General features: G+C 41.1%; 23 protein-coding genes and 1 pseudogene (1 of these 24 running past the window's edge). 9 read left to right on the forward strand and 15 right to left on the reverse strand.

Annotated features, from left to right (window positions below):
- Positions 1-414, forward strand: the 3' portion of a protein-coding gene (gene pyrH / locus DXB58_RS07725) for a UMP kinase (protein ID WP_004306551.1). Its footprint begins 297 nt before the window's first position; only the last 414 of its 711 coding nucleotides appear in the window; its start codon lies off the left edge, out of view; it ends in the stop codon at positions 412-414.
- 105 nt (positions 415-519) lie between these two features.
- On the opposite strand, the gene DXB58_RS07730 is transcribed toward pyrH, so the two are convergent.
- The 7 genes and pseudogenes from DXB58_RS07730 to DXB58_RS07760 all read right to left on the reverse strand — a co-directional run bounded on the left by DXB58_RS07730 (position 520) and on the right by DXB58_RS07760 (position 17,164).
- Positions 520-2,073 (reverse strand): hypothetical protein, encoded by a 1,554-nt coding sequence (locus DXB58_RS07730; RefSeq protein ID WP_122136441.1) that lies wholly within the window; start codon positions 2,071-2,073, stop codon positions 520-522.
- 10 nt (positions 2,074-2,083) lie between these two features.
- Positions 2,084-3,495, reverse strand: a pseudogene (locus DXB58_RS07735) (agarase).
- Between the two features lie 3 nt (positions 3,496-3,498).
- Entirely contained in the window at positions 3,499-6,162 is a 2,664-nt protein-coding gene (locus DXB58_RS07740; protein ID WP_122136465.1) for a glycoside hydrolase family 2 TIM barrel-domain containing protein, read from the reverse strand.
- Between the two features lie 11 nt (positions 6,163-6,173).
- Positions 6,174-8,288 carry a BACON domain-containing protein gene (locus DXB58_RS07745; protein WP_122136442.1) on the reverse strand — a complete coding sequence of 705 codons (2,115 nt, stop codon included), beginning with the start codon at positions 8,286-8,288 and terminating at the stop codon, positions 6,174-6,176.
- A gap of 25 nt (positions 8,289-8,313) precedes the next feature.
- Positions 8,314-9,927 (reverse strand): RagB/SusD family nutrient uptake outer membrane protein, encoded by a 1,614-nt coding sequence (locus DXB58_RS07750; RefSeq protein ID WP_122136443.1) that lies wholly within the window; start codon positions 9,925-9,927, stop codon positions 8,314-8,316.
- 14 nt (positions 9,928-9,941) lie between these two features.
- Positions 9,942-13,001, reverse strand: a complete 3,060-nt coding sequence (locus DXB58_RS07755) for a TonB-dependent receptor (protein ID WP_122136444.1) — start codon at positions 12,999-13,001, stop codon at positions 9,942-9,944.
- 131 nt (positions 13,002-13,132) lie between these two features.
- Positions 13,133-17,164, reverse strand: coding sequence for a response regulator (locus tag DXB58_RS07760; protein WP_122136445.1), 4,032 nt, complete (start codon positions 17,162-17,164; stop codon positions 13,133-13,135).
- Positions 17,165-17,541: 377 nt separating this feature from the next.
- Here DXB58_RS07760 and DXB58_RS07765 point away from each other — a divergent pair, with 377 nt between their 5' ends.
- From DXB58_RS07765 to pelA, 7 genes are all read left to right on the forward strand, one after another.
- The gene (locus DXB58_RS07765; RefSeq protein WP_122136446.1) at positions 17,542-18,453 is read left to right on the forward strand and encodes a DMT family transporter; all 912 of its coding nucleotides are present in this window, start codon (positions 17,542-17,544) and stop codon (positions 18,451-18,453) included.
- A gap of 51 nt (positions 18,454-18,504) precedes the next feature.
- Positions 18,505-19,065, forward strand: coding sequence for a ribosome recycling factor (gene frr / locus DXB58_RS07770; protein ID WP_117934378.1), 561 nt, complete (start codon positions 18,505-18,507; stop codon positions 19,063-19,065).
- A 98-nt stretch (positions 19,066-19,163) separates the two neighbouring features.
- Positions 19,164-20,096 (forward strand): ribosome small subunit-dependent GTPase A, encoded by a 933-nt coding sequence (gene rsgA, locus DXB58_RS07775; RefSeq protein WP_004306535.1) that lies wholly within the window; start codon positions 19,164-19,166, stop codon positions 20,094-20,096.
- A 99-nt stretch (positions 20,097-20,195) separates the two neighbouring features.
- Positions 20,196-21,281, forward strand: coding sequence for an efflux RND transporter periplasmic adaptor subunit (locus tag DXB58_RS07780; protein ID WP_122136447.1), 1,086 nt, complete (start codon positions 20,196-20,198; stop codon positions 21,279-21,281).
- A 15-nt stretch (positions 21,282-21,296) separates the two neighbouring features.
- Positions 21,297-24,329 (forward strand): efflux RND transporter permease subunit, encoded by a 3,033-nt coding sequence (locus DXB58_RS07785; protein ID WP_122136448.1) that lies wholly within the window; start codon positions 21,297-21,299, stop codon positions 24,327-24,329.
- Positions 24,326-25,666 (forward strand): TolC family protein, encoded by a 1,341-nt coding sequence (locus DXB58_RS07790; RefSeq protein WP_122136449.1) that lies wholly within the window; start codon positions 24,326-24,328, stop codon positions 25,664-25,666. Before DXB58_RS07785 ends, DXB58_RS07790 begins: the two co-directional genes overlap by 4 nt.
- A gap of 149 nt (positions 25,667-25,815) precedes the next feature.
- A complete protein-coding gene (pelA, locus tag DXB58_RS07795; RefSeq protein ID WP_122136450.1) occupies positions 25,816-26,910 on the forward strand; it encodes a pectate lyase in 1,095 nt (364 codons plus the stop codon).
- 158 nt (positions 26,911-27,068) lie between these two features.
- Here pelA and DXB58_RS07800 read toward each other — a convergent pair whose 3' ends face one another.
- The 8 genes from DXB58_RS07800 to DXB58_RS07835 all read right to left on the reverse strand — a co-directional run bounded on the left by DXB58_RS07800 (position 27,069) and on the right by DXB58_RS07835 (position 42,758).
- Positions 27,069-28,706: a fumarate hydratase gene (locus DXB58_RS07800; protein ID WP_004299191.1), complete on the reverse strand. Its 1,638-nt coding sequence runs from the start codon at positions 28,704-28,706 to the stop codon at positions 27,069-27,071.
- Positions 28,707-28,838: 132 nt separating this feature from the next.
- Positions 28,839-30,830, reverse strand: coding sequence for a DUF4954 family protein (locus DXB58_RS07805; protein WP_122136451.1), 1,992 nt, complete (start codon positions 30,828-30,830; stop codon positions 28,839-28,841).
- 95 nt (positions 30,831-30,925) lie between these two features.
- Entirely contained in the window at positions 30,926-32,185 is a 1,260-nt protein-coding gene (gene hflX / locus DXB58_RS07810) for a GTPase HflX (RefSeq protein WP_122136452.1), read from the reverse strand.
- Positions 32,186-32,295: 110 nt separating this feature from the next.
- Positions 32,296-33,186, reverse strand: a complete 891-nt coding sequence (locus tag DXB58_RS07815) for a hypothetical protein (RefSeq protein WP_122136453.1) — start codon at positions 33,184-33,186, stop codon at positions 32,296-32,298.
- A 25-nt stretch (positions 33,187-33,211) separates the two neighbouring features.
- A complete protein-coding gene (locus tag DXB58_RS07820; RefSeq protein ID WP_117934395.1) occupies positions 33,212-34,816 on the reverse strand; it encodes a RagB/SusD family nutrient uptake outer membrane protein in 1,605 nt (534 codons plus the stop codon).
- 25 nt (positions 34,817-34,841) lie between these two features.
- Positions 34,842-37,799 carry a SusC/RagA family TonB-linked outer membrane protein gene (locus DXB58_RS07825; protein WP_117971427.1) on the reverse strand — a complete coding sequence of 986 codons (2,958 nt, stop codon included), beginning with the start codon at positions 37,797-37,799 and terminating at the stop codon, positions 34,842-34,844.
- A gap of 491 nt (positions 37,800-38,290) precedes the next feature.
- Positions 38,291-39,703, reverse strand: coding sequence for a RagB/SusD family nutrient uptake outer membrane protein (locus tag DXB58_RS07830; protein WP_122136454.1), 1,413 nt, complete (start codon positions 39,701-39,703; stop codon positions 38,291-38,293).
- A 19-nt stretch (positions 39,704-39,722) separates the two neighbouring features.
- A complete protein-coding gene (locus tag DXB58_RS07835; RefSeq protein ID WP_122136455.1) occupies positions 39,723-42,758 on the reverse strand; it encodes a TonB-dependent receptor in 3,036 nt (1,011 codons plus the stop codon).
- 449 nt (positions 42,759-43,207) lie between these two features.
- On the opposite strand from DXB58_RS07835, the gene DXB58_RS07840 reads away from it, so the two are divergent.
- Positions 43,208-44,398, forward strand: coding sequence for a site-specific integrase (locus DXB58_RS07840; protein ID WP_122136456.1), 1,191 nt, complete (start codon positions 43,208-43,210; stop codon positions 44,396-44,398).
- Positions 44,399-45,277: the final 879 nt, after the last annotated feature.

A 45,277-nucleotide genomic window follows, 5' to 3' on the forward strand; every position in this document is an offset into this window, starting at 1 on the left:
TTGACAGCAGTACGGATGGAACCTATCGGTGAATTCTACAGTAAATGGAAGGCCATCGAATGTATGGAAAACGGTGAAGTGGTTATCATGTCTGCAGGAACGGGAAATCCTTTCTTTACTACAGATACCGGTTCTTCACTAAGAGGAATAGAAATCGAAGCAGACGTTATGCTGAAAGGTACTCGCGTAGATGGCATTTACACAGCTGATCCTGAAAAAGATCCTACCGCAACCAAATTCGATGACATTACGTATGATGAAGTATTGAAACGTGGTCTGAAAGTTATGGATTTAACTGCGACCTGTATGTGCAAAGAAAATAATCTGCCTATCGTCGTATTTGATATGGACACAGTAGGTAACTTAAAGAAAGTAATCAGCGGAGAAGAGATAGGTACGTTAGTACACAATTAATCAGAAAATAAAAAGTGCGAATTTTGCTGTATAGCTTTGATAAAAACTACTATTGCAAAATTCGCACTTTGTCTTTCTTTTCAAATACTATATCAAAACGAATACCTATTTATCAAAATATTGAATCAAATCATACGCATTAAAATTCAATTCGCGGGCAAAGAAAGATAAATAAGGAAACAACTGATAAGAATTATCATAAAGACCCTTATTGGCAGGTTTCGACGAATTATCCGTACCATCATCATCCTGATATTTAAACCAATGCCATCCGATACAATTCTTAGCTTCAAGCAATCCTAATGTAAAATGCTGATAAGCATAAGCCCTCTCATTTTGTGTAGGAACAGAATATCCGGCTCCCGACTGGTTATTCAGATCGGAATCCTCCACCCCTTTCGTATAAAACTCACTTACAAGAAACGGCTTATCCGCCCAACTTGCCCAGTCTGCAATCGCTGTTGTCAGTTCAGGATTCCAACGACTATAATAGTTGATAGAAATGACATCACAATATTTTCCGGCAGCTCTCATCACTCCCTCCATATATTTAGGAGTTCCATGCAATCGAGTCCCCAGATAAAGCAGCTTATCATCTACTTTCATCACTGCCTCTTTCACTGCTTTATAATATTTCTCTGCTACGATACCTGCAAACTCGTTATTCAAGGCATCCGTCACACTTTGCACCCCCTTGGAATCCATAAAGGCTTTTGCCGCAACATAAGCCGGATCATTCGAACTGTTGATAGCCAGGAAACGATCCAAAATCCGGGAACTGTTTGAAGAGAAGTTTATCTCATTATCCGAGAAGAAACCCAACACATTTGGATCGCGCAGATAATCTGCGAAAGCACTACCTGCCAAATATGATTCACACCATTCAGCCCATCCATTATAAAACACAAGGCCTGCAGCATTATCATCACTTCCTCCGGGATAATTATAAGATTTCGCACTCTTGAACTGGCTTAGAAAAGCAAAGGAAGGTGCCAAAGTCAACGGACTGCTTGGATTGGAAGCATTATGAGTCTGAATCAACGAGTACGCTCCCGTACAGAATGCACCTGTACCATGAAAACCGATCTCACTCAATTCACGTTGAGTAGTGGACAGCCATTTCTCATCAGTTCCAAACCTATTATTCCAAGCTGTTTTATTACGACTGGAAGTTCCTTTGCGCAAAGAAGTTGCACTACGTTCAAGATGCAGGCAGCCCTCCGGATCAACCAACCACCAACGCCCGTCTATCTTCTTCGTATAAAACCTGCCTGTAGCTGCTTGCTTCGGAAGCGTTGTCGAACTTCCATACTTATTCACCGACTCCTGATATGCTTTCAATGTCTTAATAGCCGGTTTATATCCATCCATATAAGCAATAATACGTGTATTCCCCGTTGTCCAACTGGATATGGGAGGATAAGCACTGGAATACTTGACACTGATAGGGCGATACATATTGGCATTTAATGACGGAGCATATATCACAGAAGCTCCGGGAACAGGTAAATCTTCCGGGTATTCCGACTCCACATCTCCCCCACCCATCACTATATCAGGAGGCATAAAATTAGGGTCCTTATCATCATCATCCGTACAAGAAACCATAGGAATAGAACTTATAAACAGTAAAGCTCCCAGTATAAATATTTTTTTCATGGTATGTATTTTATTGATTGTTATTTGATTGTTGATCGAACCAGTCGGCCAAACGATAGGCATTGATATTCAATTCTTTCATAGCATCGGCCAACGGTTTATAAAGATTGTATTCATTATCTATCAGTCCCTTGTTAGAGTCCAGATTCGAAGGATCTGCCCCTTTTGCCGTCGGATCATTATCCTGATAACGGAACCAGTGCCATCCGACACAATTTCCACTTTCCAATAATCCTAAAACAAAATGCTGATAGGCATATCCACGTTCCTGTTGAGTTTGAACGGTAAAACCTGCTCCCGTCGTATTCGCCAGTCCGGAATCCATTCCTTTCGTATAAAATTCCGTGATGATGAAAGGTTTTTGAGCCCATTCTCCCCAATGTTTCATGGTCTTCTCACTCGGCGTCCACGCTCCATAGTAGTTAATTGCAACGACATCACAATACCTGCCTGCCGCTTCCACAATCTGGCGGATAAACTTCGGTTTTCCATGTAAACGACTACCTAGATAGAGATGATTGGGATCATACTTCCGAATCGCTTCCGATACTACTTTATAATATCGTTCAGCTACCACCCCTGCAAACTCCTCCCGGTGCTCATCGGTTATTTGCTGCGAAGTAATTCCCTGCTTTTTCAACCAGGATTCCGCATACACTCTTCCCGGATCATCAGGGTTCTGTAAAGTCAGATAACCTTCCAGATTCTTGGGTCCGAACGGAAGTTCATTATCCGAAAAATAACCAATGATGTTTTTATCCATTTTATTCGCAACCAGTTTTTGTGCCATCTCATCGCAATAAGTTTCGAATTCCGGGTCAAAAACGAAAATACACTGATTAGGATATCCCGTGTTACCAGGCAACTGATAAGTTCCTCCCCGTTTCTTACCATATCCGCTCATCAAGTTGAGAATGATTGAGCGGGTCAAGACCTCCTTGTGGGATGCATTGTAAGAAGCTATCGCCTCTTCGTTACTCCAAGAGCCCGCACCGGAAAAGCCCAGTGAATGAATCATCTGTGCGGTCCCTTCGATCCATCTTTCTTCCGTGCCGAATTTATCCAGCATGGCTTGCTTATTGCGTTCAGAGGTACCCAAACGTACTCCAACCACCACTTTCTGTAAATGCCGATATCCGTCGGGATCAATCATCCACCAACGATTTCCAATACGTTCTACTCTAAAAAATCCAGTAGCCCGGTGTTTCGGAGCATCCAAATCACTCCATACTCATTTATATGCACTTTATCAGTAGCTTTAAAACCATCCAATTGAGCAATAGTACGGGTATCATACTCCTTCCATGGAAGATCTTTCTGTCCTTTCGCCCACGGACGGGCAGTGACCTTGAATGCACGCCCCTGCCCATAACCCAATTGGGATAACAGCAGTAAAAACAATATAACTATACTATTTTTCATCTTCTAATATTCTTTTACGATTCGTATTGCATTTAAAATAGGCACAGACTCCACCGCTCCAAAACGAACGACAAGCCCTTTTCCCTGTGAAACCGGAACAATATACTTTTTAATGACCGCACGTTCGGAACCGTATTCTTCTGCAATATTCATTTGCCCGGCAACAGATACCCCATTTATATCCACAGAAAATACCCGGTTTGCATACTTCTCTTTCACCACATCATTACCTAAATTATACACCAAAGCCTCTCTTTTATTTTCGGAAGTAAGTTCCGTCCAATACAAATATACAGCATAGACACCATCCGGCACATCCGCTTTAAAGGCCTCAAGACCTACCCGTTGCGTCTGAAAGATAGGATCCTGATCCGTTCCCAGTATATCAGTGTCGCTGGCAGGCAAAGAACCGTAACGAGTCTTGTTCGGAGCCACTTCTCCGCCCATATATCCCCATGAGCCTTTTTCATAAGCCTGTTCGGGTATCCAGCACAGTTCTGCTGTCCGGTCCTCGAAATAACGTTGAGCACCCAGTAATACATTGACTTCCGTAAAGCCGTTCTTCACATTGACACATTGGAAGTTGCAGACATACTGGTCACGATATTCGCGTCCCTCTTTTTCAATTACAGCATCTACCACATTCTCTCCGTTAACAAAAGGAATATCCACAGAAACAACCTTATCCGATACCGGATATACTCCCAAACTCTTTCCATTTAAAAAGACTTCCACCTTATCTGCATTGGTATACACCTTCAAAGGTTGCGTACAACTCTTTCCATCCCGACTGGCTCCTGCCCTGTTCTTCCACGATTTAGAAGCAATGTGCAGGACAGGTGTCTCTTTCAGATAAGCCTGATAAAGATAATATCCATCTTTACGTTCTCTATCCGTACTTACCAACCCTTTATTGTTCACATGAGGCATGGCGTTTCTTCTGGCTTCGGAATAAAAATCATTCAAGTTCCAAACTATAGCTCCCACGATATAATCCCTCTTTAGAATTTCAGGCAAGTAATGTTCGTGGTAGATGGAACCAAATTCACAACTAAAGTCAAACCGCATCGGCGAAAAAGAGTGAATACGAGTATCCACATCCGCCCCATATTCGGTAATGAGCAACGGTTTGTGAGGAAACTCCCTGTGAAGTTCTTCCAGTTTCTCTTCAAATCCACTCAAGCTACCACCATACCATCCATTATAAAGATTAAAACCCAATAGCATCGGTAATTCTGTAATTCCCGCTTCCTGATAGATTTGGGAAGCAGAATGACAAGGCAACATGGTATAGCGTTCCGAATCCAGACTCCTGATTTGCGCCTCAACCGCCGAAGCTATTTGATGAAGGAATGTCATGTAGTCCGCCCGCTCCTTCTTATTTTCCGGATTAAAAGGAGGACGCAAAAGCACTTCATTCATATAAGCCCAAATGATAACAGATGGATAATTATAGTTCTGACAAACCATTTCTGTCACCTGTTCCACGCAATTATCCATAAATGCCTTGCTTTGAGTGATGGCATTCACTACCGGAATTTCAACCGAAGTCAATAGTCCCAACTTATCACACATTTGCATCACAACCGGATCTTGCGGATAATGAGCCACTCGCAGGAAATTACTTCCCATATCCTTACTCAACTGTACATCCCGGATATGCATTTCATCCCGCAAAGCATTTCCCATTCCCTTGTAATCCTGATGCCGACTGGTACCAATCAATTTCCGATATTTCCCATTCAAGAAAAAACCTTTCTCCGCATCAAAACGATATTCACGAATTCCCAGCGGATTGACAACACAATCGATCACCTCCTCTTTTTTATTCTTCAGACGGCTATACACCTTATATATATAAGGAGAGTCTACATCCCAACGTTTAGGCTGCGTAATAGTCATGAGCGATTCAAAAGCTACATTCTTTTCTTCTGCCTTCACATTTACTTTCTTTTGTGAAAGCGCTACTCTGTTACCATCTGCATCCAAAATCTCCGTTTCAAGAATCAATGATTGATTACTCTTCAAAGCATTGGACAAGAATGTCTTTACTGAAATATCTGCTTGTAAATCCGTAATCTTCGATGCTTTGAGATACACCCCACTAGAAGCGTAATGAGTAGTAGACAGTTGCACAGGAGAAGTATACACCAGATAAACATCCCGATAGATTCCCCCGAAGAAAGTAAAGTCCGCCGAAAGAGGAGCAATATCCGGATTATGCGAGTTGTCAACACTCACAGCTATCAGATTGCGTCCGGCATGGACATAATCAGTCACGTCAAACGTAAAAGCGGAATAACCGCCTTTATGATTTCCTACAAACGTTCCATTCACAAACACATTCGTTTCCTGATTGGCTCCCTCAAAACTAAGATAGACTCTTTGTTCAGGGATCAGTTCCTCCACTGTCACCAGCTTCCTGTACCAGCCTTTTCCCCGGAAATAACCGGGAATTTCATCATCTGCATCTTTTGCATTCCACGTATGAGGAATGGAAACGTCAGTCCAACCGGAAATATCAAAGTCAGCAGTGGACGCGTCTCCCTCAAAGAGGGAGAACTTCCAACCGTCATTAATCGTTTGCGTCACACGCTGACTATAAACCGTGCCGGTCATAACCAGTAACAAACAGGCTAAAATTATTTTTTGATATACCTTATACATACCTAATACCATTATTTCGAGATTGAACGGACTGCACGAATATATCTGGAACTTGTCTTGTTCTCATTCGCTTTATCCCAGGCAAGTGGTTTTCCAAAACGTACATAAAATGCCTTTGTACCACTTGACGTTTCACGACTAGTCCAATAGGAATCTCCATTAGCAGATGCCGCTGCCGTATTCATAGCAGTTCCTCCTGCATTAGTAATCACCAGATCCCATGCTTCACGATTTGCTTTTTCAAAGTCAGTAATCTTATCCGGAGTATTCTCCGTTGCATCTGCCACTGCAGTCCCATTATAAGTTTCAAACATCTGTTCCAAATCCGTTCTCGTAGGCCAATACCATCCGGAACCTTTATCCATACAATATTTAAGAGCGGGCATTTCTGCTGCATTCGGCAATGCTGCCAATGCAGTAGTATTTGCCAAGCCATTGTCATTGGATAAAGTTAAACCGGTAGAAGCCGGAGAGCTTGCCGTAGACCATGCCAGATTCTCTCTGTCCAACGACATAATCTTAGCCTTACCGCGATTAGTGCCATCTACCCAGAACACAATGCCTCCTTTTAACGAACCATTATCCGCAATCACCTGTCCCACCGCAAACTCGGAACTTAAAAGCCCTCTTTGTGTAATAGTAACTTCTTGCTTAGGTGCATTCGCTCCGCTTCCGGCTATTACCGTAGCAGTCGTTACCCGGTTAGAACTATTCAAATTAGGAGATAATGTCCAGAAATAAAGAGTTTTACTTGTTATATCAACATACGCTTTCACCCAAGACTCATCAGTTACATTTACTGTAAATTCTGTTTCATCAGAAATCATCGTTATTCCTTCTGATTTCATCACAGCATCAGGAGTAATAGTCACGGCATTTGTGCTTAATTCGAGAGAAGCGCCTCCTTCAGCCGCAACATTCTGATTCACCGTTACCTCCACCGACTTAGCGGCTGTGCCAGTACCGGCTGTAACCGTAGCAACAGTCGTACGAACATCGCCAGTGGTATTTTTAGATTTTGCCTTAAACGTAACTGTTGTGCCCGAAATAATATACGAAAGCCAGGAATCATTTGCCAAAGCCACACTAAATACCGTTTTATTGGATGTCAATGTCACATTTGCTTCCGCTTCATTAGCTCCTTCCAATGTCACAGGATTCGGATTAACCGTCAATGTTGCCGGTTCTTCAGGATAAGTATAATCACCGATTGTACGCATACATCTTACAAAACGGTTGGTAGCTGTTTTATTTCCTGCATCAGCTCCCGATTTACCGAAACGTACCCAATAAGCCTGATTACCTGCTGCGTTTTCCGTACTCGACCAATAGCTTTCGCCATTGCCCGAACCGGCAGCCTCGTTCATCACATCACCTTGTAAATCAGTCAACATCTTATCAAATGCAGCACGTGCCGCCTTCTCTACTTCCGTCAGTTTATCAGGTACGGCTGAAACAAAATCCGGATCAGTATGTCCAACACCATTATAGGCGTCAAACAATTCCCATAATTCATCTCGGGCAGGCAAATACCATCCGTCACCCAACGACTGGCAATATGCTACCGCATCATTTGTCGACGGAGAAGTGAACAAGGCAGAATTAGCATATCCGTTGACGGTGGAAAGTGCACTATGAGGCATCACAGAAGCCTCAAAAGGATTCCCTCCCTGACGTTTCACTGAAACCGCTTTTCCTACCATATTATCCGAAGGATCCACCCAGAAAATCATACCGATCCCCTCATCCACACTTTGTCCTATCTTCAAAGAAAGATCCGGTTCTTTAGAATCTTGGGTAACCGTCACCTCCACTGTATATGAGCCGCAAGTCAGTTTCACGACAGTCGTTCTTGCATCTTCACCATCATTTTGTGTCAAGGCCGTGTAGACAACACTTTTTGAACTTACATCTACAGAAAGCCATTCTGCTTCGTACTGTGCAACAACCTGACCGACATTGGTATATAACAGCGACGTAACAGAAGAACCCGCCGCTTTCGCCAAATTTACTTTTGTATCTTTACAATTAAATTCAGGCATCACGCGTACCGATGCATCATCGACACAGGAAAGTAACCCCAGATTTAAAATCAATAAGAAGTATATTATTTTTTTCATATTCATTCATGTTTTACAGATAATCAATCGCTTAATACCAGTTCTCATTCTGTGGGAAATTCTCTTTCCCCATCAAGTCAATCTGTTCCTGTGGAATAGGCCAACATTCGTGCTTTCCAACCACAAAACTGGTACGGCATTCCGCATAATCTTTATCCAGATAAGGGTTTTCAGCCTTCGTCTCGCCATAATGCGCTTTCACTCTTTCACCCAAGAGTCCCAAACGTTTCAACAAAGGCCAGCGAACGCCTTCAAAATTCAACTCACGGGCATATTCATCCAAAAGTATATCCTGCGTCAGAGGACCTGCAAATTTATCATTTCCCGCACGTTCCCATGTTTTATTGTAACAGCGCAAAGCATCCATACTCATACCTCCGTCACGACGCATATATGCCTCTGCCGCCATTAAGTAAGTTTCTGCCAGTCGATAGACAATCAGATCCTTGAAACCTGTTGTCCGGTCCGGATTATCAGCCATCGTCCATTGGTCAAAGTATTTTTTCGACATAAAATGCAGTGTTTCACAATAGCTGGAACTCTGTGTAAGAGGAATCAATTCTCCATATTTAGGAGAAGTAGGGTCATTGTATTTGAAACGGTGAACAAACAACTCATTATATCGCGTATCTTTTGCCTGATCGTACAGACTCAACAGATAGGTATTCGGATAAATACGTCCCCAACCATATCCACCCTGATCGGCCGTATTGATACAACCTGAAATTTTATTGATTCGAGTAGTGGTTTGAATAGAGACACGATGTCCGGCAACCGGAGTTCCGGAACCACCTCCACCCAAGTTTTGTGAATATTGGAAACTCCATAACACTTCCGGAGATTTCAAATCTGCCCCATTAAATACATTCTCGGCTTTCTTTTCCATCGAGTAGATGCCTTCCTGCTTAAAGATATCCTCACATTCCTCAATGGCTGTATCCCAATCTGACTCCCACATGGCAACCTGTGCACGAACATGTTTGGCAGTAGCTTTTGTTACCCGTCCATACAATACATTTCCATTATTTTGAGGAAGCGACCAGTCCAGCCCTTTCATGGCATCGTCCAAGTCTGTTGTAATCAGCGTAATCAGTTCTTCATGAGAAGCAGGTTTGTATTCCCGTTTCAGATTGTCGACGGTGGTCGGGGTGATATTCAGATAAAGACGGCCAAAGCGTTTCCAGAGTTCAAAATAACTCCGTCCTCTGAAGAATTTCGCTTCACTCCATGCATGGAGCACATCGCTGTCATCCAGCCCCAGGGCTTCTGCGGCTACAATAATTTCATTTGCCTTTCCAATAATACCATAGTGATGTTTCCAGAACTTATTGACATCCCCAGTACTTGGAGTAAAGCTCGTATTCAAACGTCCGATTGAAGTAGAAACGCCTGCTCTAAGTATCGCAATATCCGTATTAAAGTCACACATAGTAACGATGTACAGATTGGATTCATTATTATCCGCTCCACCCGGCAATTCACGAGCCAGGGAGTACAGACCTGTAACAGCTGTATTCAACCCTTCGGGAGTAGTGAACAGATAATTGTTCGTCACATCTGTCTTTGATTCCAGATTTAATAAATCCGAGCAGGAAGCGGTCAACATTCCGCAGATGACAAAGGCTGTATATATTAACTTTTTCATAAGGATTCTTTATTTTAGAATGAAACATTGACACCAAATACATATTGTCTGGACTCCGGATAAGACCCGGGAGTCAGTTCGGGACTATAAGACTTAAATTCCGTAAATGTCAGCAAGTTAGTAGCAGTTGCATACAGACGCAATTTATGAATCGGAGTATTCTTCAATAGTCTGGCCGGGAAAGTATATCCCAACTGTAAGGTGCGTAAGCGGATATAAGATGCATCCTGAATAGCGATGGCACCCAAATAAGCAGGGTCTGCGCTATAAGAAGGACGCGGGAATTCGTTCGACGGATTGAACGGAGTCCAATAATCCACCTTCACTCCATTCAGTTTTCCACGCAAAGAACCTCCGGAATTATAGTCATACAAATAACTATTCTTTATCTTTCTGCCGGAAACTCCATACCAATCCATGAACAAGTCAAATCCTTTCCAGTTCCATGTGGAAGAAAGAGAAACGGTAAACTTCGGATCTTTCCGGATAGGTACTCTGTCATCTGCCGTGATCTTTCCATCTCCATTGTTATCACGTACCTTAACCATACCCGGTTCAATAGCGCCGCCGTAATCAATCGGGCTGTCGGCTATACCGTCATTGTTACTGTCATAGGTGTTTTTCAGCGTATATACCAGATTACCCGTACCATCACGAGTAATATCAAAATCATCATACTGAAAAATTCCGTCTACCAGATAATCATAATATACATTGATCGGTTCTCCGATAATCCATCCCTGTGCTACCTGACTGGCGGGTTTACCATTTTCATCGAGCGTATCGTCAATACGGACAATTTCATTCTTATACATACTGAAATTAGTTCCAAGTGACCAGGTAAACTCTTTCGTACGTATCACATCACCATTTAAAGAAAGATCGATACCACTGGATTTTGTCTTTCCCAGATTATCCAGCATAGTGGTATATCCAAGCGATGCATTCAGAGAACGTTTCACCAATAAATCTTTCGTATGCGTATTGTAATATTCCACCGTACCATTCAGACGACCATTGAAGAAACTAAAATCAACCCCTAAATTAGCCGTTGCAGACTGTTCCCATTTCAAATTCGGGTTAGAAAGCTCCTTACCCGGCAAATATCCCATCTGGAAAGTATCTCCAAACTCATATCCTTTATTATCTGCCAGCCCCAAAGTAGTGTAATTGCCGATACCGTTCTGATTACCAACAATACCATAACTGACACGTAGTTTCAGGTTATCAATCCACGACACATCTTTCAGGAAATTCTCCTGATTGACACGCCAGGCAAAAGCAGCTGACGGGAATGTACCCCATTTATTTTCTTTTCCGAAACGGCTGGAACCGTCGCGACGAACAGCCACATTCAACAGATAACGGTCTAAAAGCGAATACTGTGCACGAGCCATGAACGACACCAGATTATTTTCATTAAACTGACGACGGGGCTTGCCTGTAAACTCACCTTGAGAAATGAAATTCCAGTCTTTATCTACCGGAAGATTCTCTACTGAATAGCCGATAGACTTCGAGCCATTATGGTCGACAGACTGCACACCGGTCAACGTCAACTGATGTTTCTTATTGCGGATAGGCACTTTATAAGTCACAATATTCTCAACCAGCCAGTTCTGCGTGCGTGATTCGTCGAGCACAGCTGTTCCTCCTCCTCCCGGATATTGGGAATCTTTATAGGAACCGTCTTCAGATGTCTGATTATAAACGGAAGTATTCAGACGATAATTGAATCCCTTGAAAGGCTTCACATCCATAAAAAAGTTCAGGCGGTAATTATCACGAGAAACTTCACGTCCGTAATGTTGAGCACGGTACAAAGGATTATAATTTCCTTCCGAGTTGATATACTTTGTATATTTACCATCCGCATCATATATTTCCGCCAATGGGGAACTGGTAATAAAATCATTAAAGTTACCATCCTCACGATCTTGTTTAGTCATCGCATAAGAAGAATTGATGCCAAAACTAATCCACTTTGATATTTCAAAGTCCAGATTCAACCTTAAAGAAAACTTCTGGTATCCCGATCCGGTAACCACCATTCCCTGTTGGTCAAAATAGTTGGCACCTGCCGATACTTTAATTTTCTCTGTTCCTCCACGTACACTGACATCATGATTATGGTAAATTGCATTTCTGAACATTTCTTTTTCCCAGTCGATAAACTTTCCGCTGGCCCATACCCGCTGCATAACCTCGTCTTCCAATGCCTCGGCTATCGAAATCTCACGTGCATCAACAATTCCCTTATCATGTGCCTTCGCTTCACGGCGAAGCTGCATATATTCTTCGGGAGAATAGAAATCAAAATTCCTCCAGAGAGACTGGACACCCAGATAACCATTATAACTGACTTCCACCTTTCCGGCTTTACCACGCTTGGTAGTTACCAATACCACACCGTCACTGGCACGTGCCCCATAAATAGCCTGCGACGCAGCATCCTTCAGAATTTCAACCGACTCAATATCGTCCGCACTCAACGTGCTAAACTCCGTTGCACTGGAAGGAGAACCATCTATGATATATAAAGGAGCATTGTCCGCACTGATAGAACGGGAACCGCGAATAGTGATCGAAGGAGTCGATCCCGGACGTCCGGAACTGCTCGTTACATTCACACCTGCGGCACGTCCACGCAGCATATCAGCCACATTGCCGGCAGGAAAGGTTTTCATTTCATCCGCTTTGACCGAGGCTACCGAAGTTGCCACGTCACTTTTACGCTGAACGCCATAACCAACAACGACTAATTCATCGAGCATTTTCGACTCTTCTACCATATCCACATTCAGTACCGTTTTCGTACCGACACGTATCTTCTGTTCCTTATATCCTATACAAGAGAAAACAAGGGTAGATTTTGCAGATACACTGATTGAATATTTTCCATTTACATCCGTCACTGTACCGTTAGTAGTCCCCTCCTCCATAATATTAGCTCCGGGGATTGGTCCAAGTGCGTCTGTCACAACTCCAGAAACTCTGACGTTTTGAGCACTAACCTCTAAAGAGATAAGAAAGGCTGTCAGGAACACAGCCCATTTAATTACGATGTTTTTCATACTATGTAATAATTTGAATGATTACAGTGCAAAAATCCAAATAATTAGTGATTTCGAATAATAGAATCGTCCGTATAAAAGTTCAAATAGTACAATTCTCACCAGGAGACAAACACATAAAATACTATATATTAAGGATTTGCATGTTTTCTCCGGTAAGCAGCCGGAGTAATATCATAAGCATTCTTAAAACATCGGATAAAATAACTTGGATTAGAAAAGCCGTAATCAAATGCTATATCAGCAATCAGGGCATTGGGATCATTGATTAATTTTTCTGTTGCCTTTTTCAGTCTCAAAGATAAAATAAAGTCATTCGGGGTCTGTCCGGTCAATGCTTTCAGTTTAGTGAAAAGCAACGTTCTGCTCATGCACATCTCACGTGCAAAAGTGGCTACGTCAAAGTCTGCGTTATCAATATAAGACTCCACAATCGCCGTAGCATCCATCAGCATCTTTTTATCGATCGGATTAAATGGAAGGTCTTCCACTTTAGGTTCATCGTTCCGGGCAAACCGCTGCTGGAGCAGTTTACGAGTCTGGATGATATTGTTGCAACGGGCCACCAATATCTTGATATTGAAAGGTTTGGAGATATAATCATCCGCTCCCGTCTGCAAGCCCTCTAAGGTATGCTCTTCCCGGTTGCGGGCAGTCAGCAATACCACAGGAATATGACTGGTCTGCAAATTGCTTTTCAGCTTCTCGCACATCTCCAGGCCGGACATGACGGGCATCATAATATCACTCACAATCATCTGTGGTTGTAGTGAAGAAGCCTGCTCCAATCCTTCCTGTCCGTCGGCAGCCGTATATACATCATATATCTGTTCAAAAATCTGTGCCAACACCTTACGCATCTCCGGGTTATCCTCCACAATCAGCATTTTCACCGTTTTATCCGGCTTCACCATTTCCGAGATTTCTTGAGGCTCTATTACATAATGTTCGGCAACGCGTTCATCTGCAGAGGAAGATGCTTCCACATTCACATTTGCATCCCGGTGAAGAGTAACAGTAAAAGACGTTATTCCATTCGGCTCACTTTCCACTCCGATAGTTCCCTGATGCAATTCCACAATACCTTTCGCCATTGCCAACCCAATACCCGATCCTTTGACAGTCCGTGTAGTTGTTGCCGAATCATCCTGCCAAAACCGTTCAAATACATGTTTGATCTTGGACTTTTCGATACCGACACCCAAATTGTTGACTGAAATCATAATGTCATTCTCTCCTTCCGCTGACAATTCTACAGAAATCCAGTCACCGGGCTTCGTATATTTAAAAGCGTTGGACAATAGATTATAGAATACTTTCTCTATCTGCGTCTTGTCAATATACAAATCCGCTTCTTTCAAAGTGGAAGAAAAGCGGAGATCGATCTTATTCAGCTGCGCATAGCTATAGAAAGAACAACAAATCTCCTCTATCACCGCAACAATATTCTCTTTGGAAATTTTCAATTTCAGATACCCCTGATCCTGCTTACGGATATCAATCACCTCATCCACCAGATTATTCATCCGGCGGGAGTTCTTATAAATCTCCAAAATTTTATTATACACCTCGGGGATCATGTCTTTATGCATCAGGAGCATCTCAAGCTGACTGGATATAAGCGTTAACGGAGTACGGAACTCATGCGATACATTGGTAAAGAAACGTAGTTTGGACTGATTCACATTTTCGATATACTCTTTTTCCCGTTTCTCGGCCAATAGAGAATGTTGCAAGGTTTTCCGTATCCAGAACATACGGATAATATAGCCTGCAATAAGGATACCTGCCAATATCATCAGCAAAATAAACCATGCCCGTTGATAAACGGGAGCCTCCACTATCAACTCAAAACTGGCAGAAGGTGCTTCCTGATCGTGAATGCGCAACTGGTCGCCACGAACATGAAAAGTATAACGCCCCGGATGAAGATTGGTATAAGTAACCATCGTATTATCTCCCGCCTTCATATATTCGTTATCAAATCCTTCAAGTTTATATTCCAGACCGATATTGGAAATATTATTCAGGGTATTACTTGCTATCTCAAAAGTGACGGAAGAATACCTGGGCGGCAATACCAATTGATGTTCATACAATACTGTTTCCTTGATAAGTCCCAACGAATCAAGCGGTTGTATTTCCGTATTATCCACAAGCACGCGTTTTACGAACACATTATAATCCACAGACTGCTTGTTCAGTTTCTCCTGGGCTATGGAAACGATGCCTGCCAGTCCACAGACATAAATATCGTGGTCGGACGCAATGTACAGCCCTCCGTCATTCACGTTATTCAAGGGAAAATCACTCTGCCTGTTATAGTTCTCGAATGTGGTAGTGGCTAGATTGAATTTAGAGAAACCGCCATTCGTTGCCACATAAATGGAACCGTCCAGCGGACTCTCTACCAATCCGGTGATAAATCCATTCTCCAGTCCCTGCTTCGCTCCGTATCCTGCAAAGGTATCTTTCTTCTTATCGAATAGATAAATTCCCGATCCCGTCGATCCTAACCATATACGTCCTTTTCTATCACATAAAATATGATTAATGTGGTGCTGTGCCGTGCTCTGCGCTATTTGGGAGAAAGGATAACTATGGGAAGTGCCCGCTTTCAAATTGACCCGTATCAGATCAAAAGAAGTGGTCAGCCATAAATCCCCTTCTTTATCAAACGTCATGTCCCAAACCTGCGACAAATGTCTGGAAGCTAAAGAAGGATGTTCGAAATGATGCAACCGGAGATGTTTTTTATCTAATACAAGCAGCCCACCCTTGGCGGCTATCAATAAGGAATCATGACCGGCAAACTCTATCATTTTTACCAGATTATAGGCCCTGTCGACTGTTTTTCCTTCCGGAGTATCGATATTTTCCGTAATAGATTCTATATGTCCGGTCGACAGGTTAATCCGATTGATGCCCTGATAAAGCGAAGCTACCCAAAGATAATCCGGTTCTTTCTCATAATACAGAGACTTCACAATCTTAAAAGACAGCTCTTGAGCATATAAATGTTTAAGCGGAAAGAAGCGTTTGGTATATTTATCATAGTAGTTCAATCCGCTTCCTTCACTTGCAAACCAGATCCGCCCGGAACGGTCTTCGGCAATGGAACTGATGATATAGGAATTCAAATGCCCGCCAACAGCCGTAGACGAACGGTAAAAGTGATAAGCATCATTCGCTACATTATAATATTGTATTCCCTGATAGAAAGTGCCCAGCCATAAAGTTCCCGAAGTGTCGTAATGCATCGAAATGATGGAACGTATATCGGCTGCCTCCACATTCAAGTCATATTCATAATCCGTAAACTCTCCAGTAGAGAGATTTAAAGTCTGCAAACCGGCGTAAGTTCCGATATACAGAAGACTGTCATTGGCTTGTGTCACATGACGCACATTATCATGGTTGATTGTATTATCAGCCACCTTATTATATCTGTAATGAGTAAGCTCCCCATTTGCCTCCAACCGGGTAAGTCCCCGATTTCTGGTAGCTATCCAGATGCTCCCGTTTCTGTCTTCCGTAATCGAATTAACAGCCCCCACATCAATATGACGGGTGATATGAGCAGCCTGATCGATACAGTAAATACCCCTGGAAGAAGTACCCACCACCACGGTTTGATTCTGACGAACCATCAGACTGTTCATCAATACATCTTCTCCGTCCGAAGGGAATGAAAAGAATAACTCGGGCGCTTGGTCGAGATCACGATAACGGTAGATTTCTTTTCCGGTAGCTATCCACAATGCGTCGTGCGCATAGCAGATTCCTGCAACTTCTCCTTCACGCAGCACTTTAAAGCGATTCAAACGCATGTCATAAAGAGTCACACTCTGCAAACTACGGATAAAAAGCAATCCTTTCTTATTTCCGCAAACCTGCCGGATATTATTTATATTGATTGAATAGGGATTGGCGTTATCCGGTTTGAAGACTTCAAATTTACGACCGTCAAAGCGATTCAGTCCGTCTTGAGTACCAATCCATAAAAATCCGAATTCATCCTGATAGAAACAATTGACCGTTTGATGCGAAAGTCCTTGCCTTACGTCTTTAAAGTGCATATTGATATCCTTCGTCACATTTGCCATGCAACAAAGTCCCGATATAAACAGGCAATAAATAACAAGAAAGTTAGCTTTGGTCATCTGTGTTTTTCGATAATTCGGATACAATATTCGGGAAAATTCAAGATATATGCAAGTGTTTATGCAAAAACCTGATTGACTATTGCCCGTTAATTATCCCTCGGACTGCGTATAACTAATCTCCCGATCGAATAAAATTAATCGTCTGACTATAGATTCTTTTTCGTCTGACTATAGTCAGACGAAAGTTCAACAGTAGTCAGACGCAAGTTTAACTATAGTCAGACGATTAATTTTATGCATAAACAAGATTAGTTTCCTCTTTACTAAGAAATAGTTTTTAGCATACGAAAGATTAAATTATACTATCAACCGCCTAAACGCTTGTTTATCATTGGTGAACTGCGTACTTTTGCACGCCAATAAAAAATAGAACAATGACCAACAAAACCAAAGGTTTTATCTATGGGGCGATTGCCGCTGCCAGCTACGGTATGAATCCTCTTTTTGCACTTCCGCTCTATGCAGCCGGAATGAGTGTCGATACCGTTTTATTCTACCGTTATTTCTTTGCCGCAATCGTGCTGGGTATTCTGATGAAAATGCAGCATCAATCCTTTGCGCTTCACAAGGCAGACGTCTTGCCCTTAGTCATTATGGGATTACTATTCTCTTTTTCATCACTACTTTTGTTTATGAGCTATAATTACATGGATGCCGGAATTGCTTCTACCATTCTCTTTGTCTATCCGGTGATGGTTGCTGTCATTATGGGGATATTCTTCAAAGAAAAGATTTCCGCAATTACCGTCTTTTCCATCCTGCTGGCACTTTCTGGTATCGCCTTGCTCTATCAGGGAGACGGAAACAAACCGCTGTCGACTTTGGGAATTATCTTTGTTCTGCTGTCCTCACTCTCTTATGCTATATATATAGTAGGTGTGAACCGTTCGACACTGAAAAACCTGCCGACCACCAAACTTACATTCTACGCCATTTTGTTCGGACTATCGGTTTATATCGTCCGTTTAAATTTTTGTACGGAACTGCAAATAATACCGTCAGTCTGGCTCTGGGCCGACGCGTTGACGCTGGCCATTCTGCCAACTGCCGTATCACTGATCTGCACCGCACTCGCCATCCATTATATAGGCTCTACCTCAACAGCCATATTGGGTGCTCTGGAACCGGTGACAGCTCTATTTTTCGGCGTTCTCCTGTTTCACGAAAAACTGACTCCCCGCTTAATGGTAGGTATTTTAATGATTATCACCGCTGTTACCTTGATTATCATCGGTAAGTCACTCATAAAAAAGATGGGAATGCTGTTGCAGATGAACAAAAAATAATATACTTTTGCTACTTAATCAATCAAAATGCAATTTTAAATCTCAAAAAATATGGTAGACGTAAAGACTTGCCTTGACAATGCACAAGAAAAAATGGATATGGCCATCATGTATCTGGAAGAAGCACTGGCACATATCCGCGCTGGAAAAGCGAGTGCCCGCTTATTAGATGGTATCCGCGTAGATTCTTACGGAAGTATGGTGCCTATCAGCAATGTAGCAGCAATTACTACTCCGGACGCCCGCAGTATCGTAATCAAGCCGTGGGATAAAAGCATGTTCCGTGTCATCGAAAAAGCAATCATCGACTCTGACCTCGGTATCATGCCCGAAAACAATGGTGAAATGATCCGTATCGGTATTCCTCCTTTGACGGAAGAACGTCGTAAACAACTGGCAAAACAGTGTAAAGGAGAAGGTGAAACAGCTAAAGTGAGTGTACGTAACGCTCGTCGTGACGGTATCGACGCACTGAAGAAAGCTGTAAAAGACGGATTGGCAGAAGACGAACAGAAGAATGCGGAAGCCAAACTGCAAAAAATCCATGATAAGTATATCAAGCAAATCGATGATATGCTGACTGAAAAGGATAAAGAAATTATGACTGTTTAAATTGAAAATTGAGAATTAAAAATTGAGAAATAAAGTGCAGCATACTACATGTCCCTGTTCATTCTCATTTTTTAATTCTCAATTCTCAACCTCAATTTATGAAGGGATTAGTAATCAAAAACACGGGTAGTTGGTATCAGGTGAAAACCGATGACGGACAATCTATCGAATGTAAAATCAAAGGTAATTTCCGACTGAAAGGGATTCGCAGCACTAATCCTGTAGCAGTAGGCGATCGTGTTCAGATTATACTTAATCAGGAAGGCACTGCTTTTATCAGCGAAATAGAAGATAGAAAGAACTACATCGTTCGCCGTTCTTCCAATCTTTCCAAACAATCCCACATCCTTGCCGCCAATCTCGATCAGTGTATGCTGGTGGTAACGATCAATTATCCCGAAACTTCTACTATTTTCATTGATCGATTCCTCGCATCTGCAGAGGCCTATCGCGTTCCTGTCAAACTGGTATTTAATAAGGTAGATGCTTACGACGAGGACGAACTCCGCTATCTGGACGCACTCATCAACTTATATACACAGATCGGTTATCCCTGCTTCAAAGTTTCCGCAAAAAACGGCAATGGAGTGGAGGAAATCAAGAAAGCTCTGGAAAGCAAAATTACCTTATTCTCCGGGCATTCGGGAGTCGGCAAATCAACTCTTATCAATTCCATACTGCCGGGCATAGAAACCAGAACCGGCGAGATTTCTTCTTACCATAACAAAGGAATGCATACCACCACTTTCTCCGAGATGTTTCCCGTAGAAGGAAACGGGTATATTATCGACACTCCGGGCATCAAAGGCTTCGGCACATTCGATATGGAGGAAGAAGAGATCGGACACTATTTTCCTGAAATATTCAAAATTTCTGCCGACTGCAAATATGGCAACTGCACCCACCGTCATGAACCGGGATGTGCCGTACGCAAAGCAGTAGAAGAACATCTCATCAGCGAATCCCGCTACACCTCTTATCTAAATATGTTGGAAGATAAAGAGGAAGGGAAATACCGGGCTGCCTACTGATTAACTCTTTTTTACTTTTTTCTTCTTTAAACCTTTCCCTCTGGGAGAAGTCTAATCTTTGATGACATATAATATAATTGCTATATACAATACTAAACCATGAATAAGAAGACTAAGTGGGGCATCATTATTCTTGTTGGTGCCGGAATCATCGGTGGAGGAATCTACTCACAATTACCGAAAAAAAACGACGAACTAGCAGCCGCCGACAAAATAATGAGTGGCAATCAGAAAAGAGGAAAACAAGTACTAAATGTAAATGCCAAGGTCATAAAACCGCAATCCCTGACAGATGAGTTTACCACTACCGGTGTACTTCTACCCGATGAAGAAGTGGATTTATCTTTCGAAACGTCGGGAAAGATTGTAGAAATCAACTTCGAAGAAGGAACGCCCGTAAAGAAAGGTCAATTACTAGCCAAGGTAAACGACCGACAGTTGCAGGCGCAATTGCAAAGATTGGTTTCACAATTGAAACTGGCAGAAGACCGTGTATTCCGTCAGGACGCTTTGTTGAAACGGGATGCTGTCAGTAAAGAAGCCTACGAACAGGTTAAGACGGATTTAGCTACCCTGAATGCCGACATAGAAATTATAAAAGCCAATATCGAACTAACTGAACTTCGTGCTCCGTTTGACGGAATTATCGGACTTCGACAAGTCAGTGTCGGTACGTATGCTTCTCCGACTACCGTGGTTGCCAAACTGACTAAAATCGCTCCATTGAAAGTGGAATTCTCCGTACCGGAACGTTATGCCAAGCAAATCAAGAAGGGAACTAACCTCAACTTCAGTGTGGAAGGAACGTTGGATGCTTTCGGTGCACAAGTATACGCTGTAGAATCGGCTATCGACCCGAATCTGCATCAATTTACCGCTCGTGCATTATATCCGAATGTTCATCATACCTTACTTCCCGGCCGTTACGCAAGCGTATTATTGAAAAAGGAAGAAATTCCTAATGCGATAGCCATCCCTACAGAAGCAATCGTGCCGGAAATGGGTAAGGATAAAGTCTATCTGTATAAATCAGGAAAGGCCGAACCGGTGGATATTATTACCGGCATCCGCACGGCATCGGAAGTACAGGCGATAAGAGGGCTTCACATAGGAGATACAATCATTACTTCAGGAACACTACAGCTCCGCACCGGATTTGCAGTCACACTTGACAATATTGATTAATAATACCAGCGCCCTATGAATATATCCGAATTAAGTATACGTCGCCCGGTATTAGCCACAGTATTAACGATCATTATCCTCCTTTTCGGATTCATCGGATACAACTATCTGGGTGTCCGCGAATATCCGTCAGTGGATAATCCGATCATTTCTGTCAGTTGCTCTTATCCGGGAGCTAATGCCGATGTTATCGAGAACCAGATAACCGAACCGTTGGAACAGAATATCAACGGTATTCCCGGTATCCGTTCTTTGTCCAGTGTGAGTCAACAGGGACAAAGCCGTATTACAGTAGAATTTGAGTTGTCCGTCGATTTGGAAACAGCAGCCAACGACGTACGTGACAAGGTTTCACGTGCCCAACGTTATCTGCCTCGCGACTGTGACCCTCCGACTGTTTCAAAAGCGGATGCCGATGCCCAACCGATCCTGATGGTTGCTCTTCAAAGTGATAAACGTTCCCTGTTGGAATTAAGTGAAATAGCGGACTTAACTGTAAAAGAACAGTTACAGACCATCTCCGATGTAAGTAGTGTATCTATCTGGGGAGAAAAGCGTTACTCCATGCGTCTCTGGCTCGACCCGGTTAAAATGGCCGGCTACGGAATCACTCCTATCGACGTTAAAAACGCCGTAGACAACGAGAATGTGGAACTTCCTTCCGGTAGTATCGAAGGAAATACCACCGAGCTGACCATCCGTACACTGGGATTGATGCATACCGCAGATGAATTCAATGATTTGATTATCAAAGAAGAGAATAACCGTATTGTCCGTTTCAGTGATATCGGACGTGCCGAACTGGGACCTGCCGACATCAAGAGTTATATGAAAATGAACGGTGTTCCGATGGTAGGTGTCGTTGTTATTCCACAGCCGGGAGCTAACCATATTGAGATTGCGGATGCGGTATACCAGCGTATGGAGCAGATGAAAAAGGACTTGCCGGAAGACGTACACTATAACTATGGTTTTGATAATACCAAGTTTATCCGTGCGTCTATCAATGAGGTAAAGTCAACAGTGTATGAGGCTTTTGTACTCGTAATCATCATTATCTTCCTCTTCCTGCGTGACTGGCGCGTTACATTGGTGCCTTGTATCGTAATTCCTGTCTCCCTCATCGGTGCATTCTTTGTCATGTATCTGGCCGGATTCTCCATCAATGTACTTTCCATGCTCGCCATCGTACTATCGGTGGGACTGGTGGTAGATGATGCCATCGTTATGACGGAAAATATCTACATCCGTATTGAGAAAGGAATGGCCCCGAAAGAAGCAGGGATAGAAGGAGCCAAAGAAATTTTCTTTGCCGTTATTTCAACGACTATCACACTGGTAGCGGTATTCTTCCCGATCGTCTTTATGGACGGAATGACGGGACGACTGTTCCGTGAGTTCAGTATCGTAATTTCCGGTTCGGTTATTATTTCCTCATTTGCCGCATTGACTTTCACGCCGATGCTGGCAACGAAATTGCTCATAAAACGGGAAAAGCAGAGTTGGTTCTATGCCAAAACAGAACCATTCTTTGAAGGAATGAACCGGCTATACAGTCGGTCACTTGCCGCTTTCCTCGGCAAACGCTGGATCGCTCTCCCATTTACTTTCATCACGATTTGCCTGATTGGTATTCTGTGGAATGCAGTTCCTGCGGAAATGGCTCCACTTGAAGACCGTTCGCAAATCAGTATCAATACACGAGGAGCAGAAGGTGTTACTTATGAATATATCCGGGATTATACGGAAGATATCAATCAGCTGGTAGACTCCATTCTTCCTGATGCGGAATCAGTGACTGCCCGTGTATCTAGTGGTAGCGGAAACGTGCGTATCACATTGCATGACATGAAAGACCGTAACTACACACAGATGGAAGTTGCCGAGAAGATTTCGAAAGCGGTGCAGAAGAAAACGATGGCGCGTTCATTCGTGCAACAACAGTCTTCTTTTGGTGGACGTCGTGGAAGTATGCCTGTTCAATATGTACTTCAGGCTACCAATTTGGAAAAGTTGGAAGAAGTGCTGCCTAAGTTTATGGCTAAAGTATATGAGAATCCTGTCTTCCAGATGGCGGACGTCGATTTGAAGTTCAGTAAGCCGGAAGCCCGTATCCAGATCAACCGCGACAAGTCCAGTATTATGGGAGTAAGTACCAAAAATATTGCTCAAACGCTGCAATATGGATTGAGCGGTCAGCGTATGGGATATTTTTATATGAACGGTAAGCAATATGAGATTCTTGGTGAAATCAACCGCCAGCAACGAAACAAGCCGGCTGACTTGAAAGCGATTTACGTTCGTAGCAACAGTGGGGATATGATTCAGTTGGATAACTTGATTGAGTTGGAAAGCGGTATTGCTCCTCCAAAGTTATATCGCTATAACCGTTTTGTGTCAGCCACGATTTCTGCAGGATTGGCAGATGGAAAAACAATCGGGCAAGGTTTGGACGAGATGGATAAGATTGCCAAAGAAACACTGGACGACACTTTCCGCACCGCCCTGTCGGGGGACTCGAAAGAATACCGAGAAAGTTCTTCCAGTCTGATGTTCGCCTTTATCCTGGCCATTCTTCTGATTTACCTGATTCTGGCAGCCCAGTTTGAAAGTTTCAAAGATCCGCTGATTATCATGTTGACAGTGCCGCTGGCTATTGCCGGAGCTTTGGTCTTCATGTATTTCGGGGATATTACGATGAATATTTTCAGTCAGATCGGTATTATCATGCTGATCGGTCTGGTGGCGAAGAACGGTATCCTGATTGTAGAGTTTGCCAACCAGAAACAGGAAGCCGGAGAAGATAAGATGAGTGCGATTAAAGATGCTGCCCTGCAACGTCTCCGTCCAATTCTGATGACAAGTGCCTCTACGGTTTTGGGACTTATCCCGCTGGCATTTGCCACCGGAGAAGGTTGTAACCAGCGTATCGCCATGGGTACGGCAGTAGTGGGCGGTATGGTAGTATCTACTCTGCTTACGATGTATATTGTACCGGCTATTTACAGTTACATTTCGACTAACCGAATCAAAAAACTAAAAGAATGAAACAGAAAGGAATTTGCATGAAACGAATCGCCTATATAACCATTGCATGTGCCTTCTTATCAGTCTCTTTTGCTAAGGCACAAGTCCTCACTCTAAAGGATTGTCTGGAAGAAGGATTGCAAAACAATTACTCGTTACGTATCGTCCATAACGAAGAGCAGATCAGCAAAAACAATGCAACATTAGGAAATGCGGGTTATCTGCCTACACTGGATTTCTCTGCCGGATACACCGGAAACCTGGATAATATTGAAACCAAGGCACGTGCCACCGGAGAAATAACAAAGAACAACGGGGTTTACGATCAAACTGTTAATGTCGGTCTTAACCTCAACTGGACTATTTTCGACGGATTTAATATCAGTACTACGTACAAACAGTTGAAAGAACTGGAACGTCAGGGTGAGACAAATACCCGTATTGCTATCGAGGACTTTATTGCCGCCCTGACTTCGGAATACTATAATTTTATCCAACAGAAGATTCGTTTGAAAAACTTTCATTATGCCATGTCGCTTTCCAAAGAACGCTTACGTATAGCAGAAGCCAGCCACCTGGTCGGAAAGTTTTCAGGACTGGATTATCAACAGGCAAAAGTGGACTTCAATGCAGACAGTGCCCAATACATTAAGCAACAGGAACTTCTGCATTCTTCACGCATCCAACTGAATGAGTTAATGGCCAATAATAACGTCAATCAGAATATCATCATCAAAGATTCTACAATTGATGTACATAGTGACCTGAAGTTTGAAGATTTATGGAATTCGACATTAAGCATTAACGCTTCTCTGTTAAAAGCCGACCAAAACACTACACTCGCACAACTGGACTATAAAAAAATAAATTCGCGCAACTATCCATACCTCAAACTAAATACCGGATATGGATATACCTTTAATAAGTATGACATCAATGCGAACAGCAGAAGAGGCGATTTAGGATTCAATGCCGGAATAACGGTAGGATTTAACATATTCGATGGTAATCGCCGCCGCGAGAAGAGAAATGCAAGTCTGGCTTTCAAGAATCGCCGCCTGGAACGACAAGACCTGGAATTGGCACTCCGGTCCGATCTTAGCAATTTATGGCAAGCCTATCGCAACAATCTTCAGTTGCTGAATCTGGAACGCCAGAATCTGATAACTGCCAAAGACAATCATGATATTGCCATGGATCGCTATATACAGGGAGACCTTTCCGGTTTTGAAGTACGTGAAGCACAAAAGAGCTTGTTAGATGCAGAAGAACGAATTCTTTCTGCAGAATACAATACGAAGCTCTGCGAAATATCACTGTTACAGATTAGTGGCAACATAATGAAGTATCTGGAATAAGGAAGTAGTTTCCATTTATTTTTTATTGGGTTAATCTTCTTATCGGGAAGGTTAACCCAATTTTTACTCTATAAAAAACAGTTATTACATATCAGTATTTTTCTTTCTTCATACATTTGCATACTATAAAAACATTAAATAATAAAGCCATGAGAAAACCAGGTCTTTTCTTACTGCTACTTTTTATCCTGACAAACGCCTCAGCCCAAAAAGCAACAGACTACAGAAAACAACAAAATTACAAAGAATGGGTACACATCGCTCCTAAATTTGACGACGATTTCTTCAAGACGGAAGAAGCCCAACGCATCGGTGACAACGTGTTACTGTATCAGCAAATCACCGGAGGCTGGCCCAAAAATATTTATATGCCAGCAGAACTGACAGAACAGGAATATAAAGCGGCACTAAAAGCCAAAGAGGATACCAACCAAAGCACAATCGACAACAACGCCACTACTACGGAAATTGAATATCTGGCACGGCTTTACCTGGCCACTCAAAAAGCAAAATATAAAGAAGGAGTTCTGAACGGCATCCAATATCTGCTCAAAGCGCAATATGAAAATGGTGGATGGCCTCAATTCTATCCACGCCCCAAAGGTTATTACGTACAAATCACCTACAATGACAACGCCATGGTAAGAGTGATGAATCAACTCCGGGGAATATATGAAAAGAAAGCTCCTTACACTTTCCTTCCTGACAACATCTGTGAACAAGCGCGTAATGCATTCAATAAAGGTATAGAGTGTATACTCAAAACACAAGTGCGCCAAAACGGGGAGCTAACGGTATGGTGTGCGCAACACGACCGCGTCACCCTGGAACCATGCAAAGCACGCGCTTACGAACTTCCGTCATTAAGCGGACAAGAGTCAGACAACATTGTATTATTACTTATGTCACTCCCCGATCCATCTGCAGAAATTGTAAAATCGATAGAAGGAGCTATCAAATGGTTCCAAAAGTCTGAAATCAAAGGACTACAGAAAGAATATTTCACTAACAGCGAAGGGAAAAAAGACTATCGCATGATTCCTTGTGAAGACTGCCCTACTCTCTGGGCCCGCTTTTATGAACTGGAAACCAACCGGCCTTTCTTTTGTGACCGTGACGGTATTAAAAAATATGATATCTCGGAAATAGGACACGAACGCCGGAATGGTTATAGTTGGTATAACAAAGATGGAAGCAAGGTGCTGAAAAGATACGAGAAATGGAAGAAAGAACAGAATAAATAACATAAATAATCAAAGACTGATATTTACCCTGCAAAAGCAAATATCCTGAAAGTCCTTAAAATAAGAAATCCCCTCGCTACATGATTGTAATGAGGGGATTTTTAATTAAAGGCTTTTACAGCCTCTTTTCAAGGCCTTATATAAACGGAGTAAACCGATTATTTAGTGCAATTCCACGGTTTCAACTGCTTGAAGAAATCGTTACCCTTATCATCTACCAGAATAAATGCAGGGAAGTTTTCCACTTCAATCTTCCAGATAGCTTCCATACCCAATTCCGGATATTCCACACACTCGATGCTCTTGATGTTATTCTGTGCTAGGATAGCTGCCGGACCTCCGATAGAACCAAGGTAGAAACCACCATATTTCTTACAAGCATCTGTCACTTGCTGGCTACGGTTACCTTTTGCCAACATGACCATGCTGCCGCCATGACTTTGGAACAGTTCTACATAAGAGTCCATACGTCCTGCTGTAGTAGGACCCATAGAGCCACAAGCCATGCCTTCCGGAGTTTTTGCCGGACCTGCATAATAAATAGGATGATCCTTAATATATTGTGGCAAGTCTTCGCCGCGATCCAAACGTTCTTTCAGTTTAGCATGGGCGATGTCACGACCTACGATGATCGTTCCGTTCAATGACAGACGGGTAGCTACCGGATATTTAGTCAGTTCTTTCAGAATTTCCGGCATCGGACGGTTCAGGTCGATCTTTACTACATCACCTTCACCTGCCTGACGCAGTTCTACAGGAATAAGTTCGCCCGGATTTGAATCCAGTTTCTCAATCCAGATACCTTCCTTATTGATTTTACATTTGATGTTACGGTCGGCAGAACAAGATACTCCCAAACCTACCGGACAAGAAGCACCGTGACGAGGCAAACGGATGATACGTACGTCATGAGCAAGATATTTACCTCCGAATTGCGCACCCAATCCAATTTTGTGAGCTTCTGCCAAGACTTCTTTTTCCAGTTCAATGTCGCGGAATGCACGGCCATATTCGTTTCCGGTAGTCGGCAAATTATCATAGAAATGAGTAGAAGCCAGCTTCACTGTCAACAGATTCTTTTCAGCAGAAGTACCTCCGATAACGAAAGCGATATGATAAGGAGGACAAGCGGCTGTTCCCAATGTTTTCATCTTTTCAACCAGGAACGGAACCAATGTACCGGGATTCAGGATTGCTTTTGTTTCCTGATACAAATATGTCTTATTGGCAGATCCACCACCTTTTGTTACGCAAAGGAATTCATATTCCATGCCTTCGGTAGCTTCGATGTCAATCTGTGCGGGGAGGTTACATTTGGTATTTACCTCATCGTACATATTCAGAGGCGCATTCTGTGAGTAACGCAGGTTCTCTTCAGTATATGTTTTATATACACCCAGTGAAAGAGCTTCTTCGTCAGAATATCCAGTCCATACTTGTTGTCCTTTTTCACCGTGAATAATAGCAGTACCAGTGTCCTGACAGAAAGGAAGTACACCTTTTGAAGCAACTTCCGCGTTACGCAGGAAAGTCAGTGCCACATACTTATCGTTTTCACTTGCTTCCGGATCACTCAGAATCTTAGCAACTTGTTCGTTATGCGAACGACGAAGCATAAATGATACATCACGAAAAGCTGCATTAGCCATCGCAGTCAAACCTTCTTTCTCAATTTTCAGGATGGGATTTCCTTCAAACTCGCTTACTGATACATAATCTTTTGTAAGCAGATAATACTCAGTTGTATCTTTTCCCTTCTCAAACATGGGCTGATACTTAAACGGAGGTGTTGCCATAAGTTTCTTATTTTATTACGTAATTGTTAGTTAGTGTGACAAAGGTAGTATATAAATTAAAAATTAAAGATTAAAAATTAAAGATTAAAACATAATTAACGGAGGAACTCTCCCGTTTATCATTTGCTTATCTTATTCTTGTATTCTTTCGATACGTCTAATCAGCTCGTTTCCAAGAGCTGTTTTATCTTCAATATGTTTCAAGACGGCAGTCACAAAGGTATTGCTTTCGAAATCACCGCGTACTTGCTCAAAATCCTGCTTCATTTCGTCGTGGGAGCCGTCAGCACCAAATCCGGTCATGGAAGACAACGAAAATTCTTTCTTGGCATCCTCATATACCATCTTATCCAATCCGACAACAGCTTGCTGCCACGCTTTCACGATACCGATGATATCTTGTGCTGTAATCGTTTCCGGATTCAGGCCGTAGAATTCCTGAATCTTATGATAAGCCCATGTCCATTCATAGGTATAATAATTCTCGTGCATTTCTGCAAAGCTTGCATTGATGGATTTCAAACGGTTGACCGTTCCTTTCTCAATACCATCCAGTAATCGGTCGATCTCACTCTTGGGAGCAATCAGTCCGGAAACATCCACCCATTCGCCAAGCCCGATTTCCGTATCAGGTTTCAGTCGTTGACGGATTTCTTCATTGCTTTGGAAGTTAATGCCTTCCAATCGTTTAATGATGGAGTTCCCCAAGAACTTGTGAATGGCGATTTCATAAAAACGAATTCCGTTGTTCAGAGAGGAGTTCTTGATTTTAGCACTCTGGTAGGAGTAAATTTCTGAAGTTTCACCGGATACACGTTTCAGTTCTTTCAAAATGGAACGTCCTTTAAACATTTTCTGAATGGTATAAGGACTCAACAGGTTATAATTGATATAATCCAGCCGATTCGGATCTTTTCGTTTATCACGCTTCGGCCATTTCTGTGCGTCACGGATAGTACCTACACTTCTCAAGTTAACTCCCGGAACCAGATAAGTGGTATTACGCTGCTCTATCAGGTAAGAGAAAGGAAGATTGGAAGTATCGGCATGATTGACATGACGTCCCATTACCAAAGAGAAAGCCCCGACACGTGCCGGCCACAAGATATATGAATCGGAAGTGGTCTTCGCTCCTCTTTCCATCGTTCCCTGATGGATAGGACCTAACTTATACATGTGATTACTCTGATTGGACCCTGAACCCGCATTCATAAACGAGAACATACCGGCAATCAATAAAGTAGATTTATGGTGTGTCACCGTGAAAGGACCTGCAAAAATAGCACATGCCTCACCGTTCTCTCCCTGACAATTACTGAAGAATAAAGAATCGGAAGCGGAATAATTGTGTCCCAGTTTACAGGATTGTCCGACGAAACAACGAGTCAACATCGTGCCGTCATCCACTTTAGAGCCGGAAGAGATGATAAAGTCATCACAAATTACACCGTGTCCGATATGTACAGGTGCCGTCACGTTGCTATTGACGCTACCATTGGATAAGCGGCAAGTCCCACAGATATGACAGTAATCGCCAATGCGGACATTCTTAATCGAACCTGTATTGAGAATCATCACATGATTGCCAATACTGCCGACAGCAGAAGCATGTTTGTTGGAATAGTAATCCGCAATAGATTTCATGCGGTTTATCAACTCGGGACGATGGCGGTACAGTGCAAGTATATATGCCTGGTGCGCAGACAGTTTATCGTTCATCAACACCTCACGGCCTCCTGTTTCATTCAAGACAGCCACTTCCACTCCATTGCCGAAAGTGCTCAACCGATCCACTAAGATAATATCTACATTCTCAATGAAGGTGTCACTACCAATTTCATAATTGGCAATATAGTTCTGGATATTCTCAATACAACAGTTATCGCCCACCGATACATTATGCAACGTCACATGACGCAATCCCGAATGTTTCTTAATGCCCCCCGGCAATGTAAATTCTGCTTCGAATACCCCCAGTTTCACTTCACCCGAGAAACGGGTATGATGGACGTACTCACAATTAAACCCCTCTGCCACTGATACATTTCCCCAATCATCGGCCAGACACGACTGGCTCTTCAACTGAAGTACCTCATCTTCAGTCAATCTACGATAGTCTTTCATTATAATAATGTGTTAATGTGCAATATGCCGATGTGCCAATTGGCTACACGTACTGCATCGGAATTGGCACAACAGCACATTAGCATATTGATTAATTATTCCTCTTCTTCTTCGTAGGTCTGATAAAGAAAATCGTTATAGGGATATTTCTGAACGTGTAATTCTTTCACTCGCTGATAAACTACATTTTTCAGTTCGTCTATATTGATTCGTTCGCGGGCGGAAATAAAGAGACAGTTGTCCTCCATCTTTGCCATCCACGTCTTCATCAGTTCTTCGAGTGTTAAGTTTTCCTTTGTTCGGGGGGTAAGGTCGTCCGGCGCTTTCTCCACGTAGGTGTAAGCGTCTATTTTGTTAAATACAAGTATCATGGGTTTGCCACTGCCACCAATCTCTGCCAGTGTTTTGTTCACCACTTCAATCTGTTCCTCAAATCCGGGGTGGGAAATATCGACTACGTGTACAAGCAGATCCGCTTCACGCACCTCATCCAATGTTGATTTGAAAGATTCTACCAGATCGGTAGGCAACTTACGAATAAACCCTACCGTATCCGACAACAGGAACGGTAGATTATCGATAATCACTTTGCGTACAGTGGTATCCAACGTTGCGAACAGTTTGTTTTCTGCAAACACTTCGCTCTTTGAGAGAAGGTTCATCATGGTTGATTTTCCCACATTGGTGTAACCAACCAGTGCAACACGTATCATACGTCCGCGATTCTTACGCTGGGTAGCTTTCTGTTTGTCAATGTCTGCCAGACGTTCTTTCAGCAATGACATACGGTTCAGGATGATACGACGGTCCATCTCGAGCTGTGTTTCACCCGGACCACGAAGTCCCACGGAACCTTTACCACCACCGGCACCGGAACCACCTCCCTGGCGTTCCAAGTGAGTCCAGAGTCGCTGCAAACGTGGCAACATATATTTATACTGTGCCAGTTCTACCTGTGTCTTCGCATTCGCAGTCTGTGCACGCATGGCAAATATATCAAGAATCAGTGAAGTACGGTCCAGTATCTTCACTTTCAGTTCAGCTTCAATATTACGAATCTGTTTCGCAGAAAGTTCGTCATCAAAGATGACCATTCCTACTTCACGTTCTGCTTCCTCTTCGTCATGGATATATTGTCTGATTTCTTCCAACTTTCCTTTTCCAACATAAGTCACAGAGTTGGCCGTCGGCAACTTCTGTGTAAATCGTTTCACTACTTCCGCCCCAGCCGTCTCGGCAAGGAAAGCCAATTCATCCAGATACTCGTTTGTCTTACGCTCATCCTGCGTTTGTGTGATGAGTCCTACAAGCACTGCTGTTTCTACTTTGGCTTCGGATATTACAAATTCTTTCATTCTTTACTTTTATTATATATAATAATGTGGGCGCAAATATAACAAAAAAAAAGAGGACAATGTTTTATTGTCCTCTTTTTCGTATCATTCAGGATTTAAAATATCCTATATTATTCTTCCATTGCACCTGCTATATCATAATCGAGAGTTGCCGTTACACCTTCCACTTTGTTTTTCGCAACGTTATTCTCATAATAGAAGACATCATAAGTAAAGACGTACGCGCCTTCGCTTGTTTTCTCTGCAGATTTCACGTTCATGTAATAAGGTGCTTTCGTAGTCTTATCCACTACACCGGTGTTAATCTTCTCTGGATTATAAGCATCACCTACAGATAACATACCTGCAACATCATAATTCTCATCCAACAGGAACTGTAAATGTCCTGTAGCTGTAGATGCCGTTCCGGCAGCAGAATAAAGAGCTTTGATTCTGAATAATTGATTTCCATCCTCATCTTCATAGTCGGAAGCAAACTCAAGAGGTGCTAAAATTCCAGCACCATACCAGCCAGCTTCCAGCACAACAGGCTGATCTATCTTTACCCAAGCATAATCCTTAGACACAGATACAACCGTTGAAGAAGTTCCGGATGCATAAGGATGATCTTTTCCTTCTCCCAGTGACAGTGTCAACTTATAAACTTCCTGAAATTTGCATTTATTACTAAGTCTCAATTCCACAGTTGCTTTAGATTCACCTTTTGCAAATAAAAACACAGTCGGTACATCTGTAAATTTCACACCATCAATTTCCGAGCAGGATTTTACTGTTACAGGAACAGATACCGCTTCTTTTGTATTCACGCGATTCAACGTCAGTTGGTATGTATCCTCATCCGGGTGTACTACAATTGAAGTCGTAGCAGCAGTAAAGTTTGCACCTAAAGCATTTTCATCTGCCTGCGGGCTCGTCACTTCAGTATCTTCATAGTCGCTACAGCTTACAAAAGACAAAGCCGGAACGATTAATAAATATAATAAGAACTTATTTAGTTTCATATGATTCAAATTATTAATAGAATTATTACTTATCCTCTACAGGTTTCGGAGTCGTTGATGTTGGATTCTGATCGGCTGCTGACAAAGCCTGGTTTGCCTGAATTTCAGCTTGAGGAATAGGCCACAACAAAATCGGATCAGTCGGAGCAATATTAAAGATCATATTATCGTTCGGGAATCCTGCTCCACGACGGTCAACACCTTTATTCAAACGCATCAAATCAAACCAGTTTAACCCCTCACCCCAAAGTTCAATACGACGTTGCAAGAATACTTCTTCCTGAATATCAGAGCTGTTAACTACATATTTTTCATTACGATATTTCTTAATAAAATCCACCAAGGTCTTCTCGCCATCTTTTCCAGACATAGCCTCTGCTTCCGCCTTAATCAGATACATCTCTTCAACACGCATCAAAGGAATATCATTCGCATTAATAGAAGTCTCAAGAACATTATTATAAGGAGCAAATTTCACTTGAGTATAAGCTTTATAACCGTAACCTGTTACCATAGCCTGCTGGGAAGGAGATAGATTCTTAGATTTCAAGTCTCCACCGATCCACCAGCCTTTTCTAACATCATCGCCCGGTATCTTGTCATATAAATCTTTGTTAATCTGAAGTCCACCGGAGAAGTTTGCATATCCAAAATTCAAAGATCCCATGTGAGACGGCCAGTTCACAATACCGGAAGATACAATTTCATCCGTTTCATTGACAATGATACCCCACATCCAGTTCTTTTCGCTAACAGTCCAGAACGCAGGCTTATTGACATCCGTCATGTCAGCCGGAGCAAGTCCCTCATTGGCAGCAGCCTCTATTGCATTACCTGCAGCAGTAGCTGCCTGCGCATATTCATGCATAGACAAATAAACACGAGCTTGTAATCCATAAGCAACGGCAAGGCTGATATAGCGTTTGTCCTTTCTTTCTTCTCCTGCACTCTCTGCTTTTTTAAGCAAATCTACAGCAGTAGTCAGGTCTGTTGTAATCTGTGTATATACATCTTGAACAGTAGAGCGAGGACAACCGTTATCAGCAGCAGCTTCCATATTTTTATCAGTAATCAACGGTACACAAGGTTTGCTCTCGTTACCCTTATAGTTGAATTGATAAAGTTGTGCCAATACCCAATATGAGAAAGCGCGTGCGCTCAATCCCTGTGACAAGAAGTATTGTTCTGTTGCATCCGAGGTAGCAGGATCAATCTCCTTGACAACATTATTGGCTGCATAAATGATGGCATACATATCATTCCATACAATCTGACATTCGAGTGATGTCTGGGAACGGTCGGTATAATCAAGCTCCCCTGTCATCCAGTTGTAACCGTTATCATCAGTCACCACATCATTACCATTTACATCGGTAAATAACATGACACTAGGATAACCAAAGTCATTATGACGTTCAAGCTGTAATGCACCTTTATTCGGTGTCATCAAACTAAATTGTGCAAAAATCGCATTAACACGTGCCTCTACCTTGGTAGGGTCTATCTTCCCAATCTCATCTTTCTGATTCGAAGTTACGATATTGCCTTCGGGCAATGTATCCATGTCTTCGCAACCTGTGAAAGCAAAAGAAGATAATAAAAGAGAAGCAAAAATATATTTTGTTTTCATATTAAGTTCTTGATTTGTAGTTCAATTAAAATGTAAGACTAATACCTCCCGAAATCGTACGAATAGGAGTATAAAGTGCTGTTGTAGCCGAAATATAGCTCTGACGCGGGTCAAGACCTTTACGTGCAGAGATCAAAGCAACATTATCAGCAGTGAAGTATACACGTACTTTGTCAAGCATGACTTTCTTCACCAGTTGTTGCGGCAGAGTATATCCTACAGTAATATTGTTGATACTCAAATAGTCAGAGCTTGTCAACCAACGAGTGGATGCAGAGTTTGTATATTTATCACCTGCATTCAGACGAGGAATATTGGAAGTCGGATTTTCCGGTGTCCAGGCATTGTATATGTCTTTGTGCCAGTTCCATCCTGCACTGCTTGAAGCACCTCCGTGCATCAGACGTCTGTAACCGGTATCATAGATTTTACCGCCCAACTGATAAGACAACTGAATAGAAGCGTCGAATCCGTAAGCTTCAAATGTTGTTCCCAAACCACCGTAGACAGTAGGCATCATATCATCAGTAGCTACTTTATAATTTTCAGCTGTTGAATATTCCGGTGTTTTAATTGCATTGCCATTATCATCCTTTGCCCAGTACAAGGCTTCTCCGGTTTTTTCATCCACGCCTGCGTAATCAACCAGATACATACGGTACATAGATTCTCCCTCTTCATAGATACGGTCACTATCAATCAGTTTTCCGTTCAAGTCAGGATGCAGTTTATTAATCTTATTCTTAACGAATGTTGCATTCAGGTTCACACTCCAATTAAATTTCTTATTGGCCATGATCTGATAATTCAAATCAATTTCAACACCAGAGTTTGTCATAGAACCAACATTCATCGGAACTGCTGTATATCCCAAGCTACCGGCTGTCGGTCTATTGTAAAGCATATCTTTTGATTTGCGGCCAAAGTATTCAATACTACCATTCAACTTATTGTTGAACAGACCAAAATCGGCACCGATATTATATGAAGTAGAAGTTTCCCAAGTAATATCCGGGTTACCTTTATATAATAATGTACCATCGGCAAATGTACCATTAGCACCAGTCATCTTATATTGATCCAACCAAGGATAGTAGTTCTTTTCCAGAAGAACGCCCGGGTAAAGAATATCATCATTACCTTGCTGGCCGAAAGAAGCTTTGAATTTCAACATATTCACCCATGTAATATCTTCCATGAAGCTTTCACGAGTCAACATCCATGCCACACTTGCAGACCAGAAGTTACCCCAACGATTCTCCGGAGCAAAACGAGAAGAAGCATCACGACGATAAGAAACGTTTCCAAAATAGGTATCATTATATGAATAGTTCACACGACCAAAGAAACCTTTTGTTGAGTACAAGTCCTTTTTGCCACCTATCGTGAATTTATCAATCACATTACCCAAATAGAAGCTTTCCGGATTATACAGATTCTGTCCACTACCTTCCAACAGTGTATATTCATAGGAATAACCATCATAACCGGCTGTTACATCGAAGTGATGTACATCTTTAAGTGCAAATTGATAATTTGCAACATACTGCTGGTCAAATCCATAAGTACGAATAGCAGCCTGATAAGCAGTACCACCATAAGAAGCAGACTGTCCCATATATGCATTACCCATTTCATTTTGACGGGTATTGTCGATATTCAAACCGTAGCGTGCAGATATTGTCAAACCTGTGATAGGAGTTATCTCTGCAAACCAGTTAGCGTTTATTACATCACTCAAATATTCTCTTTTGTTATAAATCAAGTCACCGGAAGGGTTAGCGATTGACATGAAAGAACGAGAGAAATTTGTACTCTGTCCATCTCCATAGTCATACACTTTACGTCCGTTGTTCAATAGAATCTGCTTGTCAGCACCACGAACATACAAAGGATAGATAGGTGCCATATTGTTTGCTATATAGAAGGCGTTTCCTGAAGAAGCGGTAGCATTTGCATCCTGATCTCCCGGGTAGCGGCTCTCTGTATTGACATAACTAACATTAGCTCCAATTTTCAACCAGCTATACAACTTATAATCTCCCTTAAAACGACCATTAAGACGTTTGAAACCTGAACCGGAAATGACTCCCTGGTCATCCAAGTATCCGAAAGCGAAATAATAAGTTCCTTTATCACTACCACCGGATGCACTCAGGTTATATTCCTGACGAAGATTATTCTGGAAAGTTTCATCTGCCCAATTATCCGGAGTATAGTAATATTGACCGTCAGAGTAACCCAAAGTAGCATTCGGATTCAGTTTACCATTGGAACCAACCAATAACTCACCCGGAGCCGTTGTATATACCTGATATCCCAAACCACCGGAAGCTTCGGACGGAAGAATCTTATTTGCTCTGATATTAGCATCTTCAGGAGAGTATCCCAAGCTTATCTGAGAATTATAAATTGACTGATAGGCAGTTTCAATATAATTTTTCGGGCTAGTCATTACATCATATGTCTTAATTGCCCGTGAGTTAGCACCCCATTTAGCATCGAAGTTAATACGAGCTTTACCGGAGGTACCTCTTTTAGTAGTAATCATAATAATACCGTTGGCACCACGAGCACCATACAATGCAGTAGAAGCAGCATCTTTTAATACTGTCATCGTTTCAATATCAGCAGAGTTTATAGAAGACAAATCTCCATCATAGGGAACTCCATCCACTACATATAAAGGTTCCATACCTGCATTGATTGACCCAACACCACGGATACGAACTTTGGCAGACTCGCCCGGCTGACCATTATCACTCAAAATCTGTACACCGGCTACTGCACCAGCCAACGCATTAGATACATTGGAAACTTGACGCTTTTCAATCTTATCAGCTTTCATCACGGAAGCAGATCCGGTAAAAGTTCCTTTGGTAGAAGTACCGTAAGCTGTAACAATCACCTCATCAAGCACCTCTGTATCAGACTTTAAGACGATTTTCAGTTTAGGTTTAATAGCCACTTCCTGCGTTTGCATACCGATGTACGAAATCTGCAAAGTCTTTGCAGAACTAAATATTTTATATCTTATTGATTATCAATAATGTAATGTCTTGCATTTAGCTGTGGGGAGCTTTTTCTTTTCTTAATTAATGATACATATATACTTAATTATTAGATAATTAAATAAATTCGTTATTATTACCAGTCTATATATGTAATACTTAATCTCTACCCAAAAAAGATGTAATCATCTGATAATAAACGTGATATTTATTTAGTAAGGGAATACTATATGAAGAAAATTGTAACAAACTAATTCAGACTAATATTCAAATGTTGATTATTAGTCAAAGTAAATATGGCGTTCATTGAAATTTCGCAAGCGAGTTATTGTTTCTTACGTAAAACTACTTATGTATATATTTATAAATAATAAGACCTGCAATTTCGATTAATTCTAAAATTGCAGGTCTCATCTATTTATTTAAAACTTATCCTTATATGGAGGCAATATTAAAAAATGTTTTATCGAGGTAGATTATTACTCCATCCCTCTGTTTGTATAACTCCAAAACCTGAATTGACTTCAAAAGAAGGTATTGGGTACACAAATTTTGCGATGTTGAAATTAGTGTACGATCCATCTGCTACACTAATAATTTTGCCTAATCTTCTTGCATCAAAGAAGCGATGTCCTTCTTGAACCAGTTCTAATTTTCTTTCTTTATCAATGGCATCAATAACCGTTTGATCCTCTGCTATTTCATTGTCATCCAAATCTGGATTTCTTTTGGCAGCTACTTCCAATAGTTTTTCTTTAGCTTTTCCATAATCAGGAGTTGACTGTTTTGCATATGCTTCTGCCTGTATTAAATACATTTCAGGCAGTCTGAAAACCGGCAAGTTAGAAATCTGATTATTGGTTGTGATACCACGCATTTTTCCACCAGTCCACGTACCGCCAAGAAGTGCCAGACGAATATCATTAGATGAATATTCTGCTATTGTTGCGCTGTTAATAGACAAACCGTATTTATTCCATAAAGTATTCAGAGCATTAGCAGACAAATAATCATCTTCGGCTTTTGCTATAAAGAAAATGTCTTCTGTCGAAACAGCCAATGTCGTGTACATATTCTTATAGTCTTCTTTGGTTGATACAATTGTACCACCACTTAGGGTTATTGCCTCTTGAGCCGCCGTAATAGCCCCTTCGTAATTTTTCATATAGAGTTTTACGCGAGCTTCAAGTGCAGCAACTGCAGCCGTATTCATATATTGTTTACCTACATTTTCAACACCTTCTTTAGCATAATATTCTTTAGCCTTCGTTATATCATCAAGAATCAGGCTATAATTTTGTTCTACACTGACTCTTGACACCTGTGAATAGGCAGGGATGGGTTCAGTAACGTTTACGATACCTAATGTCGTTTTGTTGGCTTCCGAATATGGCAAACCAAACATGTTAGTCAAATAGAAAGAGCAGAGGGCTTTAATTGCATAGGCTTGAGCGATGCATCCTTCCACTTCTGACAGATCCCCCTTTGTTACTTCTTTAAATGAAGCACCTTCTTTAATGATACGTGCACAACGGTCGATAGCCCAATATCCGTATGCCCATATTTCTTCTATGTATGAATTAGTATCCAGTATCTGATAGCGGAAGATGTCATAGAAATGAGACGTTGCAACGGAATGTGAAGTGATATCCGTTGGCGCATCTCCAATTGCTAATACATCACGTCCCAGAAAACGATATGAACCTAATGTGTAATATACACCATTTAGAGCATTCTGAAAATCTTGGGTAGTAACCAAGGCTTCTTCTGTCGGAACAGAAGTTGATGGCGTTTCTGTCAAGAAGTCATCGCATGCGGTGAATGAAATTGCCATCCAACCGGTTAATAAAGCAAATAATATTTTCTTCATTGTCATAAATTTCTAAAGTTATTTTTTAGAAGCTAAGATTAAGACCGAACATGATATTTCTAGGTACAGGATATGCCCAAGACTGCATACCAGTAGATCTAGTTTGTGGATCAAATCCTATAAAATCTTTAGCAGTGATAGTGAACAAATTGTCAGCAGAGATATAAACTCTTAAATTGTCAATAGCCACTTTATTCATAAGGTTCTTCGGAAGAGTATATCCTAAAACCATGGATTTCATTCTTAAATAAGAACCGTTCATTAAGAAACGGCTGGAATTAGTTTCTGCTCCCGAGTTGTCTCCAGCTACAAATTTGGGTACGTCGGTTATATCTCCCGGCTTTTGCCAGCGGTTGTCATAAACATAGTTAGATACCGGACCTAAGAAATAATGTCCAACCTGCATATCAAATGCAAATCCGGAGTTATATACTTTATTTCCCAAGGTGAAACTGGTATCAAAAGAGAAGTCAAAACCTTTGTATTTGAAATTCATTCCAAAGCCACCATAAAATTTAGGATCGGCAGAACCTACAATTCGCTGACCGGCCTCATTTACATTTTTTGTTTTCTCATCCCCTTCTTGTCCTTTATACCACATTGCTTCTCCTGTTTCAGGATCCACTCCTGCATATTCCGGCATATAGAATGTATTATACGCCTCGCCAACTTTTCTGATAGTTAGAGTATTTTCAATTGGTTTTTCTGTGGCAAGTTTTATGATTTTATTTTTATTTGCCGTACCAGTGAAACGAACATCCCAACTGAAATCCTTATTTCTAAGTACGTTAGCGTTAATCAAGAATTCTATACCTTTGTTTTCCATCTCACCTACATTTTTTAGGATAGACCCGAATCCTGTTGTGTAAGAAAGTGGTACATCAAATATCATATCTTTTGTCCGTTGGTTATAATAGTCTACTTCGAGTGTCAGTCTTTCGAAGAAAACAGCATGGATACCGATATCGGCTTTTGCAACAGTCTCCCATTTTAGATCCGGATTGGCTATTTGGTAAGGAATAGCTCCTGGTTTACCATTATAAGAATATCCATAATTATATAATCCCATTGCTGCATAATAACCAATATCCTGATTACCTACAGTTCCATAACTACCTCTGATAGTCAAATCTGTCAACCAACTTTTGGTATTTTCCATAAAGCTTTCGTTAGAGATGCGGTATTTTGCTCCTATAGACCAGAAAGGAGCCCATTTGTTGTTTACACCAAATCTTGACGAGCCGTCATAACGGAAACTGCCTGACAGATAATATTTATCATTCAAGTTATATTCTGCATTCATAAAGAATGAAGAAAGAGTGCTTGCTTTGGTTGAAGATCCCGCCCCTGTTGGTTTGGAAGCATTGTCCAATTCAAAAACAGCATCACTAGGATATCCACTGGCAGCTGCATAAATTGTTCTATAAGATATTTTCTGTGCTTCTTGTCCCAACAATACATTCAAATGATGCATGTCTTTGAAAGTGCGGTTGAAGTTTATGGTATTGGTAATGGTCAAGGTTGTTGCCCTTTCCTGGTTTCTTTGACCAAGCATACCGCTACCGGAATATTGAGGATTATAAATTGAACTGTAAAAGAACTCGTCTAAGTCAATCAAACTCAATCCTGCATTTGTCTTCCATGTTAAGCCATCAATAATATTATAAGTAAAATATGGATTCACAACCAATGTAATCTGCTTTTGATTGCGTTTATCACCTTTTTCTTTATCGTTAATAGCTACAGGATTATAATTAACATTTGTATTATATGTTCCGTCTTCATTGCGTACCTGTTCAAACGGACGGATGTCATATACTGCTACAATAGGATTAGTATATTGGCTTTCAGTCATAGTGTTGTTTATATCGGAGAGTGCTCCATTCACGGAAAGTCCATATCCTATCCGCCCGCTTTTTCCATCTAAACTGATACGTCCGCTATAGCGTTTCATTCCAGTTCCGATTACGATACCTGTATTCTGAAAATATCCTCCACTAATATAATAGCGCAAATTTTCATTCCCGCCTTGAGCACTGATATCATATTCTTGCGAAAAACCATTTTGCAGAATCTCCTTCAGCCAATCCACACTCTTGATATTTTGCGTCAAGTCCACATTATACCAATCCATAACATAGGCATTCAGCCATTCAGCAGAAGTCATGCCATCCTCACCGTCATATCCTGCATTTGTTAGTCCTTCGGTCCAGATCTCTTTGTATTTATCCAGATTTGTTGTACGATAATTATGATCTATCTTACCTACAAAACTAGTTCCGACTTTTGCATTCACATTAAAACGCGCTTTTCCCAGACTACCTTTTTTAGTAGTAACTACAATTACTCCATTCGCTGCACGAGCTCCATAAATAGCTGTAGCTGTAGCATCTTTCAAAACTGTGATGGACTCAATGTCGTTAGGATTGATATTAGCCATTGGACTTGCCGCCATATCTCCTGTTCCGGCTTTGTTATAAGCCCCCATTTTGTCTGTATAAATGGCAATACCATCAATTACATATAAAGGTTCAGTTCCGGAGTTCATTGAACCGACCCCACGAATAGTAGTAGAAGCATATGCACCAGGTTGTCCAGTCAAGCTATTTACTTGTAAACCAGCTACTGATCCTTCCAAAGACTTCATAAAGTTTGCATCTGTTTTTTTCATCAAGTCCTTGTTATCCACCGTTTGGGCAGATCCCGTAAATGCCGCTTTTTTAGTTACCCCATATCCGGTTACCACAACCTCATCTATTAGCTGTGCATCAGATTTGAGAACCACTCGCAAATTGGGCTTTATCGCCACTTCCTGCGTTTGCATACCGATGTACGAAATCTGCAAAGTCTTTGCAGAACTTGGTACATTCGACAAATTAAAATTACCATCTACATCTGTGATTGTACCCAGAGTGGTACCTTTTACCAACACAGAAGCGCCAACAACTGGCTGCCCGTCTTCTTCAGAAATCACAACGCCTGTGACCTTTTGAGTCTGGGCAGTTACTAGGCCTATGCCCACAAAAAGGCATGCCAATAACAGCATTAATTTTCTTTTCATAAATTCTCTCTTAAAGTTTAACTTTACATTATTTGTATCTTTACTCTAACAATTTGCAAATATATTAATAAAACTGAAACTAGCAATTATATTAATAAAAAAAGGTTGCAAATATAACATTTTGTTATTTTACAAGCTGTATTTATGCCGATAAGCATATTTTTTTCAATCAAAAGCGTTGATTCCTAAAATAGCAATTGACACTTTGTATGAGCAAAATGCATCTTTTAATATTTCTTTTACTCGTTTTTAGTCATAAAACACCTTTAAAAGCCATTCTTTTTGCTTTTTTCGTAAAAAAGCGAATAAAAAAGTGGCATTTAATTTAAAGTTTTGTGAATATACAGTTATTTGAAGATTTATTTTTTAGAGATATTAATGCTTATTCGCCTCTGATATAGCACAGAATTACGTCTAATTTGTTCTATTATTAATTAAAAAATGAAAGTATGGAAAAGATCAGTTACAACCTTGTGTTTAACAGAAAGAAGAGATTGAATAAAAGAGGAATGGCATTAGTTCAGGTAGAAGCCTACCTGAACAGGAAAAAGATGTATTTCTCCACCAAAATATATCTCAAACCGGAACAGTGGGATGCCAAACGAAAAATGGTGAAGAATCATCCTAATGCGAATGTTTTGAATCGTATGTTATATGAAAATATAGCAGCTATTGAGCAAACAGAACTTGGACTATGGCAACAGGGAAAGTCCATATCGTTAGATTTATTAAAAAATTCTATTGATAAACCTCTAAGCAACGGAAGGTCGTTTTTGACTTTTTTTAAAGAGGAGATAGCCAATTCTTCTTTGAAAGAAAGTACCCGTCAGAATCACCTTTCCACGCTTGAATTACTTCAGGAATTCAAGAAAGAGGTATTATTTACTGATTTGACATTTGAGTTTGTGTCTTCATTTGATAATTACCTGCAATCTAAAGGTTATCACCTTAATACTATTGCTAAGCACATGAAGCATCTGAAACGATATATTAATGTTGCAATAAATAAGGAGTATATGGATATACAGAAGTATGCCTTTAGAAAATATAAAATTAAAAGTATAGAAGGAAGCCATACACACTTAGCTCCGGAAGAGTTACACAAATTTGAGAATTTGCAACTGACTGGAAGATATACGAGACTGCAAAAAACAAAAGATGCTTTTTTATTTTGTTGTTATGCAGGATTACGATATTCTGATTTCACTAATCTGACCTCTGCAAATATTGTTGAGTTCCATCAGGAGACTTGGATAATATACAAATCTGTCAAAACAGGTATGGAGGTACGCCTTCCTTTATATTTATTATTTGAGGGTAAAGGAATCCAGATATTGCAACGCTATAAAGATGACCTCAATAGTTTTTTCAAGTTGAAAGACAATTCTAATATTAATAAGGAATTAAACATATTGGCAGGCTTGGCTAAAATTGATAAACGTGTATCGTTTCACACCGCCCGTCATACAAATGCTACCTTATTATTATATAATGGTGCCAATATAACTACTGTACAAAAACTGTTAGGACATAAAAGTGTGAAGACCACGCAGGTATATGCGAATATAATGGATATTACAGTGGTGCGTGATCTTGAGAAAACTGCCTCATCAAAAAATAGTAATAAGCACAAAAACTAAACGAAAGTGTTCTGTTTTTAAGATTTGGTTATAGAAATGGAAGGTATAATTTTCTCTAATAGAAGAAAGTGTGTATAATAAATGAAAGAATATGCAATATAAGTTCCGAAAACGCATATACATAATCTAAATATACACCATTATTACGAATATTATCACTCGTCCCATTTAAAGGAATAAAGCGTTCCTTTAAAAGGAACGAGTCATTGGTCGTAGAGAAGCTTTTGTTTTCTTTAAAAGGAAAGGATTAAAAGCTAATTTATAAACCTGACAGCCTCTAATAGCTATTAAAATCCGGTATTTTGGGTTCTTTCATTTTAGCATCAGACAAATGATAAATACTTCTTTTTACATAATTAGATGTAATTACACAATCTCTTTGATACAGAAAAAGCATATAACTATTCAATATGAATATTCATCAATCATATTCTCTGCGATTTTGGAGAAGATTTGAATCTACCCCTGCATATTTTAAAATATGCAGTAATAAAATATGCATTTTTTCATCTGGAGTTTTTCTTTTTCGTAGATTATCGTTTGCTAATGAATATATTATTATAGTCAATAATTATTGGATATAATTTAGAACAAGACAACCATCTTCAACAGTTAAGATGGAAATAAGTTTTAGCTTATATCATATAAGATAAGAACTTAAATGATTAATTAATAGACGGTTATGTCTTATTTTTGATAGAAATCTGGTATCATAAATCAGCAAATTAATATGTTTGATAGGTGTTTAATATATTGATAATCTGCATAATAACCACAACAAAAGATTTATTGCCGAAGGAAAGTAAACATCGTATATTTTATTAGTAATCAGCATATTATAGTTGTATTTAGTTCTGCAAAGACTTTGCAGATTTCGTA

This window comes from Bacteroides sp. OM05-10AA (assembly GCF_003439055.1).
Taxonomy (GTDB): domain Bacteria; phylum Bacteroidota; class Bacteroidia; order Bacteroidales; family Bacteroidaceae; genus Bacteroides; species Bacteroides intestinigallinarum.

Excerpts from the sequence above, each read along its gene's own strand:
- DXB58_RS07800 (WP_004299191.1), bottom strand. The coding sequence starts at position 28,706 with ATGGCAACACCTCCGTTTAAGTATCAGCCCATGTTTGAGAAGGGAAAA.
- hflX (WP_122136452.1), bottom strand. The coding sequence starts at position 32,185 with ATGAAAGAATTTGTAATATCCGAAGCCAAAGTAGAAACAGCAGTGCTT.
- DXB58_RS07745 (WP_122136442.1), bottom strand. The coding sequence starts at position 8,288 with ATGAATATGAAAAAAATAATATACTTCTTATTGATTTTAAATCTGGGG.
- DXB58_RS07730 (WP_122136441.1), bottom strand. The coding sequence starts at position 2,073 with ATGAAAAAAATATTTATACTGGGAGCTTTACTGTTTATAAGTTCTATT.
- DXB58_RS07825 (WP_117971427.1), bottom strand. The coding sequence starts at position 37,799 with ATGCAAACGCAGGAAGTGGCTATTAAACCTAAACTGAAAATCGTCTTA.
- DXB58_RS07760 (WP_122136445.1), bottom strand. The coding sequence starts at position 17,164 with ATGACCAAAGCTAACTTTCTTGTTATTTATTGCCTGTTTATATCGGGA.
- DXB58_RS07780 (WP_122136447.1), top strand. The coding sequence starts at position 20,196 with ATGAATAAGAAGACTAAGTGGGGCATCATTATTCTTGTTGGTGCCGGA.
- frr (WP_117934378.1), top strand. The coding sequence starts at position 18,505 with ATGGTAGACGTAAAGACTTGCCTTGACAATGCACAAGAAAAAATGGAT.
- DXB58_RS07840 (WP_122136456.1), top strand. The coding sequence starts at position 43,208 with ATGGAAAAGATCAGTTACAACCTTGTGTTTAACAGAAAGAAGAGATTG.
- DXB58_RS07740 (WP_122136465.1), bottom strand. The coding sequence starts at position 6,162 with ATGTATAAGGTATATCAAAAAATAATTTTAGCCTGTTTGTTACTGGTT.
- DXB58_RS07805 (WP_122136451.1), bottom strand. The coding sequence starts at position 30,830 with ATGAAAGACTATCGTAGATTGACTGAAGATGAGGTACTTCAGTTGAAG.
- DXB58_RS07835 (WP_122136455.1), bottom strand. The coding sequence starts at position 42,758 with ATGAAAAGAAAATTAATGCTGTTATTGGCATGCCTTTTTGTGGGCATA.
- rsgA (WP_004306535.1), top strand. The coding sequence starts at position 19,164 with ATGAAGGGATTAGTAATCAAAAACACGGGTAGTTGGTATCAGGTGAAA.
- DXB58_RS07785 (WP_122136448.1), top strand. The coding sequence starts at position 21,297 with ATGAATATATCCGAATTAAGTATACGTCGCCCGGTATTAGCCACAGTA.
- DXB58_RS07815 (WP_122136453.1), bottom strand. The coding sequence starts at position 33,186 with ATGAAACTAAATAAGTTCTTATTATATTTATTAATCGTTCCGGCTTTG.
- DXB58_RS07790 (WP_122136449.1), top strand. The coding sequence starts at position 24,326 with ATGAAACAGAAAGGAATTTGCATGAAACGAATCGCCTATATAACCATT.
- DXB58_RS07830 (WP_122136454.1), bottom strand. The coding sequence starts at position 39,703 with ATGACAATGAAGAAAATATTATTTGCTTTATTAACCGGTTGGATGGCA.
- DXB58_RS07765 (WP_122136446.1), top strand. The coding sequence starts at position 17,542 with ATGACCAACAAAACCAAAGGTTTTATCTATGGGGCGATTGCCGCTGCC.
- DXB58_RS07755 (WP_122136444.1), bottom strand. The coding sequence starts at position 13,001 with ATGAAAAACATCGTAATTAAATGGGCTGTGTTCCTGACAGCCTTTCTT.
- DXB58_RS07750 (WP_122136443.1), bottom strand. The coding sequence starts at position 9,927 with ATGAAAAAGTTAATATATACAGCCTTTGTCATCTGCGGAATGTTGACC.
- DXB58_RS07820 (WP_117934395.1), bottom strand. The coding sequence starts at position 34,816 with ATGAAAACAAAATATATTTTTGCTTCTCTTTTATTATCTTCTTTTGCT.
- pelA (WP_122136450.1), top strand. The coding sequence starts at position 25,816 with ATGAGAAAACCAGGTCTTTTCTTACTGCTACTTTTTATCCTGACAAAC.